At 55.0% G+C, this 57671-nt stretch carries 50 protein-coding genes, 1 tRNA gene and 2 pseudogenes; 43 read left to right on the top strand and 10 right to left on the bottom strand.

Annotated elements, in window-relative coordinates; genetic code table 11:
- Positions 1-159 precede the first annotated feature (159 nt).
- From ACJO3M_RS01225 to sbcB, 19 genes and pseudogenes are all read left to right on the top strand, one after another.
- Positions 160-918 carry a Wzz/FepE/Etk N-terminal domain-containing protein gene (locus ACJO3M_RS01225; protein WP_406998968.1) on the top strand — a complete coding sequence of 253 codons (759 nt, stop codon included), beginning with the start codon at positions 160-162 and terminating at the stop codon, positions 916-918.
- Between the two features lie 29 nt (positions 919-947).
- Positions 948-1898 (top strand): Gfo/Idh/MocA family protein, encoded by a 951-nt coding sequence (locus tag ACJO3M_RS01220; protein ID WP_406998966.1) that lies wholly within the window; start codon positions 948-950, stop codon positions 1896-1898.
- A gap of 68 nt (positions 1899-1966) precedes the next feature.
- Complete coding sequence (wbpD, locus tag ACJO3M_RS01215; RefSeq protein WP_406998964.1) at positions 1967-2542, top strand: UDP-2-acetamido-3-amino-2,3-dideoxy-D-glucuronate N-acetyltransferase; 576 nt, start codon at positions 1967-1969, stop codon at positions 2540-2542.
- Between the two features lie 43 nt (positions 2543-2585).
- Positions 2586-3662 carry a DegT/DnrJ/EryC1/StrS family aminotransferase gene (locus tag ACJO3M_RS01210; RefSeq protein ID WP_406998962.1) on the top strand — a complete coding sequence of 359 codons (1077 nt, stop codon included), beginning with the start codon at positions 2586-2588 and terminating at the stop codon, positions 3660-3662.
- A 47-nt stretch (positions 3663-3709) separates the two neighbouring features.
- Positions 3710-4921, top strand: a complete 1212-nt coding sequence (locus tag ACJO3M_RS01205; RefSeq protein ID WP_406998960.1) for a polysaccharide pyruvyl transferase family protein — start codon at positions 3710-3712, stop codon at positions 4919-4921.
- Complete coding sequence (locus tag ACJO3M_RS01200) at positions 4922-6109, top strand: glycosyltransferase (protein ID WP_406998958.1); 1188 nt, start codon at positions 4922-4924, stop codon at positions 6107-6109.
- Complete coding sequence (locus ACJO3M_RS01195) at positions 6106-7413, top strand: flippase (protein ID WP_406998956.1); 1308 nt, start codon at positions 6106-6108, stop codon at positions 7411-7413. The genes ACJO3M_RS01200 and ACJO3M_RS01195 overlap by 4 nt, the downstream gene beginning before the upstream one ends.
- A complete protein-coding gene (locus ACJO3M_RS01190) occupies positions 7403-8653 on the top strand; it encodes an O-antigen ligase family protein (RefSeq protein WP_406998954.1) in 1251 nt (416 codons plus the stop codon). Before ACJO3M_RS01195 ends, ACJO3M_RS01190 begins: the two co-directional genes overlap by 11 nt.
- A complete protein-coding gene (locus ACJO3M_RS01185) occupies positions 8650-9759 on the top strand; it encodes a glycosyltransferase family 4 protein (protein ID WP_406998952.1) in 1110 nt (369 codons plus the stop codon). Before ACJO3M_RS01190 ends, ACJO3M_RS01185 begins: the two co-directional genes overlap by 4 nt.
- Positions 9760-9804: 45 nt before the next feature.
- Positions 9805-11040: a glycosyltransferase family 4 protein gene (locus ACJO3M_RS01180; RefSeq protein WP_406998950.1), complete on the top strand. Its 1236-nt coding sequence runs from the start codon at positions 9805-9807 to the stop codon at positions 11038-11040.
- A gap of 14 nt (positions 11041-11054) precedes the next feature.
- Positions 11055-11648 carry a sugar transferase gene (locus ACJO3M_RS01175; RefSeq protein ID WP_406999090.1) on the top strand — a complete coding sequence of 198 codons (594 nt, stop codon included), beginning with the start codon at positions 11055-11057 and terminating at the stop codon, positions 11646-11648.
- Complete coding sequence (locus ACJO3M_RS01170; protein ID WP_406998948.1) at positions 11648-12271, top strand: acetyltransferase; 624 nt, start codon at positions 11648-11650, stop codon at positions 12269-12271. The genes ACJO3M_RS01175 and ACJO3M_RS01170 overlap by 1 nt, the downstream gene beginning before the upstream one ends.
- 51 nt (positions 12272-12322) lie before the next feature.
- Positions 12323-13495, top strand: a complete 1173-nt coding sequence (locus ACJO3M_RS01165; protein ID WP_406998946.1) for a DegT/DnrJ/EryC1/StrS family aminotransferase — start codon at positions 12323-12325, stop codon at positions 13493-13495.
- A 2-nt stretch (positions 13496-13497) separates the two neighbouring features.
- Positions 13498-15435 carry a polysaccharide biosynthesis protein gene (locus ACJO3M_RS01160; RefSeq protein WP_406998945.1) on the top strand — a complete coding sequence of 646 codons (1938 nt, stop codon included), beginning with the start codon at positions 13498-13500 and terminating at the stop codon, positions 15433-15435.
- A 147-nt stretch (positions 15436-15582) separates the two neighbouring features.
- Positions 15583-16086: pseudogene (locus ACJO3M_RS01155) on the top strand (MBL fold metallo-hydrolase RNA specificity domain-containing protein); the annotation flags it as partial.
- A 2-nt stretch (positions 16087-16088) separates the two neighbouring features.
- Positions 16089-17351, top strand: coding sequence for a Vi polysaccharide biosynthesis UDP-N-acetylglucosamine C-6 dehydrogenase TviB (tviB, locus tag ACJO3M_RS01150; RefSeq protein ID WP_406999088.1), 1263 nt, complete (start codon positions 16089-16091; stop codon positions 17349-17351).
- A gap of 145 nt (positions 17352-17496) precedes the next feature.
- Positions 17497-17865: a histone-like nucleoid-structuring protein, MvaT/MvaU family gene (locus ACJO3M_RS01145; RefSeq protein WP_406998943.1), complete on the top strand. Its 369-nt coding sequence runs from the start codon at positions 17497-17499 to the stop codon at positions 17863-17865.
- Positions 17866-18163: 298 nt separating this feature from the next.
- Positions 18164-19033 carry a hypothetical protein gene (locus tag ACJO3M_RS01140; protein WP_406998941.1) on the top strand — a complete coding sequence of 290 codons (870 nt, stop codon included), beginning with the start codon at positions 18164-18166 and terminating at the stop codon, positions 19031-19033.
- A gap of 57 nt (positions 19034-19090) precedes the next feature.
- Positions 19091-20539, top strand: coding sequence for an exodeoxyribonuclease I (gene sbcB, locus ACJO3M_RS01135; protein WP_406998940.1), 1449 nt, complete (start codon positions 19091-19093; stop codon positions 20537-20539).
- A gap of 105 nt (positions 20540-20644) precedes the next feature.
- Here the strand turns inward: sbcB and ACJO3M_RS01130 are convergent, their stop codons facing one another.
- Both ACJO3M_RS01130 and ACJO3M_RS01125 read right to left on the bottom strand, forming a co-directional pair.
- Positions 20645-22645, bottom strand: coding sequence for a tetratricopeptide repeat protein (locus ACJO3M_RS01130; RefSeq protein WP_406998938.1), 2001 nt, complete (start codon positions 22643-22645; stop codon positions 20645-20647).
- 111 nt (positions 22646-22756) lie between these two features.
- Complete coding sequence (locus ACJO3M_RS01125; RefSeq protein WP_406998936.1) at positions 22757-23923, bottom strand: flagellin; 1167 nt, start codon at positions 23921-23923, stop codon at positions 22757-22759.
- Between the two features lie 438 nt (positions 23924-24361).
- On the opposite strand from ACJO3M_RS01125, the gene ACJO3M_RS01120 reads away from it, so the two are divergent.
- The 11 genes and pseudogenes from ACJO3M_RS01120 to ACJO3M_RS01070 all read left to right on the top strand — a co-directional run bounded on the left by ACJO3M_RS01120 (position 24362) and on the right by ACJO3M_RS01070 (position 35966).
- On the top strand, positions 24362-25096 hold the full coding sequence (locus ACJO3M_RS01120; RefSeq protein WP_406998934.1) for a cytidylyltransferase domain-containing protein: 735 nt from the start codon (positions 24362-24364) through the stop codon (positions 25094-25096).
- Positions 25086-26147 (top strand): hypothetical protein, encoded by a 1062-nt coding sequence (locus ACJO3M_RS01115; protein ID WP_406998932.1) that lies wholly within the window; start codon positions 25086-25088, stop codon positions 26145-26147. The genes ACJO3M_RS01120 and ACJO3M_RS01115 overlap by 11 nt, the downstream gene beginning before the upstream one ends.
- Position 26148: 1 nt before the next feature.
- Positions 26149-27138: an N-acetylneuraminate synthase family protein gene (locus ACJO3M_RS01110; protein ID WP_406998930.1), complete on the top strand. Its 990-nt coding sequence runs from the start codon at positions 26149-26151 to the stop codon at positions 27136-27138.
- On the top strand, positions 27135-28094 hold the full coding sequence (locus ACJO3M_RS01105) for a hypothetical protein (RefSeq protein ID WP_406998928.1): 960 nt from the start codon (positions 27135-27137) through the stop codon (positions 28092-28094). Before ACJO3M_RS01110 ends, ACJO3M_RS01105 begins: the two co-directional genes overlap by 4 nt.
- Positions 28063-28893, top strand: a complete 831-nt coding sequence (locus ACJO3M_RS01100) for a methyltransferase domain-containing protein (protein WP_406998926.1) — start codon at positions 28063-28065, stop codon at positions 28891-28893. The genes ACJO3M_RS01105 and ACJO3M_RS01100 overlap by 32 nt, the downstream gene beginning before the upstream one ends.
- A gap of 68 nt (positions 28894-28961) precedes the next feature.
- Positions 28962-30242, top strand: a pseudogene (locus tag ACJO3M_RS01095) (motility associated factor glycosyltransferase family protein); the annotation flags it as partial.
- A 982-nt stretch (positions 30243-31224) separates the two neighbouring features.
- Complete coding sequence (locus tag ACJO3M_RS01090; protein WP_406998924.1) at positions 31225-32049, top strand: flagellin domain-containing protein; 825 nt, start codon at positions 31225-31227, stop codon at positions 32047-32049.
- A gap of 73 nt (positions 32050-32122) precedes the next feature.
- Positions 32123-32560 (top strand): flagellar protein FlaG, encoded by a 438-nt coding sequence (locus ACJO3M_RS01085; RefSeq protein WP_406998922.1) that lies wholly within the window; start codon positions 32123-32125, stop codon positions 32558-32560.
- 197 nt (positions 32561-32757) lie between these two features.
- Positions 32758-34161, top strand: a complete 1404-nt coding sequence (gene fliD, locus ACJO3M_RS01080; protein WP_406998920.1) for a flagellar filament capping protein FliD — start codon at positions 32758-32760, stop codon at positions 34159-34161.
- Positions 34162-34190: 29 nt separating this feature from the next.
- Positions 34191-34589, top strand: coding sequence for a flagellar export chaperone FliS (gene fliS, locus ACJO3M_RS01075; protein WP_406998918.1), 399 nt, complete (start codon positions 34191-34193; stop codon positions 34587-34589).
- 165 nt (positions 34590-34754) lie between these two features.
- On the top strand, positions 34755-35966 hold the full coding sequence (locus tag ACJO3M_RS01070; protein ID WP_406988257.1) for an argininosuccinate synthase: 1212 nt from the start codon (positions 34755-34757) through the stop codon (positions 35964-35966).
- 329 nt (positions 35967-36295) lie between these two features.
- On the opposite strand, the gene ACJO3M_RS01065 is transcribed toward ACJO3M_RS01070, so the two are convergent.
- Positions 36296-37267 carry a response regulator gene (locus ACJO3M_RS01065; protein WP_406998916.1) on the bottom strand — a complete coding sequence of 324 codons (972 nt, stop codon included), beginning with the start codon at positions 37265-37267 and terminating at the stop codon, positions 36296-36298.
- A gap of 118 nt (positions 37268-37385) precedes the next feature.
- Between ACJO3M_RS01065 and ACJO3M_RS01060 the strand changes: the two genes are divergently transcribed.
- From ACJO3M_RS01060 to ACJO3M_RS01050, 3 genes are all read left to right on the top strand, one after another.
- Entirely contained in the window at positions 37386-37868 is a 483-nt protein-coding gene (locus tag ACJO3M_RS01060; protein ID WP_406998914.1) for a YajQ family cyclic di-GMP-binding protein, read from the top strand.
- A 15-nt stretch (positions 37869-37883) separates the two neighbouring features.
- Positions 37884-39281, top strand: a complete 1398-nt coding sequence (locus ACJO3M_RS01055; RefSeq protein WP_406999086.1) for an AmpG family muropeptide MFS transporter — start codon at positions 37884-37886, stop codon at positions 39279-39281.
- Between the two features lie 170 nt (positions 39282-39451).
- Positions 39452-39763 (top strand): MGMT family protein, encoded by a 312-nt coding sequence (locus tag ACJO3M_RS01050; protein ID WP_406998912.1) that lies wholly within the window; start codon positions 39452-39454, stop codon positions 39761-39763.
- 189 nt (positions 39764-39952) lie between these two features.
- Here the strand turns inward: ACJO3M_RS01050 and ACJO3M_RS01045 are convergent, their stop codons facing one another.
- Positions 39953-40714 (bottom strand): SDR family oxidoreductase, encoded by a 762-nt coding sequence (locus tag ACJO3M_RS01045; protein ID WP_406998910.1) that lies wholly within the window; start codon positions 40712-40714, stop codon positions 39953-39955.
- A gap of 94 nt (positions 40715-40808) precedes the next feature.
- Between ACJO3M_RS01045 and ACJO3M_RS01040 the strand changes: the two genes are divergently transcribed.
- The 6 genes from ACJO3M_RS01040 (at position 40809) to gspD (ending at position 47434) form a co-directional block, all read left to right on the top strand.
- Positions 40809-41351 (top strand): FxsA family protein, encoded by a 543-nt coding sequence (locus ACJO3M_RS01040; RefSeq protein WP_406998908.1) that lies wholly within the window; start codon positions 40809-40811, stop codon positions 41349-41351.
- Between the two features lie 230 nt (positions 41352-41581).
- Positions 41582-41869: a co-chaperone GroES gene (gene groES, locus ACJO3M_RS01035; protein ID WP_011785505.1), complete on the top strand. Its 288-nt coding sequence runs from the start codon at positions 41582-41584 to the stop codon at positions 41867-41869.
- Between the two features lie 78 nt (positions 41870-41947).
- Positions 41948-43600, top strand: coding sequence for a chaperonin GroEL (gene groL / locus ACJO3M_RS01030; protein ID WP_406998906.1), 1653 nt, complete (start codon positions 41948-41950; stop codon positions 43598-43600).
- Between the two features lie 199 nt (positions 43601-43799).
- Positions 43800-44591 carry a type II secretion system protein N gene (gene gspN, locus ACJO3M_RS01025; protein ID WP_406998904.1) on the top strand — a complete coding sequence of 264 codons (792 nt, stop codon included), beginning with the start codon at positions 43800-43802 and terminating at the stop codon, positions 44589-44591.
- Positions 44591-45445 (top strand): type II secretion system protein N, encoded by an 855-nt coding sequence (locus ACJO3M_RS01020; RefSeq protein ID WP_406998902.1) that lies wholly within the window; start codon positions 44591-44593, stop codon positions 45443-45445. The genes gspN and ACJO3M_RS01020 overlap by 1 nt, the downstream gene beginning before the upstream one ends.
- 33 nt (positions 45446-45478) lie before the next feature.
- On the top strand, positions 45479-47434 hold the full coding sequence (gene gspD / locus ACJO3M_RS01015; RefSeq protein WP_406998900.1) for a type II secretion system secretin GspD: 1956 nt from the start codon (positions 45479-45481) through the stop codon (positions 47432-47434).
- 5 nt (positions 47435-47439) lie between these two features.
- Here gspD and ACJO3M_RS01010 read toward each other — a convergent pair whose 3' ends face one another.
- The 6 genes from ACJO3M_RS01010 to purE all read right to left on the bottom strand — a co-directional run bounded on the left by ACJO3M_RS01010 (position 47440) and on the right by purE (position 54970).
- Positions 47440-49371, bottom strand: coding sequence for a M48 family metallopeptidase (locus tag ACJO3M_RS01010; RefSeq protein WP_406998898.1), 1932 nt, complete (start codon positions 49369-49371; stop codon positions 47440-47442).
- An 11-nt stretch (positions 49372-49382) separates the two neighbouring features.
- Positions 49383-49970, bottom strand: a complete 588-nt coding sequence (locus ACJO3M_RS01005) for a LemA family protein (RefSeq protein WP_406998897.1) — start codon at positions 49968-49970, stop codon at positions 49383-49385.
- 56 nt (positions 49971-50026) lie between these two features.
- Entirely contained in the window at positions 50027-52087 is a 2061-nt protein-coding gene (locus tag ACJO3M_RS01000; RefSeq protein WP_406998895.1) for a putative bifunctional diguanylate cyclase/phosphodiesterase, read from the bottom strand.
- Positions 52088-52341: 254 nt separating this feature from the next.
- A complete protein-coding gene (sodB, locus tag ACJO3M_RS00995; protein ID WP_406998893.1) occupies positions 52342-52920 on the bottom strand; it encodes a superoxide dismutase [Fe] in 579 nt (192 codons plus the stop codon).
- A gap of 72 nt (positions 52921-52992) precedes the next feature.
- Entirely contained in the window at positions 52993-54111 is a 1119-nt protein-coding gene (locus tag ACJO3M_RS00990; protein WP_406998891.1) for a 5-(carboxyamino)imidazole ribonucleotide synthase, read from the bottom strand.
- A gap of 367 nt (positions 54112-54478) precedes the next feature.
- Positions 54479-54970: a 5-(carboxyamino)imidazole ribonucleotide mutase gene (gene purE / locus ACJO3M_RS00985; protein ID WP_406998889.1), complete on the bottom strand. Its 492-nt coding sequence runs from the start codon at positions 54968-54970 to the stop codon at positions 54479-54481.
- A gap of 160 nt (positions 54971-55130) precedes the next feature.
- On the opposite strand from purE, the gene ACJO3M_RS00980 reads away from it, so the two are divergent.
- The 4 genes from ACJO3M_RS00980 (at position 55131) to ACJO3M_RS00965 (ending at position 57666) form a co-directional block, all read left to right on the top strand.
- Positions 55131-56105 (top strand): hypothetical protein, encoded by a 975-nt coding sequence (locus ACJO3M_RS00980; protein WP_406998887.1) that lies wholly within the window; start codon positions 55131-55133, stop codon positions 56103-56105.
- Between the two features lie 67 nt (positions 56106-56172).
- Positions 56173-57021 carry a DUF2846 domain-containing protein gene (locus ACJO3M_RS00975; protein WP_406998885.1) on the top strand — a complete coding sequence of 283 codons (849 nt, stop codon included), beginning with the start codon at positions 56173-56175 and terminating at the stop codon, positions 57019-57021.
- Positions 57022-57128: 107 nt separating this feature from the next.
- Positions 57129-57398, top strand: coding sequence for a hypothetical protein (locus ACJO3M_RS00970; protein ID WP_406998884.1), 270 nt, complete (start codon positions 57129-57131; stop codon positions 57396-57398).
- A gap of 192 nt (positions 57399-57590) precedes the next feature.
- Positions 57591-57666: transfer RNA gene (locus tag ACJO3M_RS00965), tRNA-Val, on the top strand.
- Positions 57667-57671 lie beyond the last annotated feature (5 nt).

Below are 57671 nucleotides of genomic sequence, written 5' to 3'. Positions count from 1 at the left end.
CTGTGCCAGTTCCCGTAGAATTCGCGCATCTTTACAAATGCACATAGCACGCAGGCAGTTCTTCTTGTGAAAACGGGCCGCGCCTGACGCACTGAATAGGGCCGGTGGGGCGGTAGCGTGCCTTAATCAATAACTTAAGCATGACTCGGACTTGAATCGATGAACAGTACTTCAGATCAGCGACCGCATTATGATGATGAGATTAGCCTTGTGGACCTGGCTGCCACCTTTATAAGACGTCGTCGGGTTTTTTATGTGGTGTTTTTGGCGATCACGCTTGGTGGCCTAGCCTATGCGCTGCTTGCACAAGAAACGTACCAGTACACTAGTCTGCTTCAGGTTGCTGAAAAAGGCTCTGGCAAGTACGTAGAAGAGCCTGAAACGACTATAGCGACACTCGAGAACAGATGGTTGCCGGAACAAGAAACCGTATTCCGTGCAGAAACCGACAGAAAACTCCCGTTTAACGTTTCATTTTCGAATCCTGAAAATACGGGGTTAATTAGATTCCTCTCAGAAACCTCAAAAGAGAACAAAGAGTTTGTTGAGAGCGTTCACCAGAATCTGGTTGAAAAAATTCTGGCGCGACAAAACGCGCTGATCGAACGCGAAAAAAGAAGCTTGCAAAGTCGAATTGAGTCAACTGAACGTGCGATTGAGACCCTTCGGGGAGGCCAGGATACGGGGTCAGCAATAGCCGAGGCATTCGAGCGCAAGGTAGAACTTGAAAGCGACCTTGAGGCCCTAAAGGGTATTGAAGTTTTGGTCGTGGCGAGAGAGAGCGCCGATAAAACTGGTCCCGCCAGAGCACTTATCATGGTTCTTACTCTCATGCTGGCTGGAATACTCGGAATTATTACTGCTTTCTTAACAGAATTTGGGAGCTCGGTCCGGGCCGCCCTAAGACCTGACGTTTAATTTTTGATCTAGATAGAGGGAAAGAATCTGTGAGTAAAAAATTCGCATTGATTGGAGCCGCAGGATACATAGCGCCTCGGCACATGAAAGCCGTAAAAGACACCGATAACGAGTTAGTTGCGGCTTTGGACAAAAATGATTCCGTTGGAATCATTGACAGCTATTTCCCTGATGCTGATTTCTTCACGGAGTTCGAGCGGTTTGACCGTCATATCGACAAGTTGCGCCGTGAAAACGGCGGAAAGGCCGTGGATTACATCTCCATTTGCTCTCCTAACTACCTTCATGATTCGCATATGAGATTTTCATTGCGCTCAGGCGCAGATGCTATATGCGAAAAACCTCTCGTTTTGAATCCCTGGAACATCGATGGCCTTCAGCAAATTGAGAAGGATACAGGGCAAAAAGTAAACACAATTCTGCAGCTACGAGTGCACCCATCAATAATTGCGTTACGTGAAAAGGTGCAGAGTGAGCAGAAAAGTACCAAGCATGAGGTAGACCTGACGTACATTACCTCCCGCGGTCATTGGTACCTTCAGTCTTGGAAAGGAGACGATAAAAAGTCTGGTGGTATTGCGACTAACATTGGTGTGCATTTTTACGACATGCTTCACTTCATTTTTGGTGAGTTGCAGGAAAACGTGGTTCATCACAGCGACGAAACCATGGCCGCCGGTTATCTCGAATATGAAAAAGCCCGCGTTCGCTGGTTCCTCTCGGTTGATTACAAATACGTTCCTGTAAGTGCAAAAGCCCAAGGGCAACGAACCTATCGTTCTATTACTGTCGACGGAGAAGAAATCGAGTTCTCCGGGGGATTCACTGATCTTCATACTCGCAGCTACGAAGAGATCCTGAAAGGCCGAGGTTTTGGTCTGGAGGATAACCGGGTTGCAATTGAAACAGTAACTAACATCCGCAATGCGACCCCTGCAGGCCTGACCGGCAACTATCACCCCTTCCTAAAAACTGTATAACCCGAAAGACCCCCTCTCCCCTGGAGGGAGAGGGGGAAGCAAACCCTCCCAAGCGCAAAGGAGCACCTATGTCCGTAACTATCCACCCCAGCGCCATAGTAGATGAAGGCGCCCAGATTGGTGAAGGCTCCCGGGTCTGGCACTTTGTACACGTATGCGGAGGCGCCAAAATCGGCAAGAATGTTTCCATGGGGCAGAACGTGTTTGTGGGCAACAAGGTCACCGTGGGTGACAACTGCAAGATTCAGAACAATGTATCTGTATACGATAACGTGCATCTGGAAGAGGGCGTTTTTTGCGGGCCTAGCATGGTCTTTACCAATGTGTACAACCCCCGCTCGCTAATTGAGCGAAAGGATGAATTCCGGGATACGTTGGTTAAGCGTGGTGCCACGCTCGGTGCAAACTGCACCATTGTTTGCGGTGTGACCATTGGTGAGTTTGCCTTTGTGGGTGCCGGTGCCGTGGTGAATAAAAATGTGCCAGCGTATGCATTGATGGTGGGTGTGCCCGCCCGGCAGATTGGCTGGATGAGTGAATTTGGCGAGCAACTGGATTTGCCAGTTTCAGGTGATGGGGAGGCAGTTTGCACCCATACCGGTGCCAAGTACCTGCTTAGTGGTGGGCAGCTTTCAACAAGCTGATGGTTCCAGTGTGTCAGTTGATTCTTTTAAAGGTTAATTCCGTATGCAGTTTGTAGACTTGGCAGCGCAGCAAGCCAGAATTAAAGACAAGATCGATGCTAACATTCAGAAAGTGTTGGCGCATGGAAAATACATACTTGGTCCGGAAGTGCGGGAACTGGAAGAAAAGTTGGGAGAGTTTGCTGGCGCCAAGCACTGTATTTCAGTAGCCAACGGCACAGACGCACTCCAAATTGCGCAGATGGCACTTGGGGTTGGACCTGGTGATGAAGTGATTGTTCCAGGATTCAGCTACATAGCCACTGCGGAAACTCCTGCTGTATTGGGCGCAAAGCCAGTCTATGTGGACATTAACTCGAAAACATACAATATGGACCCTGCGAAGCTGGAGGCGTCCATCACTCCGCGCACCAAGGCAATTATTCCGGTTTCACTTTATGGGCAATGTGCCGACTTCGACGCTATTAATGAAATCGCTGCCAGGCACAGCCTGCCGGTGATTGAAGATGGAGCCCAGAGCTTCGGCGCCAGCTACAAGGGCCAAAAATCCTGCAATCTGAGCACCATTGGTTGCACCAGCTTCTTCCCATCTAAACCCTTGGGTTGTTACGGGGATGGCGGTGCCATATTCACCAACGATGACGAGCTAGCCGTAGTATTACGTCAGATTGCCCGACACGGGCAGGACCGCAGGTACCACCATATTCGGGTTGGTGTTAACAGCCGCCTGGATACGCTACAGGCGGCTATTCTGCTGCCAAAACTAGAAATCCTGGCGGAAGAAATTGAGCTTCGTAATCAGGTTGCAGAGCGCTATACCTTGTTACTGAATGACGCTGGCATTTTAACTACTCCCTTCATTGAAGAGCATAATGTTTCAGCTTGGGCGCAGTACACCATCCGGGTAGACAATCGCGAAGCTGCTCAGGCCGTACTGCAGGAAGCGGGCATTCCTAGCGCAGTGCATTATCCTATACCTCTGAACAAGCAGCCTGCGGTGGCAGATGAAAGCACAGCTTTGCCGGTGGGGGATAAAATGGCGGAGAAAGTGTTGAGTTTGCCGATGCATCCCTATCTCTCAGAAAATGAATGTTGGTACGTAGTCCAAAAGGTAAAGTAACGCTCCAGAGGGTTACACTCCTCCATTTTGATCTCTGAGTTTAAATTATGAAAGTTGCAATTTTTGGAAGCTATAACGGTGGCTCCATTGGTGATACGGCAATACTTCTTGGATTGATTTCGTCAATTTATAGGGTCTTGGGTGATGATGTAGAAATCACCGTTCTTGCATTGGGAGAGTTAGGAATCAATGGAGAGCTTAAGGAGTTAGGGCTAGATCGAAGGGTAAAAGAAGTTGCGGTCTATAAGGCATTTGATGATTCGCTTTACGGTGGCGGGGAGTTTTTAAACAAAATATGGAGATTCTTTAAAAGGCTTCGCAAACAATCTCCGATAAATAAATGCCGTGCTCGAAAAGTTTTAAGGGCAACGGATGTTCTGCTAGTTGGTGGCGGCAATCTTGTCATGGATCTTTACAAGAATTGGCCGAAAATTTTAAGAACAGTTTGTGATTTGTCGAGGGATGAAAAGGTTCCATACTACTTTGTTGGTGTTGGTTCTGCACCAATAAATACCTTGCAAGGTGAGAACGATTTGTTGTACTGCCTGAAGTCCGCTGCGGGGGTTTACTTTCGGGACGCTTCGTCAAAGAAATATTGTGAGGAGCGCTTGGGATTCGGTGATTCATTGGTTGGGCCGGATCTAGCATTTGGGATTAAGTGTCACGATCTAACTCGAGTTGTTAAAGATAATGTTCTTATGTTAAATGTGGCTGCCGTATATAGTGAACGATGGCCCGTTGAGGATTTAAAGAAATATAGTGATTATTTGTCAAATATGGTGCGTATAGTTGACAGGTTGGTCGAGAGTCTAGGCATAGAGAAGGTGGTCATCTTTAATACCAACTACCCTTTAGATGAGTTTTCTTCTGAAGATTTTCTTCATCAGTATAAAAGCACCAGTAATTTCCCGGTTGATATAAGTCTTCTTAGAGGTAGAAATACTGTATCACGACTATTGGCTGTTTGCTCTAGAGCAAGATTTTCATTAGTTACTCGACTACATGCGGGTATTGTTTCGTATATTTCTGGTGTCCGTGTCTTTGCAGTAGAATATCAACCTAAAGTACGAGATGTGCTGAATGCTCAAACTTCAAATACGATAGTCGAAAGTTTCGACTCGGTTTTGTCGGGCACTGCTTTTGATTCTCTTGATCAAAGCCTTAGAGAAAAAATTTCTAACAGAGATTATGTAAGCGATAATGACGTGGATGCATTGATGAGCTTGGTCTTAAAAAAACGCGTTGCTAGAGGAGGTTGAATGCATCTACTCATTCTTCCCTCGTGGTACCCAACAACCCCTCACGATGTTAGTGGTGTTTTTTTCCGTGACCAAGCGCTTGCTCTTCTCAATCACGGGCATAAAGTCGGTGTAATAGCACCACATATGAAATCGGTGCGTACCTTATTTAGTAAGGTCAAAGAAAAATCTTTGCGTCACTTCGAGATAGACGAAGGACTAATAATCTACCGAAAAGAAGTATACGCAATCTTGCCAAGGGTACCCTATGGCAACTACTGGCTTTTCAAGAGCGCGGCTAAAAGGCTATTCCGCAATTATATTAAACACCATGGTAAGCCAGACATTATTCACGCGCACGCTGCCATTTTTGGTGGGGCGGTTGCTGTGGATCTCGGTGAGAAGTTCGGAATCCCGGTCGTGCTAACCGAACACAGTACAGGTTTCGCTAGAGGCGTTTATATGCCATGGCAGATGAAGCTCGCAGAAAAAGCCATCACCGGTAGCCGCTCACGAATTGCAGTAAGCCCCTCTCTTGCTGAGCTTTTAGGTAATCAGTTTGCATTCACTAAAGAGCTATGGAAATGGATTCCCAATGTAGTGGCTGATCGTTTCAAAACGCCAAAGAATTTTGTCCGGGAAGATCGCCCGGTGAGGTTTATGAATCTCGCTTTGATGACAACAAAAAAAGGTCAGTTCGACTTGGTTGAAGCCTTTTACTCCGTTGTCGAGAGTGGCTTGTCTGCGGAGCTGTGGCTTGCTGGTGATGGACCAATTCGGGAAGCCTTAGAAGAGCAAGCTGCCGGATTAGGTATTGCAAAAAAAGTTAAATTTTTAGGGTTGATAGCGCCGGAAAAAGTGCCAAATTTGTTATCCGAGATAGACATTATGGTGGTGTCAAGCCATTACGAAACGTTCGGTGTTGTCGCAGCAGAGGCGTTGATGGCGGGTGTTCCCGTTATTGCCACCCGTTGCGGTGGCCCTGAATGCATTGTTGGTGATGGGGATGGTGCATTGGTGCCTCCGAAATGCCCCGCAGAACTGTGCCAAGCGATGCAACGCGTTGGAGTGGAACTCTCCAAGTATAACCGAAAAGACATTGCCGAGCGGGCGAAAAAACGCTTTTCTGGGCCAGCTGTTGCTGCGAGGTTAACTGAAGAGTATGGGCGCGTGCTCTCTGACAACGTTCCAGCGGAAGCGCTCGGATGAGCACATTGGTTTCTCGGCTGAGGAGCCTTGCCTTGGCGTCTCCACTAAGGCGAAACATTGGTATGACACTCGGTCGGCAATTGCTGGCAGCATTTGCGCAGCTTCTGCTGGTGGTTTTGATCGCAAGAGAGCTCGGGCCAGAAGGTAATGGATTCTACGCTATGGCCATCCTTATCCCCACAATGCTAGCCAATTTTCTGAATCTTGGGGTGGGGGCGGCAACAGTTTATTATGTCAGCCGTGGCGACTTTAATATTAATCAAGCAGTTACAGGCAACTTGTGGTTGGCACTGGTTGTCGCAACAGCTGGGGTGACATGTGCGTTACCTGTTCTGTTTATTTGGGGGGGGGAGTTGTTTCCAGGGGTGCCCAAAAGCCTGCTTTACCTCGGCCTTGCGAGCTTTCCACTGACATTGTCCCTTGCGTACCTTAATACGATTCTTCAAGGTGTGGAGGACTTCAAATCCTTCAACCTTACCGTACTCTTGCCTCCCTATGTAAATCTGACCGGCGTGGTGATCGCCCTTTACCTTCTACCGTTTGGGGTGACTGGAGCGATGGTGGCGTACATCACTGGGCAATTGGTCGGTCTGCTGGTTGTTCTCCGGCTGTTGAGTCGCAGTAAATCGTCGAGAGAAATGGTTGATAGTCGTACTTCCCTTTCCGTGTATGCCCGCCGAACTTTTAGTTACGGCTGGAAGGCGCACCTTTCTAATATCCTGGCCTTTGTCAACTACCGGACCGACATCTTCTTAGTGAACTTCTTTCTCACCCCCTCAGCTACCGGTATTTATGTAATTGCCGTGCAGATTGCTGAAAAGCTCTGGATGCTCTCGCAAGCCGCTAGCACCGTGCTATTGCCAAAACTCTCGGCCATGCACCAGAACCCCGAAGCCCGGTGGGCATTAACCAATAAGGGTTTTTGGGTGGTTTCAGGAATTACGACAGCAGCAAGTGTTGGCGTCGCTATTATGCTTTATTGGCTGATTAGTCCTGTGTTTGGTGAGGACTATGTGGAAGCATTGCCGGCGTTTTTGTGGCTTTTGCCGGGTATTATTGCAGGTGCTGGTTCCCGGATATATGCTAATTGTATAGCCGCTGCGGGGAAGCCAGAATGGAATATGTACTCCTCAATTGTTGTCGTGACCGCTAATGTTATCGGGAATATTTTACTTGTGCCGGAGTATGGGATTGTGGGGGCGGCTTGGGCTACGAGCGTGGCGTATTGTCTTAATGCGGTAGTTAAGGCTTGGTTGGTCAGACTTCTATCGGGCGCAGATTTAGGAAGTTCTTGTGAAGAATGATTGTTCAAGTCACCGTATAGCTAAAACTGAGTTTTCAAAAAATATTGGCGGGTTCGCTGCAATACTTATTGGTTTTGGACTACTTTCTTCGGTAGTTCTGCCATCAGTTTCGCTGGGAGGTCTAGGTCTATATTTGGTAACGCTTCTAAGCCCAGTCGTTTTTTTATGTGTATTATTTTTCTGGTTTAAAGTGCCATTAATCCACCCGTCATCTATCTTTCCTCTTGTGTTGGGCGTAATGGTGTGTATATCAGCGCTTGCTTCCTGGGTCTGTGGTCTTTCATCGGTGAACGGGCGTGATATCGTTGAAGCTGTAAAATATATTCAATTTTGGCCGTACCTACTTCTAGTTCCATTTATAGGGCCTAAGTCTCTTAAAACTTTTCATCAAGCTGTTGTTTTTTGTTCGATATTGGCGGCATTTGTCGGCTTCGTTCAGGTATTCGGTATCGGTCACTCTATCTCCTATCTGTACTTAGGTGGTAATAGCAGTCACATTGATCATGTTTTGTCTGGGCATAGGATAACACTTACAGGATCCGATCCGAATGTAGGTGGAATAATTGCATCATTTTTTGGTGTATATTATTTTTCGTTATATTCTATTTATAGGCGAGCTTGGTATTTTTTGGCTTTCATGTTGTTTTTCTATCTATGCTTTTTAACTCAAAGTCGAACTGCGTTAATTGCTGTTTTATTTGGCTTGGGTTTTTACTACATGTTTTTTTTCAGAGGCTTATTTGTGCTAAAGGTTTTGCTTTTTTTTGCCTCTATATCTCTGGTTATTTTTTTGGTTTTTTATTTGGATCTTTCTTATGTCTATGTCGGAATTCAGCATGCCTTGGAAGGTAAAAATAATAGCTTGAATGTGAGGTTTGAAAATATCTATTTAGCTTCGAAAATATTCTTGGATTCTCCATTGTTTGGTGTTGGGCCAGCAAAGTCGTCCTTCGATACCACAATTGACTCAGAGTATGCGCTAATAATTCAGAGATATGGCTTGGTCGGGGTTTTAGTTTTTTCTGTTTACATAGTTTATCTGATAAGGCTTGCATTGCGTAATTTAAGTTCGCACTGGGGGGTGTGTCTTTTTGTTTTCACCTTAATGTCTATTCTGATTATGGTAACAAATAACATATTTTCAGGTTACCAGCTGATGTCGTTGGTTGTACTTCTAAATATTGCATGCATTCTCAGCGAACGAAGATTACACCAGACAAACGAGGAAATCGTCTTTTGAAGATAGCTCACCTAACCTCCGCCCATTCTCGTTCCGACACACGAATCTTCCTTAAAGAATGCATTTCCCTCTCAAGGAAGGATCTCTCGACCTCGCTGGTTTTGGCCGACGGCAAGGGCGATGAGGAGAAAAATGGTGTTTTCATATTCGATGTAGGTGCGTCCAAAGGTCGTCTCGATCGTATCCTCCATGCGCCAAAGCGCGTTCTGCAAAAAGCTTGTGAACTCAATGCGGATATTTATCACCTACACGATCCAGAGTTAATTCCCATTGGCTTGAAGCTAAAAAAGCGTGGCAAAAAGGTCATTTTCGACGCCCATGAGGATGTCCCTAAGCAGTTGCTTGGCAAACCTTATCTGAATAGGCCTGTTCGATGGCTGCTTTCGAAGGCGTTTGCTCTATATGAGCGCCAGGCTTGTCGGAAGCTGGATGGAGTGATTGCTGCCACGCCATACATTCGCGACAAGTTTCTTGAAATGGGAATAGGGGCAGTGGATATAAACAATTATCCGCTGCTTGGTGAGCTGTCTGACGACGGCTCCGATTGGTCGCAGAAAAAAGCTCAGGTCTGTTATTTGGGCGGGCTTGACCCGGTCCGCGGTATTCAGGAGATGGTTCAGGCAATTGGCTTAATACAGGGAGATGTCAGGTTTGCGCTCGCAGGTAATTTTCGGAGTACCGATTTCGAACAGCAAGTACGTGCGGAGGCAGGCTGGCGAAAGGTCGATTTTGTAGGTTGGCTCGACCGGGAGGGGGTGAAGAAGACGCTGAGCGACTCCGTCGCGGGTCTGGTAACGTTGCACCCCATTATCAATTACCTGGATGCGTTGCCGGTAAAAATGTTTGAGTACATGGCGGCAGGTTTGCCGGTAATTGCCTCTGATTTTCCGCTCTGGAGGCAGATTATTGAAAGTAATCAATGCGGTTTATGCGTAGACCCGCTTGACCCGGAAGCCATTGCTCAGGCGATTGACTATCTCATTACCCATCCCGAAGAAGCCGAGTTCATGGGGAAGAATGGTAAGGCTGCGGTTGAGCAAAAATACAATTGGCTGATTGAAGAGAAGAAACTTTTTGACTGGTACGAGCTAATCGCTGGACAGTAAATCGTTGAGTGTTGTCCGACCAGTATTCACCTCTAGTAAAAAATTATGACGAAGACCGTCTGGATAATAAACCAATATGCCTCGACGCCTGAAACCGGTATGGGCGGACGACACTACCTATTGGCAAAAGAGCTGGCCGCTAATGGTGTGAACGTGTACCTGATAATGGCGAGTTTTCACCATTTACTTCACTCACCAATCCAACCCGAATCGACATACACGATGTCCACGGCGGGCAACCTCAATGTAATCCGGATAAAGGTGCCCGTGTACAACGATGCACACAATAGCCGTCGAATTCTTAATTGGTCAATATTTGCCTACAGGCTGCTAGGACTTAAAAGATTTATCCAGCAGAAACCGGATGCGATTTTATACTCGTCGCTCTCATTGGTCGGGATATTAAGTGCAGAACGGCTATCCCGCTACTACCAAGTGCCTCTCACCTTTGAAGTTCGGGATATCTGGCCTTTAACCTTGACTGAGATTGGTGGCGTATCGCAACGACACCCCTTCGTCCGTTTCCTTCAGTGGGTCGAAGACAGGGCTTACAGGGTCTCTGATCGTGTTATTTCCAATCTTCCTGGGTCTGTCCATCATATGGTCGAGAGAGGAATGGCGCCTGAGAAGTTTGCATGGATTCCAAATGGTGTCTCGCTCAGCGAAATCGAATCATGCGAGAAACTTGACCCGGAAGTGGCTGTCGAGATTCCAGATAACAAGTTTGTAGTGGGGTATGCGGGTACGATCGGCGTTGCGAATGCCCTGGACTGTTTGCTATCGGCGGCGGCGTTGCTTAGCAATAAAACAGAAATTATTTTTGTTCTTGTAGGTAACGGTAAAGAAAAAGAGCGACTGCTGGAACGGGTTGCACGAGAACGTCTGGCTAACGTTCGGTTTTTGCCAGCGGTTCCGAAGGCTCAGGTTCCGTCTGTGTTAGAGGAGTTTGATGTATGCTTTATCGGGTGGAAAGACGAGCCGCTCTATCGCTTTGGAATTGGGGCCAATAAGGTTCCGGAGTATTTCTTCTCCGGAAGACCGGTAATTCATGCTTTCTCGGGTGGCGAAGATCCGGTGGAGAAATTTGGCGCTGGCGTAACTGTGCCTGCAGAAAATCCAGAAGCGTTGGCAGAAGCCATAATGAGCCTTTATCAAAAAACTCCTGAGGAGCTGGCTAAAATGGGGGACAATGGAAAGAGAGCAGCGCTGGAACATTACGATTACTCTTTGCTTGCAAAACGCCTCGAATGTTTGTTGTTTGGCCCAGAGGATGTTAGTTGAGAGAGCTGTTTTTTATGAAACGAATGTTTGACCTTTTTCTTTCTTTTTTTGCGTTAGGTTTCTTGTTACCGGTGATTCTTGTCGTCGCATTGCTGATTCGATTAAAGCTCGGTTCCCCGGTATTTTTTCGACAGACTCGCCCGGGTAAAGGTGGAGCGCCTTTTCAGATGGTTAAATTTCGAACCATGCTGGATGCTGTTGACAAGTACGGAAACGCGCTACCGGATAATCAGCGAATGACGTCTTTTGGTGGCTTTCTCCGATCTACCAGTCTGGATGAACTCCCAGAGCTGTGGAACGTGTTAAAGGGCGATATGAGTCTGGTAGGCCCCCGTCCGCTGTTGATGGAATACCTGCCCTTGTACACCAAAGAGCAGTACCGTCGCCACGAAGTACGGCCGGGTATCACTGGCTGGGCACAGGTGAATGGCCGTAACGCCATTTCCTGGGAAGATAAGTTTCGGCTGGATGTCTGGTATGTGGACAACCGTTCGTTTTGGTTGGATCTGAAAATTCTTTTTCTGACAGTGAAGAAGGTTCTGTTTCGGGATGGAATCAGTGGTCAGGGTGAGGCGACTATGTCTCGGTTTACCGGGAGCAAAGATTAATGCGGCTGGCAATTCTTGGAGCCAGTGGGCACGGCAAGGTCGTGGCGGATGCTGCTGAGCTGGCTGGCTGGCGAGAGGTTGTATTTTTTGATGACGCCGGACCAGGTCTTAAGCAGAATGGCCCTTGGGCTGTTGCGGGTGATACCAGGGGTTTGCTGGATGACCTCACCTTGTTTGATGGCGTGGTAGTTGCGATTGGAAATAACCGGATTCGTCTGGCAAAGCAGCGGGAGCTTTTGGCTGCAGGAGCGTCGTTTGTTTCGATTGTTCATCCTTCTGCGGTTGTTAGTCCCCATGCATCCATCGGAGACGGCACCGTGGTGTTTGCGCATGCGGTGGTGAATGCCTGCGCGGTGGTTGGTGACGGCTGTATTGTGAATACTGGTGCGGTTATTGAGCATGATTGTGTGATTGGTGACTTTGCGCACGTCAGCCCGAACGCGGTTTTGGCTGGCGGAGTAACACTTGGAAAGCTTGCATGGGTCGGTGCGAGTTCCTCAGTCAGGCAGTTGATTGAGGTTGGTGAGGCTGCCGTGGTTGGTATGGGAGCTGTGGTTACCAAAGCTGTGCCACCCGGGTTAACCGTGGCTGGTAATCCTGCAAAAGTATTTACTTCTCGCTGATCAATATCTGTAATCTATGTTTTTTGAATTTCTCGAACCACTGAGTAAAAAATGTTAAATGGACCGTTTTCTCCTTGGCCCTCCTTTACTGATGAGGAAGCCAGTGCCGCGCGTGATGTCCTCCTCTCCAACAAGGTCAACTATTGGACTGGCCAGGAAGGTCGGGAATTTGAGCGTGAGTTCGCAGCGTTTGCCGATTCTGCGTTCGCCATTGCGGTAGCAAATGGAACTGTTGCACTCGACTTGGCGTTAAAGGGATTGGGGATCAGTGAAGGGGACGAAGTGATTGTGACTCCCCGCACTTTTCTTGCCTCTGTGTCGAGTATTGTTACGGCGGGTGCAACGCCAGTTTTTGCTGAGGTAGACCGAGATTCACAGAACATCACACCTGAGACCGTTCGCGAAGTTCTCACACCGCGTTCCAAGGCGATTGTGTGTGTTCACCTTGCTGGATGGCCCTGTGATATGGATGGCTTCCGGGCGCTGGCAGACGAGTTTGGGTTGTACCTGATTGAAGACTGTGCGCAGGCCCACGGGGCGAAGTACAAAGGGCGGTCGGTTGGGGCGCTCGGTGACGTGGGCTGTTGGTCTTTCTGCCAGGACAAAATCATGACCACCGGGGGTGAAGGTGGAATGGTAACTACTAATGACCCTGCGCTTTGGTCCAGAATGTGGTCATTTAAAGATCATGGCAAGAGTTGGGAGGCCGTTTACGAGCGCGAACACCCGCCGGGGTTCCGATGGCTACATGACTCTTTCGGCACGAACTGGCGAATGACGGAAATGCAGGCCGCGATCGGTCGAATCCAGCTTAATAGAATGCCCGACTGGCACAACGCACGAGTCAGTAATGCTCGGCAGATCTGGGATACCGCTAGGCAACTACCGGGTTTGCGGGTTCCTGACCTTCCTGGGAGCATCGAACATGCCGCTTACAAGTGCTATTTGTTCGTCGAGACCGGAAACCGAGACGCTGTAATGAAGGCACTTAATGAGCAGGGTGTGCCTTGTTTTTCTGGCTCATGCTCTGAAGTGTATCTTGAGACGGCCTTTGACGGCACTGGCTGGCGACCAGAGAAACGTCTGGCCGTAGCCCGGGAGTTGGGCGAGACTAGCTTGATGTTTCTGGTTCATCCTACGCTCACGCACGCTGAGATAAGTAAAACCTGTGAAGTGTTAACTCAGGTGATGCTTGATAACGAGCGTGATCATTTAAAGGATTGAGAATGATCAAAACGTTTCTGAATTTGCCACGCTTTCAAAAACGGATCATATCGGTCGCGTCCGATATGGTTGTTTTATTTTTTGCCATCTGGGCTGCGTTTGCGCTGCGCCTGGAGCAGCATTTGTGGGTGCCAAATTGGGATCAGGCCGTCGTTGCGGCCATAACTGTCGTTTTCACCATTGGCGTATTTATCCGCTTGGGCCTTTACAGGGCCGTTATTCGTTTTCTTGGAGACAAGGCATTCCTCACGATCATCTATGGGGTTGTTCTCTCCAGTCTTTCACTCATTGTTCTGGGGTATCTGCTCCAGGTTTTCATTCCCCGATCTGTGCCGGTAATTTACGGTGCGCTGGCGTTTTTGTTTGTTAGTGGTACAAGGTTGGGCGTTCGCATGATCGTGAATCATCCCCGTCAGCGTGATAAAGAGGCCGTCGCCATTGTCGGTGCCGGTGAAACCGGCATGCAGCTCGCATCTGCATTGAGCCAGGGCACAGAATACCGCCCGGTAATGTTCGTGACGTTCCAGCGTGCAAACCACAAGGCCATGATTAACGGCCTGCCGGTGGTGAGCATTGAGCATATTGCCAAGCACGCCCAAAAGCACGGCGTGCGCCGAATTTTGCTGGCGCTGGATGCGGACTCGAAGGTAAATCGTAAGGATTTGCTCAAACGGTTGGAGCCGTTAACCATACCTGTGCAGACCGTACCTTCCATGTCCGAATTGGTGGCCGGTCAGGCCCGGATTAATGATATCCGGGATCTGGAAATTGAAGATCTGCTGGGGCGTGATCCTGTGCGGCCAGACACCGCCCTGGTGGCGGACAGTCTCTGTCAGAAGGCTGTGATGGTGACCGGAGCAGGTGGTTCTATCGGCTCCGAATTGTGCCGCCAGATACTTCGGCACAAACCGCGACTGTTGGTGCTGTTTGAGCAGTCCGAGTTTTCCCTTTACGCCATTGAGCGCGAACTGCAGTCCATAAACCGGGTTGAGGGGCTGAATGTTGAGCTCCACCCGCTGTTGGGGAGTGTTACCCACCGTCGCCGCTGTGAAGTGGTCATGAGGGCGTTTGGTATCCAGACGGTGTACCACGCAGCGGCTTATAAGCATGTGCCGTTGGTGGAGCACAATGTGATTGAGGGCGTTCAGAATAATGTGTTCGGCACCTGGCATGCAGCCGAGGCGGCGATTGCCACGGGGGTTGAGCGATTCGTTCTGATTTCCACGGATAAGGCGGTGCGACCAACCAATGTGATGGGGGCCAGCAAGCGCCTGGCTGAACTAGTGCTGCAGGGGCTGGCACAGCGGCAGAGTGACACAGTGTTTTCCATGGTGCGTTTCGGAAACGTGCTGGGGTCGTCCGGTTCTGTGGTGCCGTTGTTCCGGGATCAGATTCGTGATGGTGGGCCGGTTACGGTCACGCACCCGGATATTATCCGCTATTTCATGACCATCCCCGAAGCCAGCCAGCTGGTGCTCCAGGCCGGTAGTATGGGCCTGGGTGGTGAGGTGTTCGTTCTGGATATGGGAGAGCCGGTCAAGATTGCCGATCTCGCCAGAAAGATGATTCACCTGATGGGGCTTGATGAGAAAACCGAGGATAACCCCGATGGGGATATTGAGGTGGTGTTCTCTGGTCTTCGCCCCGGTGAGAAACTGTATGAAGAGCTGCTGATCGGGGACGATCCGCAGGGAACTGCCAACCCCCGGATTATGATGGCCCGGGAAGTGTCCATGTCTTGGGAGGACATGGAGGCGACGCTGGATAAACTGATGCGCGCCAGCCAGAGCTTCGATTGCGAGAGCATGGTTGAGGTTCTTCGCACTGCGCCGACCGGGTATGCGCCTAATAGTGATGTGGCGGATTTGGTTTGGTGTAGTGGGTCTGACGTTGTTGAGGAGGTGGCGGCTGAAGGGAATGTTCGGCGGTTGCCTGTTTGATTTGTGTCGGATTACGCTTCGCTAATCCGACCTACAATTGAACGCCCCACACTGTAGGTCGAATTAGGCGCAGCCGTAATCCGACAACCCAGCTAACTTGGAACAACCTCGAAATCGTCGTTGACTCCCCCTGGCCGCAGAATTCACCCCTTGTCTTTCGAGCAGTTAACGGTCATCAACGACCACAAGGATCACCTGGAGGCCGTTGAATACCTGGCCAAAACCCACCGCCCCTGTGTGGTGCTGGCAGGCTCTGGCATGTGTGCCGGGGGGCAGGGTGGTGAATTACCTGAAGGCGATGCTGGGCGATGAGCGCAACGATGTATTGTTTGTGGGCTATCAGGCTGCGGGCACGCCAGGGCGGGATATTCTGACCTACGGGCCCCGTGGTGGCTGGGTGGCTTTGGATGGGGAACGTTATGACATTCGCGCTCGTGTGCATCAGGTGGGCGGTTATTCGGCCCATGCGGGGCAATCGGATCTGGTCGGTTTGTTGAGGGTACTCCGCAAGCGCCTGCGGAGATTCGGATTGTGCATGGCGACAGGGGCGCGAAGGTGGCGCTGAAAAACAGGTTTCAAGGTTTGGGCGTAACAGGGATAATGATTCCCCCAATAGGCTCCAAAGATTTTGTTTTTATAGGATTCGTTTAATGATGAAGAAGATAGCCGTTGTTGGCCTGGGATACGTCGGTTTGCCGCTGGCAGCTGCGTTTGGAGAAAAACGCGAGGTGGTTGGTTTTGATATCAATGCAAAGCGCATTGCAGAACTGAAAGACGGCGTGGATTTTACCCGGGAGGTGTCTTCTGATGAGCTGGCCGCTTCCAGTGGTTTGTCATTCACCGATTCTGTGGATGAAATCCGCGATTGTCAGGTTTATATTGTGACCGTTCCAACGCCCATTGATGAATATAAGTCGCCTGATTTGACGCCGCTGGTTAAAGCCAGTGAAAGCGTGGGTAAGGTGCTTAAGCAGGGCGATATTGTTATTTATGAATCGACGGTATACCCGGGGGCGACAGAAGAAGTCTGTGTTCCGGTTCTGGAGAAAGTGTCCGGTTTGAAGTTCAACCAGGACTTTTACGCCGGCTACAGCCCTGAACGAATTAACCCTGGCGATAAAGAGCACCGTGTAACCACTATTATGAAGGTTACTTCCGGTTCCACGCCTGAAATTGCCGATGAAGTGGATGCTCTTTATGCCGGTATTATTACCGCAGGCACTCATAAAGCCAGCTCAATCAAAGTAGCGGAAGCCGCCAAGGTGATTGAAAACACCCAGCGTGATTTGAATATCGCGTTAATGAATGAGCTGTCGATGATTTTCTCCCGTCTGAAAATCGATACCCATGAAGTGTTGGCCGCGGCGGGAACCAAATGGAACTTCCTGCCCTTTAAACCCGGTTTGGTAGGCGGCCACTGCATTGGCGTGGATCCGTATTACCTGACCCACAAGGCTGAGGCTATTGGCTACCACCCGGAAATCATTCTTGCGGGCCGCCGTGTGAACGATAATATGGGGCCCTATACTGCCTCTGAGCTGGTTAAAGCCATGATCAAGGCCGGCCATACGATTGCTCATGCGCGGGTTCTGGTTATGGGTTTCACTTTCAAGGAAAATTGCCCGGACTTGCGCAATACCCGCGTGATTGATGTGGTAAAAGAGTTGCGAGAGTTCGGTTGTAACGTGGATATTACCGATTGCTGGGCAGATAACGATGAAGCCCGCCATGAATACGGTATTTCACTGGTCGATAAACCCAATGACGGCGATTATGATGCGGTGTTGCTGGCAGTGCCCCACCGTGAATATGCATCGCTTTCATCTTCGGAACTTCGTGCTTACCTGAAAGATAATGGCGTTTTGTTTGATCTGAAAGGGGTGCTTCCACTGGGTGAGGCGGATCTACGGCTTTAAGTCCTGTTTGGATCAGTGTGATTTGAAACCAGCCATTCGGCTGGTTTTTTATTAATGACTGGTAAATAAATAACTTTGCCTTGAATGGATATTTAAATTATTATTTGCAGTGACTTTTCGTCATTAAACATAAGGGTTTTTATTCATGGCCAAGATCAACGATTACTACCAGAAAAAACAGCTTATGGAAAAGCTCTCCGCTGAACTTGCTCAGCTGGAGCAGGATCAGGCTCTGAAGCGCGAACTGGAGTTTGAGAACAAGGTTCGTGATCTGATGAAGTCTTATGACAAGTCCCCGAAAGACGTTCTGCAGATTCTGGGCGCGATTGATCCGTCCGTTGTCGGCGCCAAGGCAGATACGGCTGGCGGTTCCCGTCCCAAGCGTCCGATGAAGACTTACAAGAACCCGCACACCGGTGAAGTGGTCAAGACCCGTGGCGGCAATCACAAGACTCTGAACGAGTGGCGTGAGAAGCATGGTAAGGAAGCTGTGCAGAGCTGGCAGCAGGACTGAAGTCGTTTTCCCTGCCCCTCTCCCGCCAGGGGAGAGGGGCAACCCCATCTGTGACCCACATCAAACTCCTCCCTCTTTAACCTTCCGTCATCCCCCAATGTGACACTGCTCACTCTATTGGCCTGAACGCCTGGGCTATAGTGCTTTCACGGCCAATAAGATACATAACATTACAAATACGAAGCACTAGAAAGTGCCGTCTGTCCAAAGCGGGAAATATTCCAATAACACCGCGGGCAGTGAGCCGGGCGTCGGAAATGCAGTAGCAGGCTCATAGACACTAATCAGAGACACAACAATGAAACAGGATGCGTACGGATACGCTGTCCTCGCACTGGTTTGCCTGGGTATTGCGCCCGTTGTCCAGGCGGAGCTTGAGCCCATTTCCGATCAGGAGATGAGTGAGGTGCAGGGGCAGGGCTTGATGACAATCGAGAACCTGGATGACGGAGCTCACCAGTTTACCCGCATGTCACTGACTATTGATGCGGAGACCCGTGTCAACGCGGACAGCGTGACGCTGGGTGGCATTGATGGTGGCGCCGATTTCCAGGCCACGAATGTGGCGCTGGGTCATATCGCCCGTGAAGATGGTGTTCAGCGGGTTAATGGTAAAACCTACGCCGCTGGCGAGGCGGTTCCATTTGAAGGTCTGAAGCCGTATATCGAGCTGGCGGAGGTGGACGATCAACTGGCCGGTTTCCGCATGGGCTTCAAACAGGCCAGGGGTACGATTTCGGCGGATATGGAATCCTTCAGCGGCGACATCGGCCTTCAGATTCAAGACGCCGATGGCAACCCCACCGCCGCGACCCTGTTTGATGCCAACACCAATGCCACCCAATACCGAGCCAGCCATTTTGGTATTGCCGGTGATTCCACCGACTGTAGCGCGGGTGTGCAGTGTGCGCCGTTAAGCTACCTGCGCTCCATGGATATTGGTACGGATAGCGGTGAGGAGGCTCCTGGCTTTACCAATGATTTCTTCTTGTCGTTTCAGCGTGAAGGCGTGAACTGGCAAAGTCCCGATGGGGGGAATGTGATCGAAGCGGCCAAGGGGGTGTTTCTTAACCTGCCCACCAGTATGACGCTGAATCAGCAGGTGTTTGAGAATGGGGTGCCCCGGGAGCAGACGCATTATATTGATCGCGGTACCGGGATGTTTTGATTGTCGGATTACACTACACTGCGCTTGGTCTATTAACCTGACGCAGGAGTCCTTTCGGTGATCCGTTCTTTCTACTGGCACGATTATGAAACCTTCGGTGTGGACCCGGTTCATGACCGGCCATCGCAGTTTGCCGGTGTGCGCACGGATGCGGACCTGAACATCATTGAAGACCCGCTGGTGATTTACTGCAAGCCGACGGACGATTACCTGCCTTCGCCGGAAGCCTGCCTGATTACCGGTATTACGCCCCAGAAGGCCCTGCAGGACGGTTTCCCGGAAGCGGAGTTTATTGCGCAGATCAATGAAGCCTTCAGTCAGCCGGGCACCTGCGTGGTCGGCTATAACAGCCTGCGCTTTGACGACGAGGTCACCCGCCACACCCTGTACCGCAACCTGCGCGATCCCTATGCTCGGGAATGGCAGAATGGCAATTCCCGCTGGGACATCATCGACATGGTGCGGCTGACCTACGCCTTACGCCCGGAGGGCATCAACTGGCCCCGCAAGGAAGACGGCAGCCCCAGTTTCCGCCTGGAAGAACTGACGGTTGCTAACGGCATTGCCCACGAAGCGGCTCACGATGCCATGTCCGATGTGGAAGCGACCATTGCGGTGGCGAAGCTGATCAAGGAAAAGCAGCCCAAACTGTTCGATTTTGTGTTGAACAACAAGGACAAGCATTCCGCCCGGGCGATGCTGGATACCGCTTCCATGAAGCCGGTGTTCCACATTTCCGCGAAGTATCCGGCGTCACGGGGCTGCTGTGCCATGGTGGCCCCGGTGGCGGATCACCCCACCAACAAGAACCTGGTGATTGTCTACGACCTGCGGGAAGATCCCAGCGAGCTGATCAACGCCAGCGCTGACCAGATTCGTGAGCGGGTATTTACTTCCCAGGCGGAACTGGGGGAGGGGGTCAGCCGGTTTGCGCTCAAAGGGGTGCAACTGAACAAGTGCCCGGTGCTGGCGCCGGCCAATATGTTGTCAACGCTCTCGCCGGAACGTCTGGAAGAACTGGCGCTGGATGGCGAGCAGTTGCGCGCCAACCTGGCTCTTCTCCGCCAGGCCCCGGACCTGCCCGCCCGCATTGCTGAAGCCTTTGACCGGGATTTCGAAGGCAGCGACCTGACCGACCCGGACGAACAGCTCTACGCCGGCGGCTTTATCAGCAAAACTGACCGCGAGAAGCTGAACTGGGTGCTGGAACAGCCGGTGGAGAATCTGGAGGAACTGGATGTTCGCTTTGAAGATGAGCGGCTCCAGGAGATGCTGTTCCGCTACCGCGCCAGGAATTACCCCAGCACCCTGATCGGGGAAGAAATGGAGCGCTGGGAAGTGTTTCGCAGCCAGCGGCTGATGCAGCCCAAGAAGGGGTGGCGGTCATTGGAGGCTTATGGACACGAGCTGCAGCGCCTGGCGGCGGATCCCGGATTAACGCCGCAGAAGCAGCAGATTCTGGAGGATTTGCATTTGTATGGGGAGTCGTTGATTCCTTACGTTTGATTTGGCTTCGTTGTCGGATTACGGCCTCGCCTAATCCGACCTACAGGGCTACTCTCATGTTCCCCCGTAGGTCGGATTAGCCGCAGGCGTAATCCGACACCATCATCACCGCCGCCTCACAAAATAAACACTCAAACCCTGCCCCATCAAACTCTGTACCTCACTCCCCAGCGCCTCGGCCTGGATCTGCTGCTGCACCGGACCTGTGGCAAGGCTGTGCCCGTCGGTGTCCCTGGCCTTCACCAGTTTCCACTCCACCTCGTTGCTGACCATGCCCATCAGTTCCTTGAGCTGGTGTACGTCCTGCGGCTGGAACCAGCGGTCGCGGCAGCCGCCGAGGGAGTAGAAGTCGTCTTCCTTCAGCAGTGACTGCCAGATGGCATCCTGCTTGTTGGTCAGTACCATGCGGCGGAGTTGGCGCAGGGTGGTGCGGGTGGGTGCCAGTTTGTGGTGGCTGATCATGCTGCGGATGTGGTGATCGCCTTCGGTGTGTTCTTCCACGGCGGTGTGCATGTGGACCACCGCGCCATTCTCTGTCGCGGAGCTGACCAACGCCGCCAGTGAGACCACGGTCAGTGCGGTGGAGGGCAGGCGGCCGACTTCCAGCCAGTGGACTTTGTGACCGTCTGCTACGAAACGCTGGGCGATGGACCAGGGCCAGAAGACGATGTTGTTGATGCCCATGTCGTCGGCCATGCGGGTGGCCTTGGCGATGTTGGCCAGGGATTCGTCCACGGCGATGACTTCCACATCATCCAGGTAATGGGCCAGTTCCATCGCGCGCTGGCCGGACTGGGCGCCGCAGACCATGATGCGCATGGTGGCGGGCAAATGGTCCACCGGCAGTTTCAGGTCTTCCGCCATCAGTGCTTTCAGGCTGCTTTCGGAGCGGTAGGCCAGTGTGGACCAGCTCGGCCAGGCCTGGGGCACGTCGGCTTTGGCCAGGCACAGTTCTTCGGCTTTTTCCTCGAAATTCTGTTTGATGGCTTCTTCCGAGGCGCGGTCGTAGTAGCTGGCGGCCAGAACCGGCTGCAGCGCCAGCGGCCAGTCCACCAGGTTCCACTGGCCAAGATGCACGGCAAAGTCCTGGTGGAACAGCGCGCCGTACATGGCGCTGAGCATCAGCGAGGCCGTCATGGCGTCCTGGGGTTCGCCCATAACCAGTTGGGCGTTGATGCTGTCGTTGATGGCGCTGATCAGGCGTTCTTCATCCTCTTCGGCGGTCAGCGCGTAGCCGGTGCGGTCCACGTAGCGGGCAATGGCCAGGGTAAGAGACTGAAGTTCGTCCCGCAGTTGTACGGTTTGCGCCACCTCGGCGGTGATCGCACGGCGGAGCAGGGTGACCAGCTCTTCCACGGCGGGGTTCGGCATCAGGGTTTTTTCCAGGGCCAGGATCAGCAGCTCGTCTTCGCTGGCGGCATCCAGGAATATCTCTGCCTGGGGGTTATCCAGATCGTATTGCTGGTGGATGATGGCGCTGACAAAGCGGCCGATTTCCTGGTGGGGCAGGCCGTCCTTGCTGAGCAGGGCGATGGCATCCTGCGCCAGGGCGGGGTCGGCCTTCTGTACATCCAGGTGCTCCGCGCAGGTGAGCATGCCACTGTAGACCGAATCCCACCGGGCGCCGGTTTCCAGCAGTTTGCGGTAATGCAGGTAGGCCACATCAAACTGGCCCTGCAGCCGTTTGGCATGGGCCACGCCACAGAAAGCGGCGGCGGATTGCCGGTCAATGTCCAGGGCTTCCAGGAAATACTGCTCCGCCAGGGCCGGGCGTTCGCTCTTCATGGCCCAGTAGCCGAGGTTGGCATACTGCTGCGCCTGCTCCGGCTGGTGGCTCAGGCTGGCATTGAACAGTGTGTGGGCTTTTTCGAGCTGGCCATCGTCCAGTTCTACCCGCCCCAGCAGGCCCAGTGCCCCGGCATTCTCCGGCTCCAGGTCAAGCGCCTCCGCCAGGTATTCCCGGCATTCCTGGCGCGCTTTCAGGCGCTGAACAAACGATCCTGCCGCGCTGTTGGATTCACCGTAGGCAAGGTTTGCCTGTAACACCAGCCGGGCAACCTGCGCCTGGCGGGAATCGGAAACCTGAATGTGATGCTGTGCGTGCATGGGACACCTCGTAAAACCTGCCGCGGCAGTCGTTTCGATATCTATCGTGGGCTCGATGGCCGTAGGTCGGATTAGCCAAAGGCGTAATCCGACAACCGTGTTGCTACCCCGTTACCCCTGCAGCAGCTGCAATACCTGCTGCGGCCGTGCGTTGGCCTGGGACAGAACCGAGAGGCCGGCCTGTTGCAGTACCTGGGTACGGGCCAGTTCGGCGGATTCCTTGGCGAAGTCCGCGTCTCTTATTCGGCTGTTGGACGCGGACAGGTTCTCGGATGTGGTGCTGAGGTTGGCGATCGTCGATTCGAATCGGTTCTGGACCGCTCCCAGCTCGGCGCGCAGGCCGTTGATCTGGTCGATGGCGTAATCCAGGGAAATCATTGCCAGGTCAGCCCCTGCCTGGGTCGAGATGTCGGTGTCGTTCACTGTGACCATGTCATCCGGAACGGTCGTTGCGACGTTAAAGGTGGTGCCGCTGGCAACGGTGACATCCACATTGAAGGCTTGCCCGAACTCGGACGAGAAGATGATCTCATCGTTGGTCTTGTTCAGGTTGGCGGTAATGCCGGTCTGTGGGGATTGGGCATTGACCTGGCCCAGGATGTCCTGGAATGAGCTGGCGTCGTTGATGGTCAGGGTTGTGGTGCCTGATCCGTCAAGGAGCGGCAGTTCCACAGTGAAATCGACGGTTTCGCCATTCTCGAACAGTTCCGCCACGGTCTGGCCACTGACCATCGCGTTCGACAGCCCGGAGGTGTCGCCAATAACGGATCCCAGCTGGCTTCCCCGTGCATCCAGGCCGTTGACCTGGATGGTTTCACCGGTGTTGGCACCGACCTGGAAAGTCTGGGTTGGCAGTGAGCCGTCAAGAACGCGCAGGCCGTTAAAGGAGGTTTGCCCGGCAATACGGTTGATCTCCGATACCCGTTGCTGCACTTCCTGGTTCAGTGCGTCGCGGTCAGAGTTGCTGTTGGACGCGTTGGCGGACTGAACGGCCAGTTCCCGGATGCGCTGAAGGTTGGCGGTGATTTCATCCAGCGCGCCTTCGGCCGTCTGGGACAGGGAGATGCCGTCATTGGCGTTACGCTGAGCCATGTTCAGGCCGGTGATCTGGGACTGGAAGCGCTCCGAAATCGCCAGGCCTGCGGCGTCGTCCTTGGCTGAGTTGATTCTCAGACCAGAAGAAAGCCGTTGCAGGGCGGTGTTGGCGTCGGTTTGTGACGCGTTCAGGTTACGCTGGGCATTCAGCGACGCAATGTTGGTGTTAATGATCTGAGGCATGTTTTGTCTCCCTGGGCAGAAAGGCCGGTAAGAGGGCCACGTTGCTCTGCGCCTCTGCCGGCAGAAATAGTTATGTTGCCGATTTGAGAGAGTCCAAGCGAAGTTTGTGCCAATATTTTAATACCTATGCAGGTTTATGATTTATAATCATTTTCTAGTAATTGCAGAGTATGTCGGTACTGAACTGCCAGATTGGTGACAGCATTTGTCGGCAGTGACTTGCCGCTCTTTTAGGGGGGAGCGACTCGCAGAAAGGGGGGGGAGCTTTGGTCGGTGCATTTCAATATGAACGCCACTTATGCTGATCGTATTTAAAGATGGCTTTCAGTTTCCACTTGCATGAAATTCCCATTGGTAACATGGTATTGTCTTGAACTTGAGCGCGGACCAATAGAGTCAGGAGGTGAGCACGGCTATGCAATTTGGGGGCAAGCAGATGTGAGCGCAGTTATTATTCCGGTCATCTTTGCGAGGCTTGATTCACGGCGACTACCCGGTAAGGTTCTTGAGCCGCTGCTGGACGGAAAATGTATCATCGATGAGCTGTTGGTTCAGCTGGGTATGCTTGCTAAACAAGTGCCGTGCGTTGCTGAGCCGGTCATCGCGACGACCTCCCGAACGGTTGACGAGCCTGTGGTTCACAGGGCCAGGCTGAAGGGTATCACTGCCATCACTGATCATTTCGCTCCGTTGAAGAGGCTTCGCGTTATTGCAGCTACTAACCCTCATTGCTGGCTTTGGCGTGTTAACGCAGACAGCCCGCTGCTCCTTCAACCCCTGATCGAATACGCTGCGGCGCAGTTATCGAGAGTGGATGATCAGGTGCAAGTCATAACGAATCTTGTTGATCGTAGCTTTCCTTACGGGGTGTCACTCGAAATGTTTCGGGCGGCTATGATCAACGCCATCAATATGGATCAGGCCACACAGGAGCAGTTGGAACATATAACACCGGTTACGCAGCAACTTCTTCCGAGCGCCATCCGCGGGGTTACAGCAAACGATCTCGGCCTCTCCCGGTTTGATCCCTCCGTCAGGTTAACCATTGATGATGCGACAGATGCCGGTTTTTTTCGCGCGCTGTGGGCCGACCCAGATTTTCAGAGAACCCGCCCCGGAAGTGTGGAGCGTGTAGACTATGCCTATAAAAGGAGGCTCTCTGGTGCGACTTAATATCTACCATATCTGTCCGTTTGGTCCGGGCTTCAATATCGGCAATTTCATGATCCAGCAGTCGGTCCGGCGGATGGTGGCCAGTTTGTCGGGTTGTGGCATCAATTTTATCACTGTGCCGGCGTCAGGTTTTGGCTCCAAGGCCGGTCTGACCAAGCAAATTGTTTACGATATCAACCAGACCGCAGACGGTGTGATTGTTGGTGGCGGCAATCTTTTTGAAAACGGCGAGATTTCGATAGACCGGACCGCATTGCAGGCGTTGCGCCGTCCGATGCTGATTTATTCCTCATCCTACGGGCGTATCTATGGCCCCGATCTGTCCTACGTTCGTCGCACCGATGCAATCAGCGATGCGGACCTGCGGGCGCTGCTTGAGCGGGCCGATGTGGTTCTCTCCCGGGATGAGGCGACCAGAAGGCACATTGAATCCCTGACACAGCATCCTGACCATCAGGTGGGAGGTTGTCCCTCGGTGTATATCTCGGAACTGGCAGCGGCGGAGTTCGAAGCGAGCCCATCGGCGGAGACCCGGTACCCGATGCTGGCTGTGCGGAATCCAGAGCAGATGAACGTACCCTTGTCACAGAAGATCCGTGTACATGCGCTTTCCGAGCAGTGTCTCGAGATCCTTGAGCGAAGGCAGGGAAAGCCGGCAACGGTGCTGTGTAACGATCAGAGGGATATTGAGTACGCAATGTCCTTTGGCAGGGAGATTCTCTACACAAGCGATGTTTATGAGTATTTTCAGATTCTGGATGGTGTCAGCGAGGCCATTTCTTTTCGGGTCCATACCAGTCTGCCCCTTTGGTCTCTGGGTAGGCCTGCGCTTAACCTGTCATACGATGAGCGCTCGGAAAGCCTGATCGAAACCCTGGGGATGAGTCAGTATGATCTCAACATTGTTGAAGACCGTGATTCAATTCTCGGGAAAATTGAATCACGCCTGGACTCATTTCCTGTTTCTGTTGAGCCCCCCGTTCGCTGGCAGCAATTGCGGGAGACTCAGGAAGCGGGTATCCGGCGGTTCCTGAAGCTCCTGGAGGTATAACGTGAAGATCATTTCCGAAGCCGCCATGAATCACTTTGGATCCGTGCCCTTGCTATGGCGATGCGTGGCATCGTCGCTTGAGGCGGGGGCAGATTATGTGAAGTTCCAGCTTATTCGTGATGAGGAAATCTATGCGGATGGTCAGTATGAATACGGCACTTACGACATCGATGAGGTGCGCTGGCTGAGACGTCATTCCCGCATACCCCATGAGCAGTATCGGCAGACCGCAGACCGGGCGGCAAGCCTTGCCGGCTATCGGTGTATGACAGCAACCCCCTTTGATCTGCGTTCGCTGGATGAACTGATCGAAACGGATCCGCCTTTCGTCAAAGTCGCCAGTGGCGATAACAATTACATGGAGTTGCTGGATGCGGTTGGCCGTTCCGGTCGAACGGTGATTATTTCAACCGGAATGTCCACGACGGAACAAATTGATCAGGCCGTTGAGCGCCTGATGAGACATACCTCTGATATTGTTCTGATGCACTGCGTTGCGGCTTACCCCCACACCTGTGATGAGTCAATGCTGGGAACCATTCCCTGGTTGCAGAATCGCTACCAGGTTCCGATTGGTTATTCGGATCACTCGGTTGGCTATGGTGCAGCCATGCTGGCCGCATCGCTGGGTGTTGAATGGTTTGAAAAGCATTTTACCCTTTCAGCGGACAACGGTGGGCTTGATGCCAAACACTCGGTCACGCCCGCCGGGCTGGCGGAATACTGCCGGATGGTTCGCAGCGTGAAGCCGGCGCTGGAAACGGTGCGAACAGAACCGACGGATGCCGAACAATACACTGCCCGCCGTGCCCGTCGTGGTCTCTACTTCAGTCGGGATCTTCCTGCCGGGCATGTCTTGTGTGTGGAGGATTTTGTCCCCTTGCGCCCGGAGCGGGATTTTTCGGTTGGAGAGCTTGAGGGCGTTGTAGGCCAGACACTCAATTCAGCCGTGGAAAAGCGAACGCCGCTCTGTAAAGAGCATCTTCAATGATCAATCGGCCAAAGGTGGTGCTCATAGCCGAAATCGGCCACCGTGTTGGCTGGGGGCATGTGTCCCGCTGTCTGATTCTGCGACGCATATTGTCGCATTCCTTTGATGTGGAACTGAAAATAGTCAACAGAGAGGGCTGGGCGAATCCGGAGCTGGAACGGGAGTTTGCTCTCCAGGACCCGGTCAGGGCGGATGTTGCGTTTATTGATGGCCTGGAATTGCGTGAGGAGCTGAACCTGAAGGTACGGGCAGGTTCGGTAGCATCTTTGTCCTACATGTCAGATGTCAATGATGTGGTCGATCTTGTGGTTGCCCCCGCGCTGAATGGAATGGATGTGCCGGGTCATTTCCTCACCGATCTGGCTGCAATTCTCTGTAATCGCCCGAAAGCTGTAGCTGGCCCGCGTGATCGGAAGAGTGGCGCGCTGACGATCGGAATCTCGATGGGTGGCGCCGATGTTGAAGGCCTTACCCCGGTTCTTGAGCGCGCTTTGAGCCAGGCCGGGCATCAAATCCTGACGATGGCCAATGATGCCGGCCGTCATCCCACGCTGTCACACTTTCTCGAGCACAAACTATACGACCATCCTGCTGATCCGTTCCCGTATTACGTGTTTTCTGAGTGTGATCTGGTTGTCTGTCAGGGTGGGTTGAGTGCTATTGAAATAGCGTTGCTCGGCATCCCGACGGTCATTCGCAGCCGTTCCGATTTTACACCGGCATACCGCTTTCTGGAGTTGTCCGGTTGTTCCCGGCGGTCAGCTGGCAGCAGTACTGCCGAGCTGGAGAGCACGATCAACTTCGTTTGCGAAAATGGCAGCCAGCGGGCACAAATGGCGCGTGCATGTCGTGGCCTGGAGGCGGAAATAGATGAGTCCTTCTGGGAGGTGCTTATCTATCAATTGATCAAGAAGGAAGCACACCATGAAGCAATGCCGTTTTTGCGGGGGCACTGATCTTAAGCCCTGGACCGGGCGATACCAGCGCTGCAATGACTGCCTGTATATTTGTTCGGTGCCGGCACCAACACCCGAAGAGATAGATCAGCATTACAGTCAGTACCATGAAAACAATCACCAGAAGTCTGAAGCCAAAAATCTGGCCCGTGCGGTTTCTTACCGGCAGGAGATTCGCTGGCTGGAGGGCCGGCTGGGTGACCCACTCCCTGCTCCGGTATTTGATTATGGCGCCTCTGGCGGCTATTTTCTGGATGCGCTGGTTTCCGACGGAAATGTGCCGGCCAGTGCCGCACACGGCGACGACCTGTCACCCGGGGCTGTTGAGCAGCTGGTGAAGAAGGGTTATCGCAAAACAGTGGCCTCTTGTGAGCCGAGGTCGATGCAGCTGGTCACGCTCAGGGGGGGTCTGGAGCACCTGCTGGATTTCCGGAGTGTCGTTGCAGAGCTGACCGATCTGGTGGCTGAAGATGGTGCTTTCTTCATTACCGCTACGCCGGATGCTTCGTCAACGGTCGCAAATCTCTATCGGGACCGCTGGGTGCAGCATCATTATCCCAGCCATTTTCAGCATTTTACATCGGCGCTGGTTGACCAGTTGCTGGCCGAGCGTGGTTTTGTGCTGATTGATCATGTGGATCTTTACCGGGAATCCGTTTATCGGTCGGATGATGATGATCTTCACTGGTTGCGAGCGGTGCAGGGCTCTCCGCCGGACGTGCATCACGCTTACTGGGGCTCGATGATGACCCGGCTGTACCGACGCGGCCCCGGTCTGGACAGAGCTGAAAAAGGCTAGGGGCGTACCGCCGGCCCTGGGATGATTAACCGGGAAATGAACGTAATGCCATACATGGCGAGGTTTCGATGAGCAACAACCAGGATACCGCCGCACAGGTTTACCTGCGGCGCAAACAGAAGAACCTCGAATTCTTCAAGGTCAGCCTTCCGAAGATCTACCAGGTTCTTGAGAACCTGATGCTGACACGCGCCGAGCTGGTGGTGACGCCTGGGGCCAAAGACCTGGACATGACGATTGATGGTCAATCCTGTTACCGGGGGCTGGCGAAGGAATATTCACAGGACGAAGCGCTGCAGTTCCTGAAGGACAATCCGCCGGATAAACCACTGAAAACATTCCAGCCCGAGTGGCCCTCTTCCTATCCGGTGGACCGGTTCGCGTTCCGGAAGATGCGTACGATCCTCGAGGCCAGCCCGGTCACGCCCGAGAATTTTCAGGGCTACCTGCGTGGCAATAATTTCTTTCCCTCGATCGTCTTTCTCGGTTGCGGGCTGGGCTATCACATTGAGGCCCTGGTGGAGCGTACGAACATTGTCAGCGCCTTTATTGTCGAGCGCGAGCCGGAGAAATTCGCGCTCAGCCTGTTTACCGTCGACTGGGCGGCCATCTGCGCGAAATTCAAGCGCCGGGGCTACTCCATTAATTTTGCGATTGGCCTAGGGGCTGGCGGCGAGAGTATCCGGGACATACTGGCGCGGCATCTCCAGAGTGCCGTGCCGTTCTACCCCTTTATGACCACCTATTACAACCACCTGGCGGACATTGAGCTGGCGCAGACGGCGATGGACGTGTCCAAGGATGTGGCGACCATTGCCGCTCACTGGTCCAACTACGATGACCATCTTATCCGGCTGAAAAACACCGCGTTTAACGTCAACGCCGGCATGCGCTACCTGAAGAAAAAGAACCTGCCGGCCAGTGACTATCCGCTAGTGGTTGTCGGCAGTGGTCCGTCCATTGATAACCGCATCGACAGCCTGAAAGCCGTGCGGGACCGGGTGGTGATCGTCAGTGCCGGCACTGGTCTGCGCCCGCTTTTGATGGCAGGTATAAAACCAGATCTGCACGTGGAGCTGGATCCGGGGTATTCCATATACGAAATTCATGCGGATCAGGGCAGGGAAGCGCTGGCGGATATCCCGCTGCTGGCGGTTAACGAGATTAACCCCCACGTTCCGGCGTTATTTGGTCGTACCCGTTATTATTTCAAGTCTGATAACGCACTGCCGGCATTGCTTGGCCTACCCGGCGATGGCTATCCGAGCTGTAACCCGACCTGTACCAACGCCGCCCTGTCGATCGGGTATAGCCTCGGCTTCCGCAAGCTCTTCCTGTTTGGCACGGACTACGGTTTTGAAAGTGTCGATAAGGACCACGCCAGCACCTCCATTCACGGCGACAAAGCAGACAGCGAGTTTGCCCGTGGCTTCCGCGAAAAGGTAGCGAAGCGGAAGCGTCAGACTTTCGAAATCCCCCGTGTTGGCGGCGGCAAAATACACACCCGCAGTGATTACTACAGTGCCAAGCGTAGCGTGGAACAGCTTTTGTTGGAGCTGGAACGCGCTGCCTCTTCGACCGAGGTGTTCAACTGTGCCGATGGGGCGGAGATTGAAGGCACGGCCTGGCTCGCGGAGGAGGCCTTCGCCCAACGGATTCAGGAACTGGGCACGGCAGAGCCGCCCAACCTGGATGAGCGTCTGGACTCCATTGAGGCGGATCTGGACAAGGACAGCATGGACAGGGTCTTGCCCGATCTGTTGGCGGAAATCCGTCAGGAAGCGGCTTCCCTGGCCAGGATCGTCAAGAAGGCCAAGCTGGGCGGGGGCAGGGACCTGGCGATCCTGGCCAATGAGCTGAAGACGCTGATTACGCGGGTAAAGCCGAAACCCGGCAGCGTTGGCGTTACCAGTGCGCAACTGGCGATGAACCAGATGCTACAGGGGGCGATACTACGGCTTGTGCATATCGGCCTCTCCCATGGCCTGGCTTGTCACGATGGTAAAGAGCGGGATCGGTTTATCAGGACGTGGCGTGAGCAGGTTCTGGATTTGCTGGAAAAGCTACCGGATCATTTTGAGCGGGTTATGTTCGATACCCGACCCATGGAAGACAATCCCTGGTCCAGGACCGGGGTCCGGTTCCCGGAGCCTGAGCTTCTGGAATATGAGGATTCATAGGCTTTACATTTGTTCACAAAGAATCTGCTTTTTTTCCTAAAGGATGATTGTGGGGGGCCGTTAAGCATAACAGTAGGGCGGCTACCCCAAATAACCTGAGCGGGTGCCAGACCTCTTTCAAAAGAAAATGAATCGTTTGAGGAGAAGCAATATGGCTCTCGGTATCAACACTAACGTCGCTTCATTGAGCGCACAGAATCAGCTGAACCGCTCTCAGGGTATCTCTGACCAGGCTTTGCAGCGCCTGTCTTCCGGTCTGCGTATCAACTCCGCCAAGGACGACGCAGCTGGTCTGGCAATCTCAACCCGCTTTGACACACAGATTCGCGGCCTGAACGTTGCACAGCGTAACGCTAACGACGGTATCTCCATGGTGCAGACCGCTGAAGGCGGCCTGAACGAAACCGTTGGCAACCTCCAGCGTATTCGTGAGCTGGCGGTACAGGCGGCAAACGGTTCCAACACCGACGAAGACCGTGCTCTGTTGCAGTCGGAAGTTTCCCAGCGTCTGGACGAGATCACCCGTATCTCCAGCGACACCCAGTTCAACGGACAGAATGTACTGGATGGTACGCTCGGTAGCGGGGTGTCTTTCCAGGTTGGCGCGAACGCCGGTCAGACCATTGATATCGCCTTCGATCAGGATATGTCCGCATCCGGCCTGGCCGTGAACGCGATCGACATCAGCACTGCCAGTGGCGCCTCGGCTGCACTGACAACGCTGGACACTGCCCTGGACACCGTGAACTCATTTCGTTCCGACCTGGGTGCGGTCCAGAACCGCTTCGAAAGCACCATCAACAACCTGGCGACCAACATTGAGAACCTGAGCGCCTCCAACAGTCGGATCGTGGATGCGGATTTTGCGGCGGAAACCGCGAAACTCTCCAAGGCCAACGTGCTGCAGCAGGCGGGTATCTCTGTACTGGCACAGGCTAACGCCCGTCCGAACCAGGTTCTGTCCCTCCTGCAGTAATTGGGGCAACGCGGTAATGGCCACCCCCTCCCCGGGGGTGGCTTCTCGCCGTTAGAGGATAGCGGGGTGAGCTATGAATGACGTGAACCTTAACAGCCCGGATCTGAAGCTGGTCCGCTCCAGTGAGCAAGCTCCGGCTCGGGCGTCTGCGTCACCTCAGGTCGAAGGCAGTAATGCCTCCGCTCAGTCTGCTGTTTCATCTGCTGGCCGGCCAGCGCTTACCCAATCTCCCGATGCCCGTGAACCTTCCAAAGCTGAACGGCTGGAAAGGCGTAGCGAGGCCCAGCGGGAAGAACTGGATGAAGCGGTGTCGCAGCTGAACGATTATGTTCAGACGGTTCAGCGGGATCTCCAGTTTGAAGTGAATAACGAGCTTGGTCAGACCATCGTCCGCGTGGTTGATCAGCAGACCCATGAGGTTATTCGCCAGATCCCTGATGAAGTAGCATTGAGGTTGGCAGAAAACTTGCAGCAGGATGAACCGCTGACATTATTCAACGTTAAAGTGTAAAACCTTGCCGGTATAAGCTTGGCCTGAATAATGGCATTTCAGCACCGCCGCCCCTGAACAGGGCCGGCGGTGCTCTGCGTTAAGGGTCTTTTTCGTTACAGCCTGTTACAAAAAATGGGGTCGGAAATGGCAAAGTTTTGCCGCCCGGTGCCGTTAAACGAACATACAGGTAATTTAGCCTTTCAGGAGGCAGGGTCATGGCATCAATTACATCACTAGGCGCAGGCTCGGGCATTTTTAGCTCCGATCTTCTCGATCAGCTGGTTAATGCTGAGCGCAAGCCCACGGAAGCCCGTCTGGATCAGCGGCAACAGCGTACCGAGACCCGTATTTCGGCCTACGGCGCTATCCGGAGTGCCATGGAAGAGATGCGTACCTCCATGGAGAAGCTGAGTAGCCCTGAAGGCATGAAGGCTTTCTCGTCCAGTTCTTCCAATGAGAGTGTGGCCGGGGTATCGGTGGATGCACTGGCGGCAAACCGTGGCTCCTACAGCCTGAATGTGACTCAGCTGGCGCAGTCGCAATCACTGGCATCTGGCGCGTTTGCGGATCGTGATACCACGACGGTCGGTTCCGGAACCCTGACGCTGGATGTTGGCGGTGTCACCACAGACATTACCGTGGATGGCAGCAATAACACCCTGGAGGGGCTGGCTGCGTCCATTAACGATGCCAATGCCGGAGTGTCGGCCGGGGTGGTGGATACCGGCTCCGGTTTTCGTCTGGTGTTGTCTGCTGAAGAGTCCGGCATTGAGAATTCCGTCAAGGTGTCGGTGACTGATGACGACGGCAACAACACGGACACCAGCGGGCTATCCCAGTTTGTATTCGATGGCACCACCAGCAACCTGGAGGAAACGGTTGCAGCCAGGGATGCTCAGCTCGAAGTCAATGGCATTGCCATCAGCCGGCCCACCAATACCGTGGAAGGTGTGGTTGATGGCGTCACCTTTGATCTCAAGTCAGAGGGCGCATCGACCGTCAAGATTGAGCGTGACGCTGATGCTGTCACAGAGAACGTTCAGGCGTTCGTCGATAAGTTCAATGCCTTCCAGGACATGGTCGACAAGGTGTCCGGATTTGATCCGGACTCCGGTCAGGGTTCCGTGCTGACGGGTGATTCGACCATTCGTAACATCCAGAGCGACTTACGCCGGATGCTGACGGAGATTCCGCCGGGGCTGGAGAATTCTCCGGTTCGCATGCTGGCTGATGTCGGCATCAAGACCGATCCGAGTACCGGCAAGCTGGAATTCGACCAGGCGCGCTTCAAAGAGCAGCTGGATGCCCACCCGGAGGCTATGACCGCGCTGTTTGCCGAAAAGGACGGTGTGGAAGGGATTGCTGAGCGCACGGTCAACGTTGTCAGTAATTTCCTGGCCAGCGACGGCGCATTAGCGACAAGAACCGAGGGATTGAACGGTGACCTGGAGAAAATCCAGGAGCAGCGTGATCGCCTCGAGATGCGCCTGGAGGCGCTGGAAGAGCGTTTGTTTAATCAGTTCTCCGCAGCGGATTCACTGATCGCGCAACTCAACAGCACCGGAGACTTTGTCAGCCAACAACTGGCGGCTCTGGCTCCCAAGAGCAATCAGGGCTAGTCTGAACAGGACAGTTAAGGGGTAATAGAATGAACGGTCTCCAGCAATACCAGCAAATCAATACTCAGACCAGCATTACCGATGCTGACCCGCACAAGCTGATTCAGCTTCTGTACAACGGCGCCCTGGAGCGGATCAACATGGCGAAGGCCAGGATGCAGGCAGGTGATTATCAGGCCAAAGGCGCGCTGATCGTCAAGGTGATTGATATTGTCGCCGGGCTGCGCAGCTTCCTGGACAAAGAGCAGGGCGGTGATCTTGCTGAACGTCTGGATGCGCTGTATGACTACATGGAGCGGGTGTTGTGGGAGGCGAATGTCCACAACGACCAGGCCAGGCTCGACGAAGTCGCGGGCCTGCTCCGCTCCATCAAGGACGGCTGGGACGGCATCCGGGAAGAGGTGGTCAACCAGCAGCAGGCAGTCTGAATCTGCCCCCATCATGAAAATGGCCCGTTGAAGGGCCATTTTTTTTGGTAGCGCGCTCTGTTGCCTGTTGCGGCGCTACTTTCTGCCGAATAGCCATTCCCCCCGCTCTCCCGTACAATATGCGCCTTATTTATTGACCCCTATTTCAGGATTTGGAGCAAGGGCATGTCTGATATCAAGAAGGTGGTGCTGGCCTATTCCGGTGGCCTGGATACTTCCGTTATCGTTCGGTGGTTGCAGGATACCTATAACTGTGAGGTGGTGACGTTCACCGCCGACATCGGCCAGGGCGAGGAAGTGGAGCCCGCGCGGGCGAAAGCCGAGGCGCTGGGCGTGAAGGAAATCTACATCGAGGATCTGCGCGAAGAGTTCGTGCGCGATTACGTGTTCCCGATGTTCCGCGCCAATACCATCTATGAGGGGGAGTACCTGCTGGGTACCTCCATCGCCCGCCCGCTGATCTCCCGTCGCCTGATCGAGATTGCCAATGAAACCGGCGCGGACGCCATTTCCCACGGCGCCACCGGCAAGGGTAACGACCAGGTGCGTTTCGAGCTGGGCGCCTACGCGCTGAAGCCGGGCGTAAAGGTAATTGCCCCCTGGCGCGAGTGGGACCTGAACTCCCGCGAGAAGCTGCTGGCCTATTGCGACGAGCGCAACATTCCGGTGGAGAAGAAGAAGGGCAAGTCCCCTTACTCCATGGATGCCAATCTGCTGCACATCTCTTATGAAGGCATCAACCTGGAAGATCCCTGGTCGGAAGCCGAGGAAGATATGTGGCGCTGGAGTGTTTCCCCGGAAGCCGCTCCAGACACGCCGACCTATGTTGAGCTGACCTATAAGCAGGGCGATATCGTTGCCATCGACGGTCAGGACATGAAGCCCCACGTGGTGCTGGAAACCCTGAACAAGATGGCGGGTGACAACGGCATTGGGCGCCTGGACATTGTTGAGAACCGCTACGTGGGCATGAAATCCCGTGGCTGCTACGAGACCCCGGGCGGCACCATCATGCTGCGCGCGCACCGGGCGATTGAGTCCATCACTCTGGACCGCGAAGTGGCCCACCTGAAGGACAGCATCATGCCGCGCTATGCGGAAGTGATCTACAACGGTTACTGGTGGTCACCGGAGCGTGAGGCGCTGCAGGCGCTGATCGACCAGACCCAGACCTACGTCAACGGCACCGTGCGGTTGAAGCTGTACAAGGGCAATGTCGACGTTGTGGGCCGTAAGTCCGAAGACTCGCTGTTTGACGAGAAGATCGCAACCTTCGAGGAAGACCAGGGCGCGTATGACCAGAAAGACGCGGAAGGCTTTATTAAGCTGAACGCGCTGCGGTTGCGGATAGCAGCTGGCAAGGGGCGGAAGCTTTAAGGCTGACGTTCAGTAGATTGCAAAACGCCCGGATTTTTCCGGGCGTTTTTGTTTTTGTTCCTTCCATAAAAAAGCCAGCTCATGGGAGCTGGCTTAACAACAAAACTTAAGGAAAGAACGAAAGTGCCTGAAAAATTCGTTAATTCGATGGATCCGTCTCCCATACGGCGGCGGAGGTACTACACGGCTCCTCCGCCATGGGGGATACTGCTTGAATCCACAATTTCAGAATAGGGCTTTCGCGCTCTGAAGTCTGTTGGTGATGTGTGATTCAGTGTTACCGAGTGTGATGTTGGATTACGCGAAGCCGTAATCCGACAACAATGTTTTCAAGCCTTCTCAACAACCGCCGGCATGGTCTCCGTAAACCGCCGCGTCTCATACGCATCCACCAACCCCTGAACCGCTGCCTGCTCCACCTCCTGGACCGAGGGCGTGCCGCTCTGTGCGTCGGACTTGCACAACACCATGCCGGCTTCCACGGAAATGTACCCGGCGGTGGTTTTCAGTGCTTTGTGATTTATGCCATCAAATATCCGCCGAAACGTTGTGGTGGTGCAGTTCTCGCTGTGGGGGAAATAGGCCACGATGGCAAACTGGTTGTCCCCAACGCGGCACAGGGTGTCCATGGGGCGAATCAGGTGGCTCAGGCGGCGGGCGATACCGATGGCCAGCTCACTCATCACCGACGGGGGGTGCTTGCGCTTGAGTTCCTGCCAGTTGCGGATGCCGCACAGCACGTACGCTGTTGACCCGTTGCGGGACTCCGCATGACGCAGGGATTTGCCCAGTCGGTCACGGGCGTATTTGTTGTTGCACAACCCGGTTTCCAGGTCGATGATGTTCGTGGCTTCCAGTTCCCGATTGTTTTCGATCAGCAGGGAGTTGGCGCGCAGCAGGGTATTTTGCCGGTCGGCCATGCGGTCGGCGGCGAAAATCCGGGGAATCAGCTGCTTGGTCATGTCGGATTTATAGATGAAATCGTCCACGCCCCGATCGAAGGCTTCAGACAGGGCTTCCACGCTTTCCCGGGCGGTCAGCAGGATGATATAGGTGTAATGGTTGTCCTGCTCGTCCTGCTGGCGCACCTGGTCAGTCAGCTCCAGGCCGTCCATTTCCGGCATCAGCCAGTCGGCAATCAGCACGCTGACCGGGCGTTGTTCCATCAGCTCGAGGGCCGACAACGCATTGTTGGCGATACGTACGTCGCGATATCCGGCATTTCGCAAGGTGCGCCCAACCACCATACTGCTGAACTTTGCGTCGTCTACTACGAGGATGGGGAGGTCCAGATTTGGCATTGTTGTCTACTTCTTACCAGTCCATTGTCAGATGCGGTGAGGGGCGGGTCTTGCTATGCTCTGCCCTTAATTTACGTGGATAGAGTATACCCATTACGTATTGCGGAGAATAACGACCATGCCCTCTTTTGACATAGTTTCCGAAATTGATATGCACGAAGTCACCAACGCCGTGGACCAGGCCAAGCGAGATCTGGGCAACCGTTGGGATTTCAAGAACGTGGAAGCGGATATCGAACACGATGACAAGGGCATTACCGTCAGTGCCGAGCAGGAGTTCCAGCTGGAGCAGCTATTGGACATGCTGCGGATGGCCTTTGCCAAGCGCAACATCGATGGCCGCGCCCTGTCCGAGGACGGTGAGAGCAAGGCTGGCAAACTGGTCAAGCAACACCTGCTGCTGAAGCAGGGCATCGAAACCGACATGGCCAAGAAAATCGTCAAGATGATCAAGGACGCGAAGCTCAAAGTGCAGGCGAGTATCCAGGGTGACAAGGTGCGGGTGACCGGGAAGAAGCGGGATGACCTGCAATCCGCCATTGCCATGCTGAAAGAAGCCGAGCTGGATATTCCCCTGCAGTTCAACAATTTCCGCGACTGATCCGGAGGCCGCGCTATCTTATCCGGGACACGCCTGGCACTGATCAGGGATGCACTCTACACCTACACTCGCTGGCAGGTCGTCGCCCTGTTGTTCCTGGGGTTTTCCGCTGGCTTGCCGTACCTGCTGGTATTTTCGACGCTGAACGCGCGGCTGGCGGATGTGGGTGTGGAAACCGCCACCATTGGTTTCTTTAGCTGGCTGGGCATCACCTATTCCATCAAGGTGTTCTGGGCCCCGGTGGTGGACCGGTTGAAGCTGCCGCTATTGGACAGGTTGCTGGGCAAACGCCGGAGCTGGATCCTGCTGGCGCAGTCCGGCATCGCCACGGGCCTGTACCTGATGGCTCATGTGGATGCCATCGCTGCCCCGGAAATGATGGCGCTCTGTGGTTTGTTGGTGGCGTTTTCCTCCGCCACCCAGGATGTGGCCATTGATGCCTACCGAATCGAGATTGCCGAGGAACGGCTGCAGGCGGCTCTCGCGGCTACCTATATTTTCGGGTATCGGCTGGCGCTGCTGGTGGCCGGCGCCGGTGCCCTGTATCTGGCCGAATTCTGGTCCTGGCAGGTGTCTTATGAGGTGATGGCGCTGCTGGTCGGCGTTGGTGTGGTCACGGTGCTGGTGGTGCGTGAGCCTGAGGTGAACCACTTCGCCGCCGCCCAGGACATTGCCCACAAGATCGAGGAGGAAGCCAGCAAGCGCGCCCACCTGAATCCCCGGCTGGCCCGTCTGGTGGGATGGTTCTACGCCGCCGTGGCCGGGCCATTCCTGGACTTTTTTTACCGCTACAAGGAACTGGCCCTGCTGATTTTGTTGATGGTGGCGGTGTACCGCATATCGGACATCGCCATGGGGGTGATGGCCAACCCGTTCTACCTGGATTTCATGGGCTTCTCGAAAACCCAGGTGGCGGATGTGACCAAGATATTCGGCTTCTTCATGACCATCGTCGGGTCGCTGGTTGGTGGTGTCATGGTGGTGCACTATGGCGTGCGCCGTATTCTGTTGCTGGGGGCGGTGATGACGGCTGCCACCAACCTGCTGTTTGTGGTGCTGGCCCAGTATCCGCCCAATTTAATCACGCTTGCCGCCGTGGTCAGCGCCGACAACCTGAGCGGCGGTATCGCCAACGTGGCGCTCATCGCCTGGCTCTCCAGCATGACCAGTGCATCGTTTACCGCTACCCAATACGCGTTGTTCAGCTCCTTGATGACCCTGCCAGGCAAATTCATCGGCGGTTTCTCCGGCATCGTGGTGGCAGATTTCGGCTACGCGCAGTTCTTCCTCGTCGCCGGCTTCATGGGCGTGCCCGCCATCCTCCTGGCTATCTACATGATCCGCCAGGGTGCTCGGCTGGATGCATTGGCGCCTCGTAATGAGGAGGCTGAGGGGGTGCCCGAGCCCCGGTGAACATAGGGGGCTGGCCCAGGGGTGGGGTGCCTTTTCTTCTGGAAAACGAACTCGCTTCGCTCAGACACCGTTATTCCGGCAGAAAAGGCACCCCACCCCTGGGCCGATCAGACCGGGTTCTTGTGGGCCGGGTTAACTGCATTTGTCGGATTACCTGAGAGATTAAAACCATGCCCGAACCAACAAAAGAACAGAAAATCTGGCAGGTTGTGGCTTTAATACCGCCGGGGTCCGTGGCCAGCTATGGCCAAGTTGCAGATATGGCGGGTCTGGGGCGTCAGGCAAGGTTTGTAGGTCGAGCCTTGGGCAAGCTGCCTTCGGGTCATTCCATCCCCTGGTATCGAGTCATCCGCAGTTCCGGGCAGATAGCCTTTCCGCAGGGCTCCGATACCTACGAGACCCAGGTTTTCCGTTTGCGCGAAGAGGGCGTAGAAGTCCTCAATGGCCGGGTTTCGATGAAACGTTTCCAGTGGCAGCCATAGCACCAATGGAATGATCAGTGGAGAAGGCTTTCCTGAGAGTCAGGTCGGTCACGGGGTGGGGATACCTTTTCTGCAGGAACAAAGGTGTCTGAGCGAAGCGAGTTCTTTTTCCGGAAGAAAAGGTATCCCCACCCCGGGGCCAGCCCCCGCTAATTGAGGGCCAGTCATTTCAGTTAACAGGTCAGCAGATCAGAGCCGCAAAGCCCCGTCCACTTCAATCATCCGCCCGGACATGTAGTCATTCTCAAAGATAAACGCCGCAGCAGAGGCAATCTCTTCCGGCTTGCCCATGCGCTTGAGCGGGATGCCGGCGGTCATTTTCTCCAGGGCTTCCGGCTTCATGGAGGCCGTCATTTCGGTTTCGATAAAGCCTGGAGCAATGCCCATGCAGCGAATGCCGTAGCGGGCCAGTTCTTTCGCCCATACCGGAACCAGGGCGGATACGCCGGCCTTGGCGGCGGAGTAGTTGCTCTGGCCCATGTTGCCGGCGCGGGAGATAGAGGCGATGTTGATGATCGCGCCCTGATCGCCGTTCTTGATCATCTGGGTGGAGGCTTCACGGCCACACAGGAACACGCCAGTGAGGTTGACGTCGATCACTGCCTGCCACTGGGACAGCTCCATACGCTTGGTGATTTCGCCGTCTTTGGCTTTGACCATCAGACCGTCACGGAGGATGCCAGCGTTGTTGATCAGACCGTTCAGTTGGCCGAAGTCAGAGACGATTGCCTCGAAAGTCTTCTCGACGTCCTCTTCTTTGGCGACGTTGCAAACGTAGGATTTGGCATCGCCACCGGCTTTCTTACAGGCTTCTGCCGCTTCTTCCAGCTTTTCCGGCATCAGGTCGATCAGTGCCAGTTTCGCACCCCTGGCCGCGAGGTATTCGGCCATGGCACGGCCCAGACCCTGGCCACCGCCGGTAATTGCAATCACGGAATCTTGAAGTTTCATGTTTTGCCCTAACTAAGTTCTACAGTGGTTTTACGTTTTCTGTGTGCCTGGATGATTCTTGTTGGTGCGCGGATTATATCATCAAGGAGGCACCTTGCCCGTTTTCCTGTTTCTTTTCATTATCATGCCCATTGCCGAAATGGCGGTGCTGATCAAGGTCGGTGGCGTTATCGGTGTGTTGAATACCATTGGCCTGGTTTTGCTCACAGCGGTGGTCGGTGCCTGGCTGTTACGCCAGCAGGGTCTGGCCACGTTGTTGCGGGCGAACCAGCGGCTGAACAGCGGTGAGCTGCCGGCCAAAGAGGTGGCCGAGGGGCTGGTGCTGGCGGTGGGCGGTGCGCTGCTGCTGACGCCGGGCTTTATCACCGACACCGTTGGCTTTCTTTGTCTGATTCCGGGTACGCGGCACTGGTTTGTTGCTCAGGCGCTGAAGCGGCTGGTGGTGTCTGGCCAGGCCAGCGGATTTCATTTCCGCGCCGGCGGTGGCCAGGGACCGTTCGGACCGGGGCCGTTTGATCATCGCGAGAATCCCTTTGGCCAGCAACGTCCGTTCGACCGGGACGCCAACGGCGACATCATCGATGGTGAGTACCGGGACGAAACCGAGCGCGATCACGATCGCATCGAAAAAAAGTAAAAAATTTTTTATCGCGGGTGTTGAAAATACCCGCCGGTCACCCCAAATAGGACACACAAGTTCGCTGCGGGCTGATAACAGTTGGAATACAGCTAGTTAATGGCCGGGCAATTTGTCGGATGACGCTTCGCTAATCCGACCTACAACAGCAGTCGGGTTGCATACGCTGATCCGACCTTTAACAGCAAATGTCATTGCCACATTAATCTGACTATTGGAGAAACCGAGCAATGAAAATTCGTCCGCTACACGATCGTGTTGTCGTGCGCCGTAAGGAAGAAGAAGAGAAAACTGCAGGTGGCATCGTGCTGCCGGGCAATGCCAAGGAAAAGCCGTCCCAGGGTGAGGTTATCGCCGTGGGCAATGGCCGGATCCTCGATAACGGCGAAACCCGTGCACTGGCGGTCAAGGTTGGTGACACCGTGGTTTTCGGTCAGTACGCCGGTAACACCGTAAAGGTTGACGGTGAAGAGCTCCTGATCATGAGCGAAAACGATATCTACGGCGTGCTTGAGTGATCGCGAAAGCGACCGGCACGAACTCTCATTATTCCGATTGATTCAACGAATTCGGTTTAACGAACAGGAATAGAAGACATGGCAGCAAAAGACGTTAGATTCGGCGACAGCGCGCGTAAGCGCATGGTTGAAGGCGTTAATGTCCTGGCGGACGCGGTCAAAGTAACCCTCGGCCCGAAAGGCCGTAATGTGGTTCTGGAAAAATCCTTTGGTGCGCCGACCGTCACCAAAGACGGTGTGTCCGTCGCCAAGGAAATCGAACTGAAAGACAAGTTCGAGAACATGGGCGCCCAGATGGTCAAGGAAGTTGCTTCCCAGACCAATGACAACGCCGGTGACGGCACCACCACTGCGACCGTTCTGGCTCAGGCCATTGTTCGCGAAGGTATCAAGGCAGTTTCCGCGGGCATGAACCCGATGGATCTGAAGCGCGGCATCGACAAGGGTACCGTCGCTGCTGTTCAGGCCATTCGTGACCTGGCCAAGCCGTGTGATGATAACCGCAACATCGCCCAGGTGGGCACCATCTCCGCCAACGGCGACGAGAGCATCGGCAAGATCATCGCCGACGCCATGGAGCGTGTGGGCAAAGAAGGTGTTATCACCGTTGAGGAAGGCCGTGGCCTGGAAGACGAGCTGGACGTGGTTGAAGGTATGCAGTTCGACCGCGGTTACCTGTCTCCGTACTTCATCAACAACCAGGACAACATGTCCGTAGAGCTGGAAGACCCATACATCCTGCTGGTTGATAAGAAAGTTTCCAACATCCGTGAGCTGCTCCCGGTGCTGGAAGCTGTCGCGAAGGCTGGCAAGCCGCTGATGATCATCGCCGAGGATATCGAAGGCGAAGCGCTGGCTACCCTGGTAGTCAACAACATGCGCGGTATCGTCAAGGTCGCCGCTGTGAAGGCGCCTGGCTTTGGTGATCGTCGTAAGGAAATGCTTCAGGATATCGCCATCCTGACCGGCGGTACCGTGATTTCCGAAGAAGTGGGCCTGACTCTGGAGAACACCACTCTGGACGACCTGGGTACTGCCAAGCGCATCAACATCACCAAGGAAAACACCACGGTGATCAACGGCGCCGGCGCTGAGTCCGACATTGAGGCTCGCGTTGAGCAGATCCGCAAGCAGATCGAAGACAGCTCTTCCGATTACGACAAGGAGAAGCTGCAGGAGCGTGTGGCCAAGCTGGCTGGCGGTGTTGCCGTGGTCAAGATTGGCGCCGGTTCCGAAGTGGAAATGAAAGAGAAGAAAGCCCGCGTTGAGGACGCGCTGCATTCTACCCGCGCTGCGGTAGAAGAAGGCGTTGTTGCCGGTGGTGGTGTTACCCTGATCCGTGCCATTGCCGCACTGGACAAGGTGGATGCGATCAACGAGGAGCAGAAAGCTGGCGTCAACATCCTGCGTCGTGCGATGGAAGCGCCGCTGCGCCAGATCGTGCAGAACGCCGGTGGCGAGCCGTCTGTTGTGGTCAACAACATCCGTGCGGGCGAGGGCAGCTACGGCTATAACGCCGCCACGGAAGAGTACGGCGATATGCTGGAAATGGGTATCCTGGATCCGGCCAAGGTAACCCGTTCCGCGCTGCAGGCTGCGGCTTCCGTTGCCTCCCTGATCATCACCACCGAAGCCATGGTGGCGGATGAGCCGGAAGACGAGCAAGCTGGCGGCGGCATGCCGGACATGGGTGGCATGGGCGGAATGGGAGGCATGGGCGGCATGATGTAAGCCTCCCGTAACCTCTCTCCGCAAGCCGGAGACCCGAAAAAACCCGCGCAGGTATCATCCTGCGCGGGTTTTTTTGTGTCTGGCATCCGTGGCGGCATGATTTGACAAGAAAAACCTCCGGCTTTGTGCAATTGTTTCATGACCTGCCATATTCCCTTTGCTAGACTCGGCAACCGGTTCATTTTTAATGTGTCGCTGAATGATTGAATCTGCAGCAAAATCTTTTCTCCGTCCCGGCAAGGTCTTTTTGCTTCTGCTGGCTGGATTGCTTGTCTATTTGGTGGCGTTGATTGTATGGGTACCGGCTGGTTGGATCTGGCATCAGGCCTCACCCCATCTCACACTGCCTCCCCAGGTTCAGGTGCAGCAGGTTTCCGGTACGCTCTGGCGTGGCGCTGCAGATATGGTGGTTGCCGGTTATCCGGTTCGTGCTGGTTGGGAACTGGGCTGGCCTTCGGTTTCCTCCCTGCAATGGCCGCTGGCGCTGTCCATTGCCACGTCACAATCGCAATTGAGCGGTGATGTCGTTGTCGTCTGGCCGGGCAATCTGAGTCTGGATGCCCGTGGCTATGTGACCGTGGCGGAGTTTGAAGACCTGATCCGCCAGAGTGGCGGCGCCATGATCGAGGGCGACGTCACCATCGATCGCCTCCGGGTTGCCTGGGAAGACAATCGCCTGGCCGATGCCCGCGGCTACGGCCGCTGGGATGGCGGCCTGGTGACCTGGCCAATGGGGAATCAGACGGGCCAGGCCGAGTTCCCGCCCATGGAGGCGAACCTGGACACCACCAACAATGGCATTGCCCTGACGGTATTGGAGCAGGGCGGTGATGGGCCAGCGGCGGACGCCAATATCCAGTGGAATGGAACCATGGAATTGCGTGTCTACAAGCGTATGGTCGATCTGGCGGATCAGCCCTGGTCGGGCTCGGCCCAGCCGGATGATGTGGTGTTCCGTGTCCGGCAGCCGTTGCTGCCCGGAGGGTTCTGATGGCGGCGCTATCGTTTCAGGGGCAGGCGCGTATCGCACGGTTGCTGGCGAATCTTTTACTGTTGCTGCTGGTGGTCTATCTCGCGGTGACGCTGGCGCGTGTGACCTGGCTGGTGCTGTGGGATGAACAGCCGTTTGTTGCAAGCGCCGGGGTGGAAGCGGGTAGTCCAGGCAGGGGCAATGCGTCTTTGGATACGCCCATTTCCAATTACGAACTGTTTGGCCGCCCCCGGGGTGAAAACCGGGTGGCGGAGGTGGTACGCCGGTCGGCTCCGGAAACCGGACTGAAATTGCGCCTGGAAGGGGTGATGCTGGCGGAGCGCCCAGAGGACTCAGGTGCTATAGTTGCTGGAAGTAACGGCGAAACCGAACATTACCGGGTAGGGGATGCGCTTCCGGGGAATGCCGAATTGGTGGAAGTGGAGCCCGGGCGCATCCTGATCCGTCGCAATGGTCGGTATGAGTCTCTCGCTTTCGAAGAACAGACCGGCGGAGATGCGCTGGTTGCGGATGAACCGCAGGAACCGGCAGAATCGCCCGACCAGTTTCTTGCCGACGCCCGGGACAAGCTGGACAGCCAGGGCGCGGCCGCGCTGGCCGCCTACGGGCTCTCACCGACGGATGGTTCGGGTTCGGGGGGATATGTGTACGACGGTTCCAATGCCATGCTCAATGCCGTTAACCTGAGGGCCGGTGATGTGATTACCGCCGTCAACGGGCAGCGCCTGGGTGATATTGAGCAGGACAAGTCGTTGTTGGACAGCTGGCGCACGGAGCCCCAGCTGGAAATCGAAATTGAACGGAACGGTTCCACCCTGACCGTGAGCTATGCCATACCCGAGCAGTGGCGCTGACCGGGTTCATCGATAACAGGACGAAATCGCCAGATGTATAACCATAAGACGAATCTGTTTCGGGCCATGGTATTGGTCCTCCTGATGCCTCTGATGTCTCTTGCCTATGGACAGGATGAAACCTGGAGACTGAACCTGAAAGATGCGGACATCCGTGCGTTTGTGACCCAGGTGGCAGACATCACCGGCTACAGCTTTGTAGTGGACCCCAGGGTCAAGGGCAAGGTGACGGTGCTCTCCAGCGCTCCGATGAACAAGGATGAAATCTACGACTTGTTCCTGGCGGTGTTGCAGGTCCACGGCTTTACGGCCATTCCGGGGGAAGAAGTGATCAAGGTGGTGCAGCAGGTGGACGCCAAGCAGTCGGCGGAGTCCCTGGACCGCTTTACGGAAACCCCTTCCGAACAACTGATCACCCGGGTCATCCAGATTGATAACGCCAACGCTCTGGAGTTGGTACCGATCCTGCGGCCGCTGGTTGCCAAGTATGGCCATCTGGCCGGTGTGGCAGCGGCTAACGCCCTGATTGTCAGCGATCACTCGGCCAACATTCGCCGTATCGAGCAGATTGTCAGCGAGCTGGACAGCCCCTCCAAGTACGAAGTGGAAGTCATTCAGCTGGAAGAGGCCTGGGTCGGCGACATGGTGGAGCTGCTTCAGGAACTGGCGCCCGACGAACTGGGGCAAGCGGGTGGTGAACGTGCGGCCCGAAAGTATAGCGTGACCGCCGATGAACGCAGCAATCGATTGATTCTTCGGGGTGATGAAACCTTCCGGGACAAAATGCGGAGCTTGATCCTCAAGCTTGACCAGCCTTCTGCGAGCGGGGGGACCACGAAAGTTATTCGCTTGAAACATGCCGATGCCGCAGACCTGTCCGAACTGCTCAAAGGTGTCATGGGGGAGGTTGCCCAGGAAACAGCCGGGGGAGGCTCTGGCGCCTCCCAGAATGGGGCGCGGCGTAATACCGGCTTTTCCGTGTTTGCTGATGAGGGGCTGAATGCCCTGGTCGTCCGGGGTGAACCTTCCATGATGCAGGAGGCGGAACAGATTGTGGCGCAGCTGGATGTGCGCCGGGCCCAGGTCATGATTGAGGCGGCCATTGTTGAAATCAGTGACGAGCTGGGTCAGGACCTTGGCGTTCAGGTTGCAGTGGGGGACGAGTCTGGCGAGTCGACGCCGGTTGCTGGTACCAACTTCGGCAACGTCGGTCAGAGCCTGGGCGATGTGCTGGGCGCGATCATTAACGACTCCCTTATTGCGCCTGCTACGGGAGGCATCACTGTGGGTGCGGGCCAGCGGGACGAGGACGGTTTGAGCTGGGGCGTGCTGTTGCAGGCGTTGTCGACCTCCGCTGCGGCGAACCTGTTGTCTACGCCCAGTATCATCACCCTGGACAACCAGGAATCTGAGATTATTGTCGGCCAGAACGTGCCCTTCCGTACCGGTCAATCCACCGTGACTGGTGATGGCACCACCAACCCCTTCACGACTATTGAGCGCCGCGACATCGGTCTGACCCTGAAAGTCACGCCGACCATTAGCGCTGATGGGCTGGTACGGCTGGTGGTGGAGCAGACCACCGAGAATATCGCGGAAAGTGTCGAGGACGCCTCGGACATTGTCACCAGCAAGCGTGAGATCAAAACCACGGTGCTGGCGGATGATGGCGAAACCATCGTGCTCGGTGGTCTGATGAAGGACGATCTGCAGATCAACCGCAGCAAGGTGCCCCTGTTGGGCGATATCCCGTTCATTGGCCGGTTGTTCTCCTCGGAGTCCGAACGCCGTATCAAGCGCAACCTGCTGGTGTTCCTGCGCCCGAAGATCCTGCTGGACAAGGCTGACTCCGTGGCTATGACATCCGAGAAGTACAACGGCCTGTGGGAAGTTAACCTGGGTGTGCGCAAGAAGCTGGGGTTGCCTGAGCCGGATCAGCGGCCCGAGATCGATACCCTGTTCAACCCCGGCCCGGATCGCATCCAGTAACCGGATCAGGCTGGCAGTGGCGGCATTGGACAATCCAACTGATCCGCCACCAGCCTCATCATTTCATATTCCGTGACATCCACCCGTCCATCATGGGTTACACAGTGGCCGGCGGCATCGATGATGGCCGGCTTCAGCAGAGGGGAGAGCTGGTTCAGGATCGTCAGTGCCTGTTGAAGCTCTTTCAGCGATACCCTCGTTTGCAGAGTTCCGGCCTCCTCGCCGCTGGCGAATCCTGCCATGGCTTCCCGGTACAGATTCTCCGCTTCGTCCCCGATCCGGGCGCCAGCCCTGGCTTGCAGGCTCATAAGGCACTTCAGAGCCGGTAGCACGGCTTTATAGTTGCGGTATCGTACCGGTACCACCCGTGCGGATTCAGGCGTCAGGTGGCGCTTCAGGAAGCTGCTCATGGCCAGTTCGAACAGAGTGACCTTCCGGTCGGCGCCAATCAGTTGCCGCACCGCGGTATGAAGTCTGTTTCTTTCTTCCGGATCGAGTTTTCGTAATGCCGGCATGGCCAGTTCCAGCGCCGGGAAACGGATGGCCGTTCCCTGGCTTTCGAGGGCGGGAAGGAACTTGTCGAGGATATCCCGTTGGGGGCTTAGCAGCGGGTGCCGGGTAATCTGCGCCAGAGCGTCATCCTGCTCGTTGCGGGGCAGGGTGTGAATCAGCAGGGCGTAGCAGAGCTGTACAGCGCCGGCGCGGGTGTAGAGCAGGTTGCGAAAGGTCTGGGGGATCTGTGCCAGCAGGGCGATGGCATAGTCTTCGCCGGCGCGGGTCACGGTGCCCACGCTGCCGGAGAATCCGGCCGCCGGTTTCTCCGTGCTGTACTGCGTTCCGGCAAAGCCAGACGCGTTGGCGGCGTGGGGCGCTCCCCGGCCAGAGGAGAGATCCAGGGAGGCTTCCGTATCCCTGAGCCGGCTTCGCAGGCGCGCCAGCATACCCGGCTGGATTGCGTGTATGCGATCCTCCACCGGCGGGTGCGATGCCAGCAGCGACGACAGTTTCATGCGGGCGCTTTCCCCGAAACACATGTGATTCATGTCGCTGGCGTGACTGGTGGTGTCCAGATAGCCGCCCTTCAGGCCGATCTTGAACAGCGCTCCGGCGATACCTTCCGGATTGCGGGTGAACTGGACCGATGAGGCATCCGCGAGGGTTTCCCGTTGCCGGGACACCGCAGCCTGAATCAGCCGTCCGAAGAAGACTCCGATATACCCGATCACCAGCAGGGCGAGCCCGATCAGGCCAAGGATTGCCTGCCCCCGGCCGTCTCTCGAGGTGCGCGACGAATGCGAGCGGTAGAACCCGGCGCGTAGCATGAACCCGCCGATCTGACCCAGCATCAGGATGCCCGCCAGAATGGCAATCAGCCGTACGTTCAGTCGCATATCACCATTCAGGATGTGGCTGAACTCATGCCCCACCACGCCCTGCAGTTCGTCCCGCGTCAGGTGGGTGAGGGCTCCGTGGGTCACCACCATTACCGCTTCCCCAGGGGTATAACCGGCGACAAAGGCATTGATACCGGTCTCCTGGTCCATCACATACAACCGGGGAACCGTAACCCCGCTGGCGATGGCCATTTCCTCGACTATATTGCGTAACTTGCGTTCTTCGGCGTCCCCGGTGTCGGGGGCAATTTCCCGTGCGCCGACCATGTTGGCTACCCGTTCACCGCCCCCGGCCAGGTCAAGCCAGCGTACCAGTGACCCGAGTACAATCAGGAGGACAACGGCGGCGGCTGTCATCGCGCCATGCTGGCTCAACAGCCAGTGGTGGAATGCCAGGCCGGAGGTTTCGCTGCGGGTCACCAGATACCCTACAAGGCAGACCCCGAGGGTGATCAGGATTACGGCGGCAAGAAACAGGACGACCAGCAGCGTGGTATTGCGCCGGGCATTGGCCTGGCGCTGGAAGAAGCCTTGATGAGCCATGATTTATGGCCTCAGAAGGCCACTCTGGGTGCCTGGCGGGCCTCCGGAGTCTCCAGCTCAAGCTGGGACGTGGGCTTGAAGGCGAACAGGCCGGCGATCACGTTATTGGGGAATTTCTCGCGGAAAATATTGTAGCCCATCACGCCGTCGTTGTAGGCCTGGCGTGCGAATGCGACCCGGTTTTCCGTGCTGGACAGTTCTTCCATCAGTTGCTGTACCGTTTCGTTGGCTTTCAGCTCCGGGTAGTTCTCAGCGACGGCGTAGAAATTGGCAAGGGCTTTTGTGAGCAGGTTCTCCGCCGATCCCAACCGCTGCATTTTGGTGCTTTCGCCGGGTTCACTGGCGGCATCCCTCTGGGCGCTGACGGCGTTGTTGCGGGCTTCCATAACCGCCGTCAGCGTATTGCGTTCATGGGCCATGTAGGCTTTGGTCGATTCCACCAGGTTAGGGATCAGGTCATGGCGGCGCTGGAGTTGTACATCAATCTGGGCGAAGCCGTTCTTGAACTGGTTACGGAGAGACACCAGCTGGTTGTAGATGTAGACCAGATAAAAAACAGCAACCGCAATAACGATTAAGCCGATAATGGTGGTTCCCATGACAACTCCTTGAAACGGGCAGGGCGATTTGGATTCCGGAATGTGGTGCCGGGAGATCAGGCGTTATTTTCTACTATTTTCTTGTGAAAGCCAGCCACGAAGGTCTCAAAATCGCGAGGTAACAATGGCTTGCTGAAGAAATAACCCTGGGCCAGCTTGCAGCCGCGTTGGGTCAGGTAATATTCCTGTTCCGCGGTTTCGACCCCTTCGGCGACCACGGAGAGGTTCAGGCTGCGCCCCAGGTCGATGATGGTGTTGGCGATGCGGGTGTCTTCTTCGTTCACCAGCAGGTCACGGATGAACTGTTTGTCGATTTTCAGGTGCTGGACCGGCATGCGCTTGAGGTAGGTCAGCGAAGAATAACCGGTGCCGAAGTCGTCCACCGCAATGCTGATGCCCGCTTTGTTTAACCGGTGCAGTTTCGCCACGGCGTCTTCGAGGTTGGTCATGAAACTGGTTTCGGTCACTTCCAGTTCCAGGCGTCCTGCCGGGATGTTATGTCGTTTCAGGGTGCTGAGGATATCATCAACAATGCAGTCCTGGCGTAACTGAACCGCCGACAGGTTGACGGCGATCCTCAGCGGCATGCCATCGGCCGCCCAGCGAGCCGCCTGCCAGCAAGCCTGGTCGAGAACCCATTGACCGATCTCGACAATGGCGCCGTTGGTCTCGGCGATGGGAATAAAGTGATCCGGTGGCACCAGCCCCCTGACTGGGTGTTCCCAGCGAAGCAGTGCCTCCGCCCCGATGACCCGGCGGTTATCCAGGTTGACCTGGGGTTGATAGACCAGATGGAACTGGTGGTTGGCCTGGGCGCTGGAAAGGTCTTTCTCCAGCTGTTTGCGTTCACGGATTTCCCGGTCAATGCTGGCAACGTAGAACTGGAAGTGGTTGTTGCCTCCCTGTTTGGCCAGGGCCATGGTTTGCTCCGCGCATTGCAGCAGCCGGTCGGCCTTGGTGGCGTCATTGGGGAAGAGTGCGATGCCGAGGGTGGCGGTTATGGCGACGGTCTGGTCGTCAAAGTTCATGAGCTGGTTGATACAATCAAGGACCAGTTCGGCGGTATCGGCGGCCTGGTATCCGTCCCGCAGGCCTTTTTCCACCACGGCGAACTGATCGCTTCCCAGTCTGGCGACAGTGAAGCGGTGGCTGCCCAGTCGCTGCATCAGGCGATCTGCAATGATTTGCAGGATCTGGTCACCGGTACTGAATCCGCACTGTTCATTGACGGATTTGAAGTCGTCGATGCCGCAGACCATCAGGGAAAGGGAGTTTTTCCTGGCGGCTGATTCTTCAATGTTTGCTTTTAATAGCTCCATGAAGGTGTCGCGGCTGGGCAGGCCTGTGAGTTGATCATAGCGGGATAGCCGGTTGACCCGGTCTTCCGCCTCAAGGTGGCGCTTCTGGGTATCGCCAATGGAGACCAGCAGGTTATTGGTGGCGTTGACCCAGAGGCCGAGTTCATCGGTCTGGTGGCCCTGAGGCAGTGACAGCAGCCGGTCATCCGGGTGCTCGGGATTGACCTGCTTGACGGAGTGGACAATGCGGAGCAATGGCCGTGTCAGCAGGAGGTGAAAAACCACATACAGGGCCATGCCGAGAATGATGGCCGTGGCGATACCCGAGACAAAGGTGACAGCAGTGCGCTCAAGCCAGGTGCGCGCGGCGTGGGCGGTATCGTAGTGAACCTCCAGGTAACCGTAAACGGTGCCGGGGTTGCTGGGGCGTGACAGCGCCTCCCGGTATTCCCGTTCCGGGCTGAAGATGGAAGCGGTGATTGGGCGGAACGGGCCTTGTTGCAACGGGCGGTTGCCGGAACCGAGGGGCTCTCCGTCCGGGTGGGTAATGCTGGCCTGATGAATGGCCTCCTGTTCGAACAGGCCATCAACCACTTGCTGGGCGAGTTCGCTGTCAATGCTGAACACCGCCTGGGTCGCGGCATCCCGAACGAGGGCGATGGTCTGGGTAGCATGTTCATCCAGAGATCGGGACACCCGACCAGCATCGAGGGCAACCTGGATGGCACTGATGATGATGCCGCTGATCAGGGCGACGCCCAATACCCAGCGCAGTACCCGGTAACTCAGGCGATGTTCTACCTCAAAGGTGTTCTGCATGAAGGCTCATTTTCATCCGTTACGTCAGGATTAGCTCTAAAGTCTTGCCGTGGGGGCGAATCGAAAGCTGTTTGTTATTATTCAGTATGGTTCAAATTGGCGCCACTGCGTTCAGTATCGGCAATTGTTCCAAAGTTTTCAGCGTACGGGTGTTTCAATTTGTAAGGTTTATGTAGATCGTACACAAAAAAACGCCCGCTGATCAGCGGGCGTTTTTGGTGCAGAGCAGGCTCTGCAAGACATTCCGGGCGATGTTATGCCAGGTTTTCGTTCACAAAATCCCAGTTCACCAGCTTCCAGAAAGCTTCCAGATAGTTCGGGCGGGAATTGCGGTAATCGATGTAGTACGCGTGCTCCCAGACGTCAACGGTCAGAACCGGCTTGTCGGCGCCGGTCAGCGGCGTTTCCGCGTTGCTGGTGTTGACGATGGCAACACTGCCGTCGGCCTTCTTCACCAGCCAGGTCCAGCCGGAGCCGAAGTTGTTGGCGGCTTTGTCATTGAACTCTTTTTTGAATTCTTCGAAAGAGCCAAATGCATTGTTGATGGCATCGGCCGCTGCACCGGTCGGCTCACCGCCGCCGTTCGGGCTCAGGCAGTTCCAGTAGAAGGTATGGTTCCAAACCTGGGCGGCGTTATTGAACAGCGGGCCGCTGGCGCTCTTGATGATGTCTTCGAGCGACTTGTTGGCGTTATCCGTACCTTCAACCAGGCCGTTCAGCTTGGTTACGTAGGTGTTGTGGTGCTTGCCGTAATGGTACTCGAGGGTTTCCTGAGAGATGTGCGGTTCGAGTGCGTTCTTTTCGTACGGTAGTGCGGGAAGTTCAAATGCCATGAGGTCGTTCTCCCTGGTTCTCTCTGTTTATGTGAATGACACTTATGGAATATAGGGCTGCTTTGAGTTATATCAACCCTTTGGTGTTAAAGAACTTTTAAACTCGGGGCTGCCGGGCAGAAACTGTGCGCAGTTCTTCACCCGCCAGACCAGTTCTTCGTAACTGTCTGCCAGGACGTTCACGTGACCAAGCTTCCGGCCCGGACGTTCTCCTTTATTGTAGAGGTGAACATGAGCGTAAGGCAGTTCCAGGATACGTTCAATGTCTCCATGCTCGCCGATGATGTTGACCATGCAGCTTACGCCACGGGGCGCGACGTTGCCCAGCGGATGCCCGCTGACCGCCCGGATGTGGTTTTCGAACTGGCTGGTCATGGCGCCTTCAATAGTCCAGTGGCCGGAATTGTGAACCCTTGGGGCCATTTCGTTGGCGACCAGGCCGGTGGCGGTCTCAAACAGTTCCAGTGTCAGTACGCCGACGTAGTTCAGTTCGTTCAACAGTGCCTTGATGTAGCGTTCGGCATCGTCCTGGATGTGTTTCTCCAGGCCGGGCGCCGGGGCGATGGAGTATCGCAGGATGCCTTCGTGGTGGGTGTTCTCGGCAATAGGATAGAAGGCAAGTTCTCCATCTTCGCCGCGTACGGCGATGATGGAGACTTCCCGCTGAAAAGCGACGAACTTTTCCACGATCAGGCGTGGATGGCCGATGGACTTCCAGGCAGCGGCAGCTTCTTCCGGGCTTTTGAGTACAGCCTGGCCTTTGCCGTCATACCCTTCGGTATTGGATTTGGCAACGACGGGGCAGCCGAGTTCCTCAGCAGCGGCCTGCAGGGATTCGGCGCTGTCTGCGATTTTCCATTCCGGAGTGGGGATGCCGAGTTCGCCGAAGAGGGTTTTCTCGGCTTCGCGGTTCTGGCAGACCTGCAGTGCGCGAGGACTGGGATGCACGGTTTTGTGGGCGGCGATTTTTTCGGCCACCTCAACCGGCAGGTGTTCGAATTCGTAGGTGACCCGGTCAACGCGTGAGAGGAAGTCGTCCAGGTACTCGCCTTCCCGGTCGATGATGACTTCACCGAGCCCGGCGCTGGGGCTGCCGGACATGTCGTAGAATACAAACGTCTTGGCCAGTGGGTAACCGGCCAGGGCCAGCATGCGTCCCAGTTGGCCGGCGCCTAGTACACCAATTCTCATCTGTGTTCTCCTGCCATGATTGGCAATTTGTCTCGGTGGTGGAGCAGGGTGGGGAGGTCTTTATAAAAAACTCCGCTTGAACTCGCTTTGCTCAGACAGGCGGTGTTTTTTATAAAGACCTCCCCACCCCGCTCAATGAACTTTTGAGTCCGTTGGTTCGGTTTGTTGGATTACGGCTTTGCCTAATCCAACCTACATCTGAATCCCATGCTTGTTTGATCATCATGCACCAAAGCCTGGGGAAACGTTCGGAGCCTTCTGTCCAAAACTGTTGAGGGCCATGGACGGCCCGAAACAAGCGCACATGGATGTGCTCGTAGCGTGTTTTGGACAGAAGGCTCCGAACGTTTCTTACTCCGTGACCGGCTTACTGATCCCTTGGATCGGGATTATCCAGAACCGTCTGAGTCTGATTCGCACGGAACTCATCGACGGCTTTACGCACGTCATCATTGGACGTACCCACAATCTGTGCCGCCAGCAGGCCCGCGTTGGTGGCGCCGGCCTTGCCAATCGCCAGTGTACCAACGGCAATGCCGCCGGGCATCTGGACAATGGACAGCAGGGAATCGAGGCCGTTAAGGGCTTTAGACTGAACAGGGACCCCCAATACCGGCAGCGATGTCTGGGAGGCAACCATGCCCGGTAGGTGCGCGGCCCCGCCAGCACCGGCGATGATGACCTTCAGGCCCCGGTCGGAGGCGGTTTTCGCATAATCGAACAGCAGATCCGGTGTGCGGTGGGCGGAAACGACCCGGGTTTCATAGGCGACGCCGAGTTTGTCGAGCATGTTGGCGGCGTGTTCCATGGTGGGCCAGTCCGATTTGGAGCCCATGATGAGACCTACAAGCGGCTGCATATGCAACAGTCCTGTGTATGTTGGAAAGCCGGCCATTGTATGTTTTGCCTAATAAGCATGCAAACCGTGCTTTATTGTTTCGCCGCCATTTTAATGATTCCGCCAGTGCGGGTATTATCGGGCCTTATTACCTGAACCGTCCATAATTCCGGGAGTTGTAATGGAACCGATCCGTCCAGATGACGATGAACTGAGGGCTGAGTCCCGTATTCGCAGTGGTGCGCCGAGAAAGCCCGAGTCTGGGGAGAAGCCGAAAAAGGCTGCAGCAAAAGACGCGGGTGGCGGTAAGGGCGGGGAGTCAGGCTCGAAAGCCCCGAAGTCCAACGGTGGTGGCAACGGACGAGGCGGCCAGGCCGGATTGTGGGTCGCGCTGGTAGTGCTGACGGTAGTTGCCGGGGGCGGCTGGTTCAGTCAGGCGAAGCAGATCGAGGCCCTGGAAGGGCAGCTGGAGGACGCGGATTACTGGGCGCGGCAGAGTAAGCTTGCGTTGGCGCGGTTCGAGGGTGATCTGTCCGAAACCGGGGAAAACCTGGAGGAGAAAGGCCAGTCCATCGAGCAGACCCTGGCGGATCAGGAGGAGCGCCTGGATACGGCGGACAGCGAAATCCGCAAGCTCTGGGCCATAGCAAACGAGCGCAATAAAAAACGCCTGGATGAGCATGCCACCCGCCTGGATTCGCTGGCCGGTTACGTGGAAGACGAAGTGTCTGCCCGTGAGCAGTTGGCGGCTTCTGTGGATGAGCTGGAGTCGTCCCTGTCCGGTGAGGTGGCGTCGTTGCGCAAGGAGCTGGGGCAGCAGATTGTCAGCCTGAAGGAGTCTACGGAGCAGGCCGATAAGCGGCTGACAGAGTTGAACTCCGCGCTGGACGGGGTGGATCAGGTTGTGGATCGCCGTATTCAGCGATTCGAGCGGGAACAGAAATTGGGTATTGATGGTCTGGAAGGTCGCATCGGGGCGCTGGAGAAAGATGTCGGGAAGCTGGCCAACGGTAGTGATGTGAAGGCTGTCCGTTCTGAGCTGGGAACCTTGAAACGCACGGTTGAGTCCATCGATTCCTCCCGCTCCCAGCTGACGTCCCGGCTGGTGCGCCTGTCCGAGCAGGTGGATGAGCTGCGGAGCGAGACCTTGCGGTAGCTCTCAGTTCTGCCGTTTTGCTGTTGCTATGATCGGGGCACTCGCAAAGGACGAAGAGTGAATAACAATGAAAACCCGATTACCCATGATGCTTTTGTCGATGCTGGTACTGGTTTCCGGCTGTACCGTTTATCAGTCCATTGGCAAAAGCGTTGGATCCTTTCTGCACCCGGTGTCCGGCCACGATTTTGTTCATATCGCGAACGATCAGTGGAATCAGGACAACGCGCTGATCTATTTCTATCGCACCCATTCCCAGTGGGCGGCGGATGAGATCGAGGCCCCCAGCGTCTACGTGGATGACACGCACTATTTCAACATCCGCAATAACAGCTTCACCTGGCTGGAAGTCAGTCCGGGGGAACGCCACATCGCGATGCGCCGACCACTGCTGGGGCTGGAGGGGCTGAACTCTTTCAGCCTGAGCCTGATTGCGGATGCCACATTGAAGGTGGAGCCCGGCCGCATTTATTACCTACGCTATAACGAACTGGCCGAGCCGGAGCGCGCGGCCCCGGATCTCGACCCTGAGCATCCGCTGGCCCAGGGTGACCTGCAACTGGTCAGCCGGGCGTATGCCATGCAGGCGACAGAGCTGGTGTCCACCCGTTTCCTTAACAGTGATTTGCTGGCCCCCAATCACGCCGCAGCGTCCATTGTGGAAGAAAATGAGGACGTTGATTTCGAGCGTCGGATGGTGCTGCTGGAAGAGGAAAGGGAGCTGGAAATCGAGCGTATGAAAGAGGAGGGAAAGTACCATTCGCCCTCCTGGTTCTGGCCGTTTGGCGGTGGCCCTGTTGTGCCGCTGGAGAGTGACCGGAAAATCCGCGAGCTGGAGCTGGAATACGCCGCATTGGAAGAAGAGCGTAGGCGTAAAGAAGAAGCGGAATCATCCGGAGGCTGGTGGATTTTCTGAGCCGGCCGGATTGGCCAAAGCGACGTAAAGTGTGAGCAGTTTCACAATTGTAGAACTCTGGCGGCATTACTACACTTGGGTTAGTCACATGCACAGGGTAAAGGACTATGTCATTGAAGGATTCGCTGCGGCACGGTATGAGCCGGTTTTCCAATGAGTTTGTACCTGCGGTTGTGCAGGCTACAGGCAAGCGAATAGAAGAGTTCAGGCAGCGCCTGGACCACCTTAACCGCACGCTGGCAGAAAGGGCGCTTCCGGGGGACCGCAAGCTGCGGGTCAGCGAACTGTCGCTGGAAAGGAAAGCCCGGAATGCGGGTCAGAAGGGACCGACGCTGAAATCAGTGGACGGCCAGAAAAAGCACAAGCCATCACCATAGCATCTGATCATAAAATGCCCGTTTTTTAACGGGTTGCCACTTTTTTTGGAAAATTTTCGGAAAATATTTGACACCGCCGGGCAAATGCTTAAAATGCGCGTCTCACTTGATCGAGACAGCACCGCTGACTTGGCAAGCCGCGAAAGCGGCGAGTGAATCGTTGAGAGACGATGGTTTGAAAGTGTGAAAGTTGGGTGGTTAGCTCAGCTGGGAGAGCATCGCCCTTACAAGGCGAGGGTCACTGGTTCGATCCCAGTACCACCCACCATTTTC

This window comes from Marinobacter alkalisoli, from assembly GCF_045449795.1.
GTDB lineage: Bacteria > Pseudomonadota > Gammaproteobacteria > Pseudomonadales > Oleiphilaceae > Marinobacter.
Note: the sequence above shows the minus strand (reverse complement) of the source record. Positions and strands in the feature narration are given on the sequence as shown.

What these genes read in the sequence shown, in the direction of transcription:
- ACJO3M_RS01225 (WP_406998968.1), top strand. Translation starts at nt 160, where the DNA reads ATGAACAGTACTTCAGATCAGCGACCGCATTATGATGATGAGATTAGC.
- wbpD (WP_406998964.1), top strand. Translation starts at nt 1,967, where the DNA reads ATGTCCGTAACTATCCACCCCAGCGCCATAGTAGATGAAGGCGCCCAG.
- ACJO3M_RS01210 (WP_406998962.1), top strand. Translation starts at nt 2,586, where the DNA reads ATGCAGTTTGTAGACTTGGCAGCGCAGCAAGCCAGAATTAAAGACAAG.
- ACJO3M_RS01205 (WP_406998960.1), top strand. Translation starts at nt 3,710, where the DNA reads ATGAAAGTTGCAATTTTTGGAAGCTATAACGGTGGCTCCATTGGTGAT.
- ACJO3M_RS01200 (WP_406998958.1), top strand. Translation starts at nt 4,922, where the DNA reads ATGCATCTACTCATTCTTCCCTCGTGGTACCCAACAACCCCTCACGAT.
- ACJO3M_RS01195 (WP_406998956.1), top strand. Translation starts at nt 6,106, where the DNA reads ATGAGCACATTGGTTTCTCGGCTGAGGAGCCTTGCCTTGGCGTCTCCA.
- ACJO3M_RS01180 (WP_406998950.1), top strand. Translation starts at nt 9,805, where the DNA reads ATGACGAAGACCGTCTGGATAATAAACCAATATGCCTCGACGCCTGAA.
- ACJO3M_RS01175 (WP_406999090.1), top strand. Translation starts at nt 11,055, where the DNA reads ATGAAACGAATGTTTGACCTTTTTCTTTCTTTTTTTGCGTTAGGTTTC.
- ACJO3M_RS01170 (WP_406998948.1), top strand. Translation starts at nt 11,648, where the DNA reads ATGCGGCTGGCAATTCTTGGAGCCAGTGGGCACGGCAAGGTCGTGGCG.
- ACJO3M_RS01165 (WP_406998946.1), top strand. Translation starts at nt 12,323, where the DNA reads ATGTTAAATGGACCGTTTTCTCCTTGGCCCTCCTTTACTGATGAGGAA.
- ACJO3M_RS01160 (WP_406998945.1), top strand. Translation starts at nt 13,498, where the DNA reads ATGATCAAAACGTTTCTGAATTTGCCACGCTTTCAAAAACGGATCATA.
- tviB (WP_406999088.1), top strand. Translation starts at nt 16,089, where the DNA reads ATGAAGAAGATAGCCGTTGTTGGCCTGGGATACGTCGGTTTGCCGCTG.
- ACJO3M_RS01145 (WP_406998943.1), top strand. Translation starts at nt 17,497, where the DNA reads ATGGCCAAGATCAACGATTACTACCAGAAAAAACAGCTTATGGAAAAG.
- ACJO3M_RS01140 (WP_406998941.1), top strand. Translation starts at nt 18,164, where the DNA reads ATGAAACAGGATGCGTACGGATACGCTGTCCTCGCACTGGTTTGCCTG.
- ACJO3M_RS01130 (WP_406998938.1), bottom strand. Translation starts at nt 22,645, where the DNA reads ATGCACGCACAGCATCACATTCAGGTTTCCGATTCCCGCCAGGCGCAG.
- ACJO3M_RS01125 (WP_406998936.1), bottom strand. Translation starts at nt 23,923, where the DNA reads ATGCCTCAGATCATTAACACCAACATTGCGTCGCTGAATGCCCAGCGT.
- ACJO3M_RS01105 (WP_406998928.1), top strand. Translation starts at nt 27,135, where the DNA reads ATGATCAATCGGCCAAAGGTGGTGCTCATAGCCGAAATCGGCCACCGT.
- ACJO3M_RS01100 (WP_406998926.1), top strand. Translation starts at nt 28,063, where the DNA reads ATGAAGCAATGCCGTTTTTGCGGGGGCACTGATCTTAAGCCCTGGACC.
- ACJO3M_RS01090 (WP_406998924.1), top strand. Translation starts at nt 31,225, where the DNA reads ATGGCTCTCGGTATCAACACTAACGTCGCTTCATTGAGCGCACAGAAT.
- ACJO3M_RS01085 (WP_406998922.1), top strand. Translation starts at nt 32,123, where the DNA reads ATGAATGACGTGAACCTTAACAGCCCGGATCTGAAGCTGGTCCGCTCC.
- fliD (WP_406998920.1), top strand. Translation starts at nt 32,758, where the DNA reads ATGGCATCAATTACATCACTAGGCGCAGGCTCGGGCATTTTTAGCTCC.
- fliS (WP_406998918.1), top strand. Translation starts at nt 34,191, where the DNA reads ATGAACGGTCTCCAGCAATACCAGCAAATCAATACTCAGACCAGCATT.
- ACJO3M_RS01070 (WP_406988257.1), top strand. Translation starts at nt 34,755, where the DNA reads ATGTCTGATATCAAGAAGGTGGTGCTGGCCTATTCCGGTGGCCTGGAT.
- ACJO3M_RS01065 (WP_406998916.1), bottom strand. Translation starts at nt 37,267, where the DNA reads ATGCCAAATCTGGACCTCCCCATCCTCGTAGTAGACGACGCAAAGTTC.
- ACJO3M_RS01060 (WP_406998914.1), top strand. Translation starts at nt 37,386, where the DNA reads ATGCCCTCTTTTGACATAGTTTCCGAAATTGATATGCACGAAGTCACC.
- ACJO3M_RS01050 (WP_406998912.1), top strand. Translation starts at nt 39,452, where the DNA reads ATGCCCGAACCAACAAAAGAACAGAAAATCTGGCAGGTTGTGGCTTTA.
- ACJO3M_RS01045 (WP_406998910.1), bottom strand. Translation starts at nt 40,714, where the DNA reads ATGAAACTTCAAGATTCCGTGATTGCAATTACCGGCGGTGGCCAGGGT.
- groES (WP_011785505.1), top strand. Translation starts at nt 41,582, where the DNA reads ATGAAAATTCGTCCGCTACACGATCGTGTTGTCGTGCGCCGTAAGGAA.
- groL (WP_406998906.1), top strand. Translation starts at nt 41,948, where the DNA reads ATGGCAGCAAAAGACGTTAGATTCGGCGACAGCGCGCGTAAGCGCATG.
- gspN (WP_406998904.1), top strand. Translation starts at nt 43,800, where the DNA reads ATGATTGAATCTGCAGCAAAATCTTTTCTCCGTCCCGGCAAGGTCTTT.
- ACJO3M_RS01020 (WP_406998902.1), top strand. Translation starts at nt 44,591, where the DNA reads ATGGCGGCGCTATCGTTTCAGGGGCAGGCGCGTATCGCACGGTTGCTG.
- gspD (WP_406998900.1), top strand. Translation starts at nt 45,479, where the DNA reads ATGTATAACCATAAGACGAATCTGTTTCGGGCCATGGTATTGGTCCTC.
- ACJO3M_RS01010 (WP_406998898.1), bottom strand. Translation starts at nt 49,371, where the DNA reads ATGGCTCATCAAGGCTTCTTCCAGCGCCAGGCCAATGCCCGGCGCAAT.
- ACJO3M_RS01005 (WP_406998897.1), bottom strand. Translation starts at nt 49,970, where the DNA reads ATGGGAACCACCATTATCGGCTTAATCGTTATTGCGGTTGCTGTTTTT.
- ACJO3M_RS01000 (WP_406998895.1), bottom strand. Translation starts at nt 52,087, where the DNA reads ATGCAGAACACCTTTGAGGTAGAACATCGCCTGAGTTACCGGGTACTG.
- sodB (WP_406998893.1), bottom strand. Translation starts at nt 52,920, where the DNA reads ATGGCATTTGAACTTCCCGCACTACCGTACGAAAAGAACGCACTCGAA.
- ACJO3M_RS00990 (WP_406998891.1), bottom strand. Translation starts at nt 54,111, where the DNA reads ATGAGAATTGGTGTACTAGGCGCCGGCCAACTGGGACGCATGCTGGCC.
- purE (WP_406998889.1), bottom strand. Translation starts at nt 54,970, where the DNA reads ATGCAGCCGCTTGTAGGTCTCATCATGGGCTCCAAATCGGACTGGCCC.
- ACJO3M_RS00980 (WP_406998887.1), top strand. Translation starts at nt 55,131, where the DNA reads ATGGAACCGATCCGTCCAGATGACGATGAACTGAGGGCTGAGTCCCGT.
- ACJO3M_RS00975 (WP_406998885.1), top strand. Translation starts at nt 56,173, where the DNA reads ATGAAAACCCGATTACCCATGATGCTTTTGTCGATGCTGGTACTGGTT.
- ACJO3M_RS00970 (WP_406998884.1), top strand. Translation starts at nt 57,129, where the DNA reads ATGTCATTGAAGGATTCGCTGCGGCACGGTATGAGCCGGTTTTCCAAT.